Origin of the sequence: Stenotrophomonas sp. GD04145, assembly GCF_029835135.1 — a bacterium.
GTDB lineage: Bacteria > Pseudomonadota > Gammaproteobacteria > Xanthomonadales > Xanthomonadaceae > Stenotrophomonas > Stenotrophomonas maltophilia_P.
Genome location: NZ_JAODZG010000003.1, coordinates 1 through 56,300, shown reverse-complemented (window position 1 = coordinate 56,300; position 56,300 = coordinate 1). Strand labels below are relative to the sequence as shown.

The following is a 56,300-nucleotide window of genomic DNA, read 5'->3' as shown; positions in this document are numbered from 1 at the left end:
GCGCACGTTGTACTGCTCGCACAGGGCCCACCAGATGCCCGGATCCGGATGGGTCGGCAGGCCTTCGTACAGCAGCGATGTGCAACCGCCGATCAGCGGTCCATACACGTTGTAGGAATGTCCCACGGCCCAGCCGACATCGGAGGTGGAGAACATCACCTGCCCCGGCTTGCAGTCGAAGACGGTCTCCATCGACTGTGCCATCGCCACCGCGTATCCGCCCACATCACGCTGCACGCCCTTGGGCTTGCCGGTGGTGCCGGAGGTATACAGCAGATAGCTCGGCTCGCTCGCTTCCAGCCACTGCACCGGAACATCGACGGCACCGACTTCCGCGCGCAGCGTCGCGTACTCGACGTCTCGGCCCTCGATGCGCGGCTCGGCCGGATCCAGCCCGCGCGAAACGATCAGCACGTGCGGCGGTGGATGCCCGGCTTCCGCACAGGCGGCGTCCACCATCGGCTTGTAGGGAATGAGCTTGCCTCCGCGCATGCCGGCATCGGCCGCAATCAGCAGCTTGGGTCTGGCATCGTCGATGCGCAGGGCAAGGTTGTGCGCGGCGAATCCACCGAACACCACCGAGTGCACGGCCCCGATGCGCGCGCAGGCCAGCATCGCGAACACGGCTTCGGCCATGTTCGGCATGTAGATGACCACGCGGTCGCCATGGCCGACGCCCAGGCGCAGGAGCACAGCAGCGAAGTCGTTCACTTCTCGGTACAGCTGCCGGTAGGTGATCTCGCGGGTGCTGTTGGTTTCGGTGGAAATGGCCACCAGCGCGAGCTGGTCGGGCCGAGTGTCCAGATGGCGATCGACCGCGTTGTAACAGAGGTTGGTTTCGCCGCCCACATACCAGCGCCGGAACGGCGGATTGCTGTAGTCGAGCACCTGTTGCGGCGGCTTGTGCCAATGGATGCGCTTGGCTTCCTCGCCCCAGAACGCCTCCGGCTCGTCGATCGAGCGGCGGTAGGTTTCCTCGTAGTTCATGACGCAGCCCTCCCAGACGAAGTCATGGGTTCGAGCATAGTGCCGCGTTGCCGCGCGTTCCGCCCTACCTTGGTAGGGGGGTGGGTTTTCCATGCAGGGCTGCCGCCCTGCACCTGCAGAGGCAACGTCAACGTCAAGAGCTGGACTACTGAGGGATGGCGGGGTAGGTCCGGTTGCGGGAGACGCCGTGAACCCATCCATGGGGGCTTGGCCGCGGCATCCATGCCGCGGACACTCGCGCCACCGGACCCACCCCGCCTTCGACAGTTTTCTGTGATCTGTCGGAACGATCCGACCCACCATCTATTCCGATATCTGACAGATTTCATCCACGCTCGGCGTGGATCCATCAGATCGCGGCATTCTGCCGAAGGCGGGGCGGTGTCGGAGTGCGGGGTGTCCGCGGCATGGATGCCGCGGCCAAGCCTACAGGGACGTACTTGCGGCGTCCCCGCACTCCGACACCGCCCCGCCACCCCACGGACAGCGCGCGTTTGACGTTGAAGTTGCTCTGGCTCGTAGCAGGTGCAGGGCGCAGCCCTGCCGCCCCCCTGCCCTGCTAGAACGGAGTGGCGGACTCGAACGCCAGCGCGTCGCCCGTCACCGGGTGGGTGAAGTGCAGGCTGCGCGCATGCAGATGCACGCGCTGCGCCGGTGCGGCGCCATACAGCACATCGCCGACGATCGGATGACCCAGGCTGGCCATGTGCAGGCGCAACTGATGGCTGCGCCCGGTCACCGGCTCCAGCGCCACGCGCGTGCGCTGCGCTTCAACATCGCGGGCCAGCACGCGCCAGCGCGTCAGCGCAGGCTTGCCGTGTTCATGGTCGACCTTCTGTTTCGGCCGGTTCGGCCAGTCCACGATCAGCGGCAGATCCACTTCGCCGGCATCACCTTCGATCACACCCTGCACGACGGCTTCGTAACACTTGCCCACCCTGCGCTGCTCGAACTGCATCGACAACGCGGCCTGCGTCGTCTTGCCCCGTGCATGCAGCAGCAGACCGGAGGTGACCTGGTCCAGCCGATGCACGGTCAGCGCGTCCGGGTACAGCACCTGCAGGCGGGCCACCACGCAGTCCTGGTTCTCCGCGCTACGGCCAGGCACGGACAGCAGGCCAGCGGGCTTTTCCACCACCAGCAGCGCGTCATCGATGTAATGCAGGTGGATCATGCGGTTCTGCAGAACTCCATATGAAAACGGGGAAGCCGAAGCTTCCCCGTTTCTGTCAGCTGCGTGCCGGCCAGACCGGCACCCGCGGCATCAGCCCAGCAGGTGGGCAACGCCGGCGCGTTCTTCTTCCAGCTCGGCCAGGGTCTTGTCGATGTACTTCTGGCTGAAGTCGTCGATCGGCAGATCCTTGACCAGGGTGTACTTGCCGTTCTCGGTGGTCACGGCGAAGCCGAAGATCACGCCTTCCGGGATGCCGTAGGAACCATCGGACGGCACGCCCATGGTGACCCACTTGCCGTTGCTGCCCAGCACCCAGTCACGCACGTGGTCGATCGCGGCATTGGCCGCCGAAGCCGCCGAGGACGAGCCACGGGCTTCGATGATCGCCGCGCCGCGCTTGCCGACGGTCGGAATGAAGGTGTTGGCATTCCACTCCTGGTCATTGATCGCATCGGCGATCGAAGCACCATCGGCGGTGGCGAAACGGTAGTCCGGGTACATGGTCGGGCTGTGGTTGCCCCACACCACCAGCTTTTCCATGCCACCGACCGGCTTGCCGAGCTTGGCCGACAGCTGGCTCAGGGCACGGTTGTGGTCCAGGCGCAGCATGGCGGTGAAGTTTTCCGGCTTCAGGTCCGGTGCCGACTTCATGGCGATGTAGGCGTTGGTGTTGGCCGGGTTGCCGACCACCAGCACCTTCACGTCACGGCTGGCGACCTTGTTCAGCGCCGCGCCCTGCGCGGTGAAGATCTTGGCGTTTTCCAGCAGCAGGTCCTTGCGCTCCATGCCCGGGCCGCGCGGACGCGCGCCGACCAGCAGGGCGATGTCGGCATCCTTGAACGCCACTTCAGCGTCGTCGGTGCCGACCATGCCGGCCAGCAGCGGGAAGGCGCAGTCTTCCAGTTCCATCATCACGCCCTTCAGGGCGGCCTGGGCCTTGTCCACCGGCAGCTCCAGCAGCTGCAGGATGACCGGCTGGTCCTTGCCCAGCATTTCGCCGGAGGCGATGCGGAACAGCAGGGCATAACCGATCTGGCCGGCGGCGCCGGTCACGGCAACACGAACGGGTGCTTTCATGGGGGTTTCCTCTTGCTTGCAAGCGTTTGATGGGACGCCGCGGGCGTGGCCCGGCGGGCCTGGCAGGCGGCGGAGAACAGGGAAACGGCCACCCGTGGGTGGCCGTCTCGGAAGGGGGTCAGGCGGCGAGGATCTTGTTCCACTCGGCCACGCGGTCGGCCTGTGCGGCCAGCGCGGCGTCGACGTCGCCTTCCAGGGTGATCGAATGGATCACGTCGCCCTGCTTGACCGAATCGACGATGGCCTGGCCTTCCAGAACCTTGCCGAACACGGTGTGGCGGCCATCCAGCCAATCGGTCTTGATGTGGGTGATGAAGAACTGGCTGCCATTGGTGTTCGGGCCGGCGTTGGCCATCGACAGCGAGCCGACCTCATGCTTCACGCCGTTCTTCTCGTCTTCGAACTTGTAGCCCGGGCCACCGGTACCACGGCCCTGCGGGCAACCGCCCTGGATCATGAAGTCGGCGATCACGCGGTGGAAGATCAGGCCGTCATAGAAGCCGTGCTTGACCAGGTTCACGAAGTTGGCAACGGTCAGCGGCGCCTTGTCAGCGAACAGCTCGACCTTGATCGGGCCCTGGGTGGTGTCGAAAGTGGCGATGAGGGACATGAAGATCCTTGTTGCAAAGGGAAAGGCGTCTAGCCACCTAGTTTACACCCGGCTCGTGGCGGCGGCGGCTTCGACCATCGGCGCAGGGCGACGCTTCAGGCTCTGGAGGGGCGCCGCCGGCGGGGCCCACACGGCCAGCTGAATGGGGCTCCCGGACGGGCCGGAATCCAGCTTTTCGCGAATCGTCAAGTTCGACGTATAATGTTGGACTTCTTTTTCCAAATCCGGCGCCGACTGGCCCCCTTTCGTATGTCCATCGAAAATCTTCGCAACATCGCCATCGTCGCCCACGTCGACCATGGCAAGACCACCCTGGTCGACCAGCTGCTGAAGCAGTCCGGCACCCTGTCCGAGCGTACCGTCCTCGCCGAGCGCGTGATGGACAGCAACGACCAGGAAAAGGAACGCGGCATCACCATCCTGGCCAAGAACACGGCCATCACCTGGGAAGACAAGAAGACCGGCATCAAGAACCGGATCAACATCGTCGACACCCCCGGCCACGCCGACTTCGGCGGTGAGGTCGAGCGCGTGCTGTCGATGGTCGACACCGTGCTGATCCTGGTCGACGCGATGGACGGCCCGATGCCGCAGACCCGCTTCGTCACCCAGAAGGCCTTCGCGATGGGCTTCAAGCCGATCGTGGTGGTCAACAAGATCGACCGTCCGGGCGCGCGTCCGGACTGGGTGATCGACCAGGTGTTCGATCTGTTCGACAAGCTCGGCGCGACCAACGAGCAGCTGGACTTCCCGATCGTCTACGCGTCGGCCCTGAACGGCTATGCCGGCCTGGAAGACACCGTCCGCGATGGCGACATGACCCCGCTCTACGAAGCGATCATGAAGCACGCGCCGAAGCCCGAAGTGGATCCGGAAGGTGCCTTCCAGATGCGCATCAGCCAGCTGGACTACAACAACTTCGTGGGCGTGATCGGCATCGGCCGCATCCAGCGTGGCACCCTGAAGAAGAACATGCAGGTCACGGTGATCGATCGTGAAGGCAAGAAGCGCAACGGCAAGGTCGCGCAGGTGCTGGGCTTCCTGGGCCTGGAGCGCATCGAGCAGGACACCGCTGAAGCCGGCGACATCGTGGCGATCTCGGGCATTCCGGAGCTGACCATCTCCGACACCCTCTGCCACCCGGACACCCCGGAAGCGCTGCCGGCGCTGACCGTGGACGAGCCGACCATCTCGATGACCTTCCAGGTCAACAACTCGCCGTTCGCGGGCAACAAGGACCTGTCCGGTGGCAAGTTCCTGACCAGCCGCCAGATCAAGGACCGCCTGGACCGTGAAAAGGTCCACAACGTGGCGCTGAAGGTCGAACAGCTGGAGGACGCCGACAAGTTCCTGGTCTCCGGCCGTGGCGAACTGCACCTGTCGGTGCTGATCGAGAACATGCGTCGTGAAGGCTACGAACTGGCCGTGTCGCGTCCGGAAGTGATCATCAAGGAAATCGACGGCCAGCAGATGGAGCCGATCGAACAGCTGGTGGTGGACGTGGAAGAAGTGCACCAGGGCGGCGTGATGGAAAAGCTGGGCACCCGCAAGGGCCAGCTGAAGAACATGGAACCGGACGGCAAGGGCCGCGTGCGCCTGGAATACTCGATCCCGGCCCGTGGCCTGATCGGCTTCCAGAACGAATTCAAGACCCTGACCCAGGGTTCGGGCCTGCTGTTCCACGTGTTCGACCATTACGGTCCGAAGGAACAGGGCGCAATCGCCAAGCGCATCAACGGCGTCATGATCGCCAATGCCCCGGGCGTGACTCCGGCCTACTCCCTGGGCCCGCTGCAGGAACGCGGCAAGCTGTTCGCTGCTGAAGGCGACAATGTGTATGAAGGCCAGCTGGTCGGCATCCACTCCAAGGACAACGACCTGACCGTCAACGCCATCAAGACCAAGCCGCTGACCAACATGCGCGCTTCGGGCAAGGACGATGCGATCCAGCTGACCCCGGCGATCAAGTACTCGCTGGAACAGGCGCTGGACTTCATCGAGGACGACGAGCTGGTCGAGATCACTCCGAAGGAAATCCGCCTGCGCAAGAAGTTCCTGACCGAAAGCGACCGCAAGAAGGCTTCGCGCGGCGGCTGAGCCGGACCGTGAGCCAGAGCGGCTACAACCCGGATCCACACCGGCATCCGGGCCTCCACGTCATCGCCCTGCTCGAAGCGAGCAAGGCGGTGCTGGCGTTGCTGGCTGCGACCGGGCTTGAAGTGCTCGGTCCGCAGCCGCTCCGCGATGGGGTCAATGCCCTGATCCGGCGTTTCAGCCTGGACCCGGATCACGGCACCCTGCCCTCGCTGCTGAACATGATCAATCCCGACGCCGTGCACCTGGCGGCGGCGGCGATGATCGGCTACGGCCTGCTGCACCTGGTGGAAGCCTGGGGCCTCTGGCGGGCCAGGGCCTGGGCCTCCTGGCTGGGCTGCCTGACCGCCGCGCTGTATCTGCCCTTCGATGTCTTCGCCATCGTCCGCCACCCCGGCTGGCCCTCCTGGACGATCCTGGCGATCAACCTGCTCGTGGTCTACGTCCTGGCCCGCGACCTGCGCAAGCGCCACCACTGAGCAGCAGCTACACTGGGCATTGGAGCCGACCAAGCCGCCCCATGCGCCCGTCCTTGCCGCCTCTGCTGACCTGCCTGCTCATCGCGCTGCCCGCGTTGTTCATTGTTGGCTGCAGCCCGGCCACGACCAGCGCCCACGCCGCCGAACCCGCGAGCCGCAACGTGCCCTTCCCCTACGCCGAGACCGACCTGGCCGACCTGCAGGCGCGCATGGTGGCCGGCGAACTGGACAGCACCACGCTGACCCACGCCTACCTGCAGCGCATCGCTGCGCTGGATCGCGCCGGGCCGCGCCTGCGTGCCGTCATCGAACTCAACCCGGATGCCCTGCGGGAAGCCGGTGAACGCGATCGCGAGCGCCGGGACGGCCATCTGCGCGGGCCGCTGCATGGCATTCCGGTCCTGCTGAAGGACAACATCAACGCCGCGCCCATGACCACCAGCGCCGGATCGCTCGCGCTGCAGGGTTTCCGCCCCGCCGATGCCTACCTGGTAAGACGCCTGCGCGAGGCCGGCGCGGTCGTGCTGGGCAAGACCAATCTCAGCGAGTGGGCCAACTTCCGCGGCAACGATTCGGTGTCGGGCTGGAGCGCGCGCGGTGGCCAGACCCGCAATCCGTACCGTCTCAGCCATTCGCCCTGTGGCTCCAGCAGCGGCAGCGCGGTAGCGGTGGCCGCCAATCTGGCCAGTGTGGCGATCGGCACCGAGACCGACGGCAGCATCGTCTGCCCGGCCGCGATCAACGGCATCGTCGGCCTGAAACCGACGGTCGGCCTGGTCAGCCGCGAAGGCATCATCCCGATCTCCTTCAGCCAGGACACCGCCGGCCCGATGACGCGCAGCGTCGCCGACGCCGCGGCCGTACTGACGGCGATCGCGGGCCGGGACGATGCCGACCCCGCCACGGCCACCATGCCCGGCCGCGCGGTCTACGACTACACCGCGCGCCTGGACCCCGAAGGCCTGCGCGGCAAGCGCATCGGCCTGCTGCAGACCCCTCTGCTGACATACCGTGGCATGGCACCGCTGATCGATCAGGCCGCCGCCGAACTGCGCCGTGCGGGCGCGGTGGTGGTGCCGGTGGAACTGCCCGACCCGGGTGCCTGGGCCGAAGCCGAGCGGGTCGTGCTGCTGCATGAGTTCAAGGCCGGGCTGGAGCGCTACTTCAAGACCTACCGCGCGCCCCTGCGCAGTCTTGGCGAACTCATCGCCTTCAACCAGGCCCAGGCGCCGCAGGAACTGGGCCTGTTCGGCCAGGAACTGCTGCTGGAGGCCAACGCCACTGCCGGACTGGCCGACCCTGCCTACATCCGTGCGCGCAGCGATGCGCGGCGCCTGGCCGGCCCGGAAGGCATCGACGCCGTCCTGGCTGCCTACCAGCTGGATGCGCTGGTTGCACCGACCACCGGCACGGCCTGGCCCATCCGCCGCGAAGGCGACGATTTCCCGGGTGAGAGTTACAGCGTGGCAGCGGTCGCGGGCTACCCCAGCCTGAGCGTGCCGATGGGACAGATCAACGGCCTGCCGGTCGGCCTGCTGTTCATGGGCACGGCCTGGAGCGAGCCGAAGCTGATCGAAATGGCCTATGCCTACGAGCAACGCACCCGTGCCCGCCGTCCGCCCCATTTCGAAACCGACACCCTGATCGACGCCGGCGAGCCTTGATCGGCCCCGGGCTGCCCGGCGGACCGGGGGTACGGCTGCGCTCGCCGGGCACGTCCCGGCGCTAGCGGTCGGGGTCCGGTTCCACCGGCGCGATCGCGGCCTCGCCGTCCTCCGCCCCGGGTGAACGTACATCTGCCGTACGTGCACGCGGTGCGCGTGGCATGTCCAGCTCATCCTCGCGCTGCAACCGCGCGCGCAGCTGCGGCAGTGATTGCGGATGCTCGCGCGCCAGGAAATCCAGCATGCGCTCGCGCACCAGGCAGCGAAGATCGAAGGCATCGCCGGAGCTGCGTGCACTGACCAGCAGGCGCACCTGGATTGCCCGCTCGCTGGTTTCGGTCACCTGGGTCACGCAGACCCGTCCATCCCACAGCGCCTCGCCGCGGCAGATGCGCTCCAGTTCACTGCGGATCGCCGCGATCGGCGCACGGTAGTCCAGCCACAGGAACGCCGTGCCGAGCAGATCGGCGCTGCGCCGGGTCCAGTTCTGGAAGGGGTTCTCGATGAACCAGGTCAGCGGCACCACCATCCGCCGCTCGTCCCAGATGCGTACCACCACATAGCTGCTGCCGATCTCCTCCACGCGCCCCCACTCGCCTTCAACGATCACCACATCATCCAGCCGGATCGGCTGGGTCACTGCGATCTGCAGGCCGGCGATGAGGTTGCCGAACACCGGCTTGGCGGCGATGCCCGCGACCAGCCCGATCAGACCGGCCGAGGCCAGCAGGGCGGCGCCGATCTTCTGCACCATCGGGAATGTCAGCAGCACCAGCGATGCACCGAGCACGATGATGCCGCCCATCAGCACGCGGCTCAGCACCCGCGTCTGGGTCTGGATGCGTCGGGCTTCCAGATTGTCCGAGACGTCGATGGGATGACTGCGCAGGATCGCACGCTCGCCGGCGGCCACCGCGCGCACCAGCAGCCAGATGAAACAGGCCGTCAGCGCGATGTGCAGCCCGTGCTGCAGATGCCCCAGCAGAGGCTCCTGCAGTGGCGTGGCCTGCAGCGCCGGGATCAGCAGCAGCAAGGGCCATGCGGTCGCCATTGGCAGACCGAGCACACGACCGATGCGCGCGCGCCGGCGATCACGCCCTTTCAGCCGGTGATAGATCCACAGGATCAGCCAGGCGCCGATGCCGCCCACCAGTGCCGCCAGACCCAGCGGCCATGCATATGCCTGTGCGCTTTGCCAGTGCACGGTTGCCACCTCCACTCGAACAGCAGCGGACAGCCTCGCGCATGGCGCATGAGCGTCACGTCAGCCGTTCGTAAGCAGGGTGTTGGCCTGCAGGGCTTGCAGCCCTGCACCTGCTGAGCGCTGGAGCAACAGCGACAGCGACAGCAACTGCAACTGCAACTGCAACAGCCGAAGCAGAAGCGGATTTCCTGCGGGATGGCGGGGTGGGTCCGGTTGCGGGAGACGCCGTAAACCCATCCATGGGGGCTTGGCCGCGGCATCCATGCCGCGGACACTCCCGCAACCGGACCCGCCCCGCCTTCGACAGATTTTCGGGATCTGTCGGAATGGCTCTTGGGGTCAGATCCGTTTTCCGCAGGAAAACGGATCTGACCCCGGATTGATTTCGATATCGGACAGAGATTCATCCACGCATGGCGTGGATCCAACAGCCGTGGACGTCTGCCAGAGGCGGGGCGGTGTCGGAGTGCGGGGTGTCAGCCGCATGGATGCGGCTGCCAAGCCTCCATGGACGGATTCACGGCGTCCCCGCACTCCGACACTGCCCCGCCATCCCAAGGAATGCCCGCATTTGACGTCGACGTTGACTCCGCAGGTGCAGGGCTGCAAGCCCTGCCGAAAAACCCTTAGCGCACCTGTTCCTGCTTGCGCACGATCGCCATCGCGATCTCCAGCGACTGCTCGTAGTTCAGCCGCGGATCGACCGTGGAACGGTACGCGCGCTCAAGATCACGCTCGGTGAGCTCGCGCGCGCCACCGGTGCATTCGGTCACGTCCTCGCCGGTCAGCTCCAGGTGCACGCCGCCCAGGCGCGTACCTGCCGCGGCGTGCAGATCGAACGACAACTCCACCTCGCGGCGCACGTTGTCAAAGCGGCGCGTCTTGAAGCCATTGGCGGTGCTCTCGGTGTTGCCGTGCATGGCATCGCACACCCACAGCACGCGGCGGCCGTCGCGCTTGACCGCTTCCAACAGCGACGGCAGCTTTTCGGCTATCTGCGTCGCGCCCATGCGGTGAATGAAGGTCAGGCGCCCGGGCTCGTCGTCCGGATTGAGTACATCGATCAGGCGCAGCAGCTGGTCCGGCGAAACCGACGGCCCCACCTTGATCGCGATCGGATTGCGCACGCCCCGCAGGTACTCCACGTGCGCGCCGTCGAGCGCAGCCGTGCGCATGCCGATCCAGGGATAGTGCGTGCTCAGGTTCAACCAGCCCTGCTGGCGCGGCACCTGCCGGGTCAGCGCCTGCTCGTAGGGCAGCAGCAGGGCTTCGTGCGATGTGTAGAAGTCGATGCGGTTGAGGTTGTGCACCCGGGCACCGGCCAGGGTTTCCATGAAGTGCACGGCATCGCCGATCGATGCCACCATCTTCTGGTACTCGGCGGCGAGCGGCGAATGCCGCACCCAGTCCAGGTTCCAGTACTCGGGGTGGTGCAGGTCGGCGAAGCCGCCATCGATCAGCGCCCGCACGAAGTTCATCGTCATCGCCGAATGTGCGTGGGCCTGCAGCATCCGCTTCGGGTCGGGCAGGCGCGCGGCTTCGGTGAAGGCCGGCGCATTGATCACATCGCCCCGGTAGCTGGGCAGCGTCACCCCATCACGGGTCTCGGTATCAGCCGAGCGTGGCTTGGCGTACTGGCCGGCGAAGCGGCCGACGCGGATCACCGGCTGGCGCAGGCCATGCACCAGTACCAGGCTCATCTGCAGCAGCACCTTCAGCCGATTGGAGATGGTGCCGGACTCACAGTCGCTGAAGTTCTCGGCGCAATCGCCGCCCTGCAGCAGGAAGCGCTTGCCCTCCTGCGCCTCCGCCAGCTGCTGCTTCAGCGCCAGGATCTCCCACGAGGTCACCAGAGGGGGTAGCCGCTTCAGCTCATGCAGGGCAGCATCCAGCGCCACCGGGTCGGGATAGGTCGGCATCTGCAGTGCGGTCTTGCCGCGCCAGCTCTCCGGCGACCAGGCAGCACCCGCAGCGGTTGCGGCAGGATCGGGAACCGGTGAAACGGCGGACAGGCTCATTGCAGACTTCCGGGGTGGGGGACGGTCATGGTCGCAGAGCCGGCCGCCGCCGCAAAGGGCCAGCCCTTCCGGCCCGATGCCTGAACGCCAGGGAAAGCACGCGCCGAGCAGCCACAGACCGCATGGTCGGCGGCGCCGGCAGAGGCGCATGATCTGTTACGGAGTAACACTCACCGTCATGGACCGGCCCCCTCCACGCCCCAGGCCCTGCTCTCTCCCATGAAGCCCTCACGCCTCGCTACCAGCATCACCTTCGCCCTGGCCCTGGCCAGCACGCCCCCCCTTGCCGCAGCCGCGGATGACGCCGGGCCCGCAGTGAAAAACCTGGATGCGGTCACCGTCAGCGCCCATCTCGACCAGGCCCGCAACGCGCTGTCGCCGGACATCGGCAGCAGCCAGTACCAGATCACCGCAGAGGACATCCAGAAGCAGCCGCTCGGCGCCTCCGCCGCACTCAGCCAGGTGCTGCTGCAGGCCCCGGGCGTGGTCCAGGATTCCTACGGCGGTGTCCATGTGCGTGGTGATCACGCCAACCTGCAGTACCGCATCAACGGCGTGCTGCTGCCCGAATCGATCTCCGGCTTCGGCCAGACCCTGGATGCGCGCACCATCAGGAGCATCCGGCTGATGGATGGCGCACTGCCGGCGCAGTTCGGCGAACGCACCGCCGCAGTGGTGGACATCACCACCCGCAGTGGCGCCGAACTGGGCAACGGCGGCAGCGCCGGACTGACTGCCGGGTCGTTCGGCAAGGTCAATCCCAACGCCTCCTGGTGGGGCAACCAGGGACGCTGGAGCTGGTTCCTGACCGGCAACTACGACCAGAACGAGGTCGGCCTGGAGAACCCGACCAACTCGCGCCGGCCGCTGCACGACGACACCCACCAGGGCAAGGCGTTCGCCGACCTCACCTATCTGCTGGACGAGAACACGCGCGTGAGCGTGTTCGCCGGCGTTGCCAACAACCGCTTCCAGATTCCGGTGAACCCGGGCCAGACACCGCAGTTCGGCTACCTCGATACCTCCACGTTCGACTCCAGCCAGCTGGATGAGACCCAGCGCGAGACCACGCGCTTCGGCATGCTGGTGCTGCAGGGGACGCTGGGCGCCAGCGCGTACCAGCTGTCGGCCGGCCAACGCTACAGCGATGTCGGGTTCAATCCCGATGTCGCGGGCGATCTGGTGTTCAGCGGTGTTGCTTCACAGGTCCAGCGCAGCAACCGCGCCAACACCGTGCAGGCCGACATTTCCACCCCGCTGGGCAGCGATCACACGCTGCGCTATGGCCTGTACGGCAATCATGAGACCGCGCGGGCCCACAGCAGCAGCTGGGTGTTCCCGGTTGACGACGCCGGCCAGCAGGCCAGCACCACGCCCCTGCTGATTCCCGACCGCAGTGCTTTCCACGCCAGCACGCTGGCGCTCTACGTGCAGGACGAGTGGAAGATCGGAGACAACTGGACGGTCAACTATGGTCTGCGCGGCGACCGCTACACGGCCTTCGGGCGGACCGAAGGCCAGCTCAGCCCGCGCCTGGGCGTGGTCTGGAATGCCGGCGACAGCACCACCCTGCACGCAGGCTATGCGCGCTACTTCACACCACCGGCCAGCGAGCTGATCGCCTCCGACGACATCGCGCTGTACGACGGCACCAGCAACCAGCAGCCCAGTGATGGCAACGCCACGCCACTGGCCGAGCGCAGTGACTACTACGACCTCGGCATCTCGCAGCAGATCGGCGAGCACCTGACACTCGGCGTGGATGCGTATGACCGGCGTGTCGCCCGCCTGCAGGATGAAGGCCAGTTCGGCGCCGCCTACCTCTATTCAACGTTCAACTATCGTCGCGGCCACATCCGCGGCCTGGAGTTCAGCGCCGACTATAGCGACGGACCGTTCAGCGCTTACTTCAACGCTGCATACAACAAGGCGATCGGCACCCAGGTGATCACCGGCCAGTACAACCTCGACCCGGACGCCCTGGCCTACGTGGCCGACCATTGGATCCACCTGGACCACGACCAGAAGCTGACCTCGTCGGGCGGTGTCAGCTATGCCTTCGCCGGACACAACCGGATCGGTGCCAACTACGTGTTCGGCAGTGGCCTGCGCTCGGACACCGAAAGCGTACCCAATGGGGGCGAGCTGCCGTCCTACCTGCAGGGGAACCTCAGTGCTGGCCACGATTTCAACCCCGACAGCGGCCATCCGCTGCATGCACAGCTGGCGTTGGTCAACGCGCTGGATCGCAGCTATCAGCTGCGCGATGGCGGCGGCGTAGGCGTGTTCGCCCCCCAGTGGGGGCCGCGACGCGGCGCCTATCTCAGCCTGCAACAGGATTTCTGATCGATGTCGCCGCCCCCCGGCAGAGCCGAGCCCATGCCCGGCTCTGCTGGGGCGCGTCAGTTACTCAGCGCCTGACCCTGCGCAGCGGCACCAGCAGTGCCCACAGCCCCAGCAGCACGAACCACACGCCCGACCACATCGGCATGGTCAGTCCGAGGAAGGTCCAGTCGATGTTGCCGCAGTTGCCGGTACCGGTCAGCACCGTGCGGAACACCTCGAACGGGCCCATGGTCTCGCGCAGGAAGCTCAGCGGCGGACCACAGGTGGCACCCATTTCCGGCGGCAGCATCTGCACGTAGACATGGCGCGCGGCGATGCCGACGCCGACGGCTGCCGCAATGAAGGCAAGGATGCCGTACGTCACCCGTCCCGGCCGGTTCGACGGGCCGTGCAGTGCGCCCAGCAGGAACAGCAGGCCGAGCGCGGCAAAGGCCAGCCGCTGGAAGATGCACAGCGGGCACGGCTCCAGCCCCATCTTCAGCTGCAGGAAAATCGCATAGCCCAGCAGGCCCACGCAGATCAGGAAGCCCAGCAGGAACTGGGCGCGGAAGGGCCAGCGCAGAGGATTCATCGTGAATGCTCGAATGGATCAGGCGCCAAGCGTAACCGACCGCGCCTGCCATTCGAACCGCTGCCGGTGACGCTCGTCGGAACGGTGCGGGCCACTTCCCTTCGCAGGTAGCGCCGGGCCATGCCCGGCGAGTGCAGCGGAAACGTAAACGCCGGGCATCGCCCGGCGCTACCAGAACGCAAAAGCCCGGCAGATGCCGGGCTTTCACTGTGTCGCGTTGGAGCGGTCCGATTACTCGGCCACTTCCTCGGCCACGGCCGGACGGTCGACCAGCTCGACGTAGGCCATCGGAGCATTGTCGCCGGCGCGGAAGCCGCACTTCAGCAGACGCAGGTAGCCACCCGGACGGTTCGCGTAGCGCGGGCCCAGGATGGTGAACAGGTTGCCCACGGCTTCGTTGTCACGCAGGCGGGCAAAGGCCAGACGGCGGTTGGCAACGGAATCGACCTTGGCCAGGGTGATCAGCGGCTCGGCGACGCGGCGCAGTTCCTTGGCCTTCGGCAGGGTGGTCTTGATCAGCTCGTGCTTGAACAGCGAGGCGGCCATGTTCTTGAACATCGCTTCGCGATGGGCGCTGGTACGGCTGAACTTACGGCCAGACTTCTGGTGACGCATGGTGATGTTCCTTGGTTAATGATGTGGCTGTGTGGATCGTTGTCGCCATCCTGGCGTTGCTGCACGGACTGCGGATGGTCCTGGCCGCCCGTCCTGGACGACCTGCCCGCGAACCTGCGGTTCGTCATGGCATCTTGCGGTGAAGGCTCCACCGCTGACGGTGGAGCCTCCGGGTACAGCAGGAGGCTTTATCAGCCCAGCATGCCGTGGCTGGCGACGCCGGCCGGCGGCCAGTTCTCCAGCTTCATGCCAAGCGACAGGCCACGCTGGGCCAGCACTTCCTTGATCTCGGTGAGCGACTTCTTGCCCAGGTTCGGGGTCTTCAGCAGCTCCACTTCGGTCTTCTGGATCAGATCGCCGATGTAGTAGATGCTTTCAGCCTTCAGGCAGTTGGCCGAACGCACGGTCAGCTCCAGATCGTCGATCGGGCGCAGCAGCACCGGATCCACGCCGTTGTTGGCCGGCTTGGCCGCACCGCGGTCGCGGTGGGTGAAGTCACCGAACACCGACAGCTGGTCGCTGAGGATGTCGGCGGCGGTGCGCACGGCTTCCTCGGCATCGATGGTGCCGTTGGTCTCGATATCGATGACCAGCTTGTCCAGGTCGGTACGCTGTTCGACGCGGGCCGCTTCCACGGCATAGGCGACGCGGCGGACCGGCGAGAACGAGGCATCCAGGACCAGGCGGCCGATGGCACGGGTTTCTTCGTCCGGACGACGACGCGCAGCAGCCGGCTGGTAGCCGAAACCACGCTCGATCTTCAGACGCATGTTCACTGCCGTATCCTTGGTCAGGTGGCAGATCACATGGTCGCCGTTCAGGATCTCCACATTGTGGTCGACCTTGATATCGGCAGCGGTGACAACGCCCGGGCCCTGCTTGGACAGGGACAGGGTGGCGCTGTCGCCGGAGTGCATACGGATGGCCACGTCCTTCAGGTTCAGCAGGACTTCGAGCACGTCCTCCTGCAGACCTTCGACCGTGGTGTACTCATGCAACACGCCGTCGATTTCGACTTCCGTGATGGCGAAGCCCGGGATGGACGACAGCAGCACGCGACGCAGGGCGTTGCCCAGCGTATGCCCGTAACCCCGCTCCAAAGGTTCGATAACGACCTTTGCACGGGTGTCGGTAAGGCGTTCGATCTGCGGACCGCGAGGACGCAGAACCTGGTTGGCGGTAACCGTCATGTTGCGGGTTCTCCTAGTGAACCCCCGGCCGTCGCCGGGGGCTCTCCAATGTGAATTACTTCGAATACAGCTCGACGATCAGCGCTTCGTTGATGTCCGCAGGCAGATCCGAACGATCCGGAACCGCCTTGAAGATGCCGGTGAACTTGCCGGAATCCACTTCAACCCACGACGGGCTCAGGTCATGCTGTGCGGCGACGGTCAGGGCTTCCTGGACGCGCAGCTGCTTGGCAGCCTTCTCGGACAGCGCGATGGCATCGCCAGCCTTGACCTGGTACGAAGCCAGGTTGACCGACTTGCCATTCACGGTGACGCCGCGGTGCGACACCAGCTGGCGGGCAGCCGGACGGGTCACGGCGAAGCCCATGCGGTAGACGACGTTGTCCAGGCGGGTTTCCAGCAGCTGCAGCAGGTTCTCGCCGGTGTTGCCCTTCTTGGTCGAGGCCTTCTTGTAGTAGTTGCGGAACTGACGCTCCAGCAGGCCGTAGATACGCTTGACCTTCTGCTTTTCACGCAGCTGGGTGGCGTAGTCGGACAGCTTGCCCTTGCGGGCAGTGGCGCCATGCTGGCCGGGCTTCTGCTCCAGCTTGCACTTGGAGTCCAGCGCACGCGCCGGGCTCTTCAGGGACAGGTCGGCGCCTTCGCGGCGGGCGAGCTTACAGGTAGGACCGATATAACGAGCCATTTCTTATCGCTCCCTTTAGACGCGACGCTTCTTCGGCGGACGGCACCCGTTGTGCGGGATGGGCGTCACGTCGATGATGTTGGTGATCTTGTAGCCGACGTTGTTCAACGAACGCACGGCCGACTCACGGCCCGGACCCGGGCCCTTGATGCGGACTTCCAGCGACTTCACGCCGTAGTCCAGCGCAGCACGACCGGCCTTCTCGGCAGCCACCTGGGCAGCGAACGGGGTCGACTTGCGCGAACCGCGGAAGCCAGCGCCACCGGAGGTCGCCCACGACAGAGCATTGCCCTGGCGGTCGGTGATGGTGACGATGGTGTTGTTGAACGAAGCGTGGACGTGGGCAACGCCGTCAGTGACGACGCGCTTGATCTTCTTCTTGGTCTTAGCAGCGGGCTTAGCCATTTCTCAGTCCCTTACTTCTTGATCGCCTTGCGCGGACCCTTGCGGGTGCGGGCGTTGGTACGGGTGCGCTGGCCACGCAGCGGGAGGCCACGACGGTGACGCAGGCCGCGGTAGCAGCCCAGGTCCATCAGGCGCTTGATCGCGATGCCGATCTCACGGCGCAGATCGCCTTCCACGATGTACTTGCCGACTTCGGCGCGCAGCCGCTCGATTTCCGGCTCCGACAGATCGCGGATCTTGGTGGTCGAAGCGACGCCTGCGACTTCGCAGACCTTCTTCGAACGGGTACGGCCGATGCCGTAAATGCTTTGCAACCCGACCCAGACATGCTTCTGGGCTGGCAGGTTGACGCCTGCAATACGCGCCATGACGCGGTTCTCCAGCTGAGTGATGGCCGACAGCGCGCCTCGGGCACGCCAATCCGGCAGGATGGATCAAAAAAGTGAACTAGCGATACTAACAAGGTTCCGGTTTACATGGAAGCCCGTGAAACCAGAGGTTTCATGAACCCGGCCTGGGGAGTGTGCCCAGGCTCCGGCGCCGGATGGGGTTGATCCCGGGAGGTCTCCCGGGGCCGCCCGCGCTACTCCTGCGCGGGACCACCTCATCACACCCCCACCCGGAACCGCTGCGGGGGCCGCCCTTCGTTTGTGTGGCCGGAGTCCGCGAAGCGGAGGGACCATCACGTCAGGAAGACGAAAGTATAACAGGCGAATCAGCCGCGGGCAAAACCGCCGCGGTTGCCACCCTTCAGGTTGGCCTTCTTCAGCAGGCTCTCGTACTGGTGGGACATCAGGTGCGCCTGCACCTGGGCGATGAAGTCCATCACCACCACCACCACGATCAGCAGCGAGGTACCGCCAAAGTAGAACGAGGCGTTCAGCTGCGTGCGCATCAGTTCCGGCAGCAGGCAGACGATCACAAGGTAGGCCGAGCCGGCTGCGGTCAGGCGGGTCAGCACGCCGTCGATGTAGTCGGCAGTGGCCTTGCCCGGACGGATGCCCGGAATCAGCGCGCCCGACTTCTTCAGGTTGTCGGCGGTTTCCTGCGAGTTGAACACCAGCGCGGTATAGAAGAACGCGAAACCGGTGATCAGCGCAGCGAACACGATCATGTGCAGCGGCTCGCCCGGACCCAGCGCGTTGGCGACCTTCTGCAGGACCTGGCCGAAGCTGCTCTGGTTGGCCGCCTGGCCGGACCACATGGCCAGGGTGGCCGGGAAGGCCAGCAGGCTCGAGGCGAAGATCGCCGGGATGACGCCGGCCATGTTGAGCTTCAGCGGCAGGAACGAGGTCTGGTTCATGTACGCATTGCGACCGCCCTGGCGGCGCGCGTAATTGACCGTGATCCGGCGCTGGCCGCGCTCGACGAACACCACGAAGAAGGTGAAGGCGAGAACGACGATGGCGATCAGCAGCAGCTGGATGAACTGGATGTTGCCGTCGCGGTAGGCATCGAAGGTATGGATGACCGCGCCCGGCAGGCCCGCCACGATACCGGCGAAGATGATCAGCGACACGCCGTTGCCGATGCCGCGCTCGGTGACCTGCTCACCGACCCACATCAGGAACATGGTGCCGGCGGTCAGCGCGACCACGGCGGTGAGCACGAAGCCCATGCCCGGCGCGTACACGACCGGAGCGCCCGACGGCGAGACCTGGCCCTGCAGGGCCAGAGCGATCGAACCGCCCTGCACCACTGCCAGCAGCACGGCGCCGATGCGCGAATACTGGGTGATCTTGCGGCGACCGGACTCACCTTCCTTCTGCATCGCCTTCAGGGCGGGGAAGATGTGCACGGCCAGCTGCATCACGATCGATGCCGAGATGTACGGCATCACGTTCAGCGCGAAGATGCTGAAACGGTGCAGGGCGCCGCCCGAGAACATGTTGAACATGTCCACGATGCCGCCGCCCTGCTGTTGCATCATGGCAAGCATGGCATCGGGATTGACGCCCGGCACCGGCACGTAGCAGCCGATGCGATAGACGATCAAAGCCCCGACGACGAACAGCAAACGTTGGCGAAGTTCAGTGAACTTGCCCATTCCGCCCGCGAGGTTACCGATGCCAGCTTGCGCCATGATTTTCTTACTCCGTTACGCTGCCGCCGGCAGCTTCGATCGCAGCCTTGGCACCGGCCGTGGCAGCAACACCCTTCAGGGTGAACGCCTTGGTCACTTCGCCCTTGACGACGACCTTGGCCTTCTTGGCAGTGCTCGGGACCAGCTTGGCGGCACGCAGGGCGGCGAAGTCGATCTCGCCGGCCGGCAGCTTGTCCAGCTGGTACAGCAGCACTTCAGCGGTGTCCTTGGCGATCGGCGAACGGAAGCCGATCTTCGGCAGACGACGCTGCATGGGGGTCTGGCCGCCTTCGAAGCCGGCCTTGATCTTGCCGCCACCCTTGCGGGCGAACGAACCCTTGTGGCCGCGGCCGGCAGTCTTGCCCAGGCCCGAGCCGATACCGCGACCGACGCGGGTGCGCTCGGTACGGGCGCCCGGTGCCGGGCTCAGTTCATTGAGACGCAGAGTCATGATCGATTACTCCTCAACCTTGACGAGGTAGTGAACGGTATTGATCAGGCCGCGAACCTGCGGGCTGTCCTTCAGTTCACGCACATCGTTGAGCTTGTTCAGACCCAGGGCACGCACCGACAGACGGTGACGCGACTGAGCACCACGCAGGCCGCGCACCAGGCGCACCTTCACAGTCTTGTTGGACTCATTAGCCATGGTTGAGTTCCTCCACCTTCTTGCCGCGCTTGGCCGCGATGCGGGCCGGCGACTGCGCTGCAGACAGGCCCTTCACGGTGGCACGCACCAGGTTGATCGGGTTGCGCGAACCGGTGGCCTTGGCCAGCACGTTCTTCACGCCAACCGCTTCCAGGACGGCGCGCATGGCGCCGCCGGCGATGACGCCGGTACCTTCCGAAGCCGGCTGCATGAACACGCGGGCTGCGCCATGACCATCCTTGATGGTGTGCCACAGGGTGCCGTTGTTCAGGTCAACGCTGACCAGGTTCTTGCGGGCCTGTTCCATCGACTTCTGGATGGCGACCGGCACTTCGCGGGCCTTGCCATAACCGAAACCGACCTTGCCTTCGCCGTCGCCGACCACGGTCAGGGCGGTGAAGGTGAACTGGCGACCACCTTTGACGGTCTTGCTGACGCGGTTGACCGCGACCAGCTTTTCGATCATGCCGTCGTCGATCTTCTCTTCGCGGTTACGGTCGCGATCGCGACCCCGCTGCTGACGCTCTTCTGCCATGTTGATTCCTTGGTTGTTGGGTATGTACGGCTCAGGGCCGCTTATGGTTGTGGAATGACGCGTCGTTCCGGTGGGCCACTACAGAAGAATGGCGCCGTCCAGCCTCGCTCAGGCTGGCGAGCAGGCGGACAGGGGGCCATCGGCCCCCTGCCCCGATCCCTTAGAACTGCAGGCCGGCTTCGCGGGCAGCCTCTGCCAGGGCCTTGATACGGCCGTGGTAACGGTAACCCGAACGATCGAAGGCAACCTTCTCGACGCCGGCGGCCTTGGCACGCTCAGCGACGATGCGGCCAACCTTGGCGGCGGCATCGACATTCTTGCCGCTCTTCAGGCCTTCCTTGACGTCGGTCTGGGTGGTGTTGGCGGCAGCCAGCACCTTGGAACCGTCGGCGGTGAAGACCTGGGCATACAGGTGCTGGCCGGTGCGCAGCACCGACAGGCGGGCGACGCCGAGCTCACGGATGTGGGCGCGGGTCGACTTGGCGCGACGCAGGCGGGCGATGTTCTTGTTCATGATGTTTTTCCTATGAAAGCGGAAGCGCCTATTAGGCCTTCTTGGCTTCCTTACGGATGATGACTTCGTCGGAGTACTTCACGCCCTTGCCCTTGTACGGCTCCGGCTTGCGGAACGCACGGATCTTGGCGGCAACTTCACCGACGGCCTGCTTGTCCGCGCCCTGGACCAGGATCTCGGTCTGGGTCGGGGTGGACAGCGTGATGCCTTCCGGCGCCACGAACACGACCGGGTGCGAGAAGCCCAGCGACAGGCTCAGGTCCTTGCCCTGCATGGCAGCGCGGTAACCCACGCCGACCAGCTCCAGCTTGCGCTCGAAGCCTTCGGACACGCCCTTGACCATGTTGGCCAGGATCGCACGCACGGTACCGGTCAGTGCGACCAGTTCGACGTTCTCGGTGCTCAGGGTGGCAACGCCGTTATCGACGTTGATGGCAATACCGGCCGGCTTGGCCAGCGACAGGGTGCCCTTCGGGCCCTTGGCGGTGACGCTTTCCGACTGGACGTTCAGTTCAACCTTACCCAGGTCGATCGGCTTCTTGGCTACGCGGGACATAGTTCTACTCCTTTCGCCTTAGGCCACGAAGCACAGGACTTCGCCGCCGACGCCCAGCTGGCGCGCCTGCGCATCAGTCATGATGCCCTTGGAGGTGGAAATGATGGAGATGCCCAGGCCGTTCATGACCTTCGGCAGCTCGCTCTTGCCGCGGTACTGGCGCAGGCCCGAACGCGAGAAGCGCTTCAGGGTCGCGATGACCGGCTTGCCTTCGAAATACTTCAGCACGATTTCCAGCTCGGCCTTGTTGTTCTCCAGCTGGGTAACGCGCAGGTCGGTGATGTAACCCTCGTCCTTCAGGACCTGGGCGATCGCAACCTTGATCTTGGACGACGGGGCTTTCACCGTCTGCTTGCCAACCGCGGCCGCATTCTTGATGCGGACCAGCAGGTCGGCGATGGGATCAGTCATGCTCATATGAGTACCTTTGAGTGCACCGATATCCGCTTTCGCGAAAATCTGTTGTCTCCTGGAAACGGGCCAGGTCCCTTGATGCAGCGGACCTGTGGCCCGCCCTACAACCCCGTCTGCACAGGGCAAGACGCGGGAGTATACGCCAAAAGAGCCCGACTTGCGTCGGGCTCTTCGGGTTTTTTGCGAAAGGGAGGCTGAATGCCTCCCCTCCCCGGTTCAGGAACCCCCGGAGGGGCGCCTGATCGCAGGACCGGCTGGGATTACCAGCTGGCCTTGCGCAGACCCGGGACGTCGCCACGCATGGTGGCTTCACGCAGCTTGTTGCGGCCCAGGCCGAACTTGCTGTAGACGCCACGCGGACGGCCGGACAGTTCGCAGCGGTTGCGCTGGCGGCTCGGCGACGAATCGCGCGGCAGCTTGGCCAGCTTGGCAGCAGCTTCGATCTTCTCGTCGTAGCTCGCGTCCACCGAGGACACGATCTTCTTCAGAGCAGCACGCTTCTCAGCGTACTTCTTGGCCAGCTTTTCCCGCTTGATGTCGCGGTTGACCATGGAGGTCTTTGCCATTTCGGTTTCCTCGACGGATCAGTTACGGAACGGGAACTTGAACGCTGCCAGCAGCGCCTTCGCTTCCGCGTCGGTCTTCGCAGTGGTGGTGATGGCGATATCCATGCCGCGGATCGCGTCGACAGCGTCGAAGTCGATTTCCGGGAAGATGATCTGTTCCTTCACACCCATGTTGAAGTTGCCGCGACCGTCGAAGGAACGACCGGAGACACCACGGAAGTCGCGCACGCGCGGCAGCGAGATGTTGATCAGGCGATCCAGGAACTCGTACATCTTGTGGCGACGCAGCGTGGTCTTGCAGCCGATCGGCCAACCATCGCGGATCTTGAACGACGCAACCGAAATACGCGACTTGGTGACAACCGGCTTCTGGCCGGAAATCTTGGTCATGTCGCCGACGGCGTTTTCCAGGATCTTCTTGTTGGTGGCCGCTTCGCCGACACCCATGTTCAGGGTGACCTTGACGAGCTTCGGCACTTCCATCGGATTGGTGTAGCCGAACTGCTTCATCAGCGCCGGCACCACTTCGTCCTTGTAGAACTTTTCGAGACGGGAAGTCATCTTCTCATTCCTCAGGCGTCGAGCGCCTCACCGCTGGAGCGGAACACACGCAGTTTGCGTCCATCCTCCAGCACCTTGAAGCCAACGCGTTCGCCCTTGCCCGAAGCCGGGTTCAGCACATTCACGTTGGAGATATGGATCGAAGCTTCACGCTCGACCACGCCGCCGGCAACGCCTGCCTGCGGGTTCGGCTTGGTGTGGCGCTTGACGATGTTCACGTTGGCGACGACCACACGGTCGCCGTCGACGCGGACGACTTCGCCCTGCTTGCCCTTGTCCTTGCCGGTGTTGACGACGACCTGGTCGCCCTTCTTGATACGGTTAGCCATGATTATCTCCTGTCGCTCACAGCACTTCGGGAGCGAGCGAGACGATCTTCATGAACTTCTCCGAACGAAGTTCACGGGTCACCGGCCCGAAGATACGGGTACCGATCGGCTCCTGCTTGTTGTTCAGCAGGACGGCAGCGTTGCCGTCGAAGCGGATCAGCGAGCCGTCGGCGCGACGCACACCCTTGCGGGTACGCACCACGACGGCGTCATACACTTCACCCTTCTTGACCTTGCCGCGCGGAATCGCATCCTTCACGGTGACCTTGATGATGTCGCCGATGCCGGCGTAACGGCGCTTGGAACCACCCAGCACCTTGAAGCACATCACCTGCTTGGCACCCGAATTGTCCGCGACGTCAAGGTAGCTCTGCATCTGGATCATGATTCAGACTCCTTATTCAGCCGCACGCGTGATGACTTCCACCACGCGCCAGTTCTTGGTCTTGGACATCGGAGCAATCTCGGTCACGCGGACGACATCGCCTTCCTTGCAGGCGTTGTCGGCATCGTGGGCGTGCAGCTTCGTCGAGCGCTTGATGTACTTGCCGTACAGTGCGTGCTTGACCTGACGCTCAACCAGGACGGTAACCGTCTTGTCCATCTTGTTGCTGACGACACGGCCTTCGACCGTGCGCAGCGTCTTGTTTTCAGTATTGTCGCTCATAGCGGCCATCCTTACTTCGTGCTGCCGAGCAGGGTCTTGACGCGAGCAATCTCGCGACGGACCCGGCGGATGTCGTGGGTCTTCGGCAGCTGGCCGGTGACCTGCTGCATACGGACAGAGAACTGTTCCTTACGCAGGTCGATCAGGTGGGCCTTGAGTTCGTCAGCCGACTTTTCACGGAGAGTTTTGATATCCATCAGCGCACCGTACGGGTCACGAAAGTGGTGGTGACCGAGAGCTTGGCGGCGGCCAGGCGGAACGCCTCGCGAGCCACTTCCTCGGAAACACCCTCGATTTCATAGATCATGCGGCCGGGCTGGATCTGGGCCACCCAGTATTCCACGTTACCCTTACCCGAACCCATTCGAACTTCGATGGGCTTCTTGGTGATGGGCTTGTCGGGGAACACGCGGATCCACATCTTGCCGCCGCGCTTGACGTAGCGGCTGATCGAGCGGCGAGCCGCTTCGATCTGACGCGCGGTCAGCTGACCGTGTGCGGTTGCCTTCAGGCCGTATTCGCCGAAGCTGACAGCGTTGGCGCTCCAGCTCAGGCCTTCGTTACGGCCCTTGTGTACCTTGCGGTACTTGGTTCGCTTGGGTTGCAACATTGTCGTTACCTCGCTTCACGGGCCGGGCGCTGACGGTCACCACGGTCGCCGCGATCGTGACGATCGTTGCGCGACGGGGTGTCGTCCTGCTTTTCCTGGCCAACCTGGGAGAAATCGAAGACCTCGCCCTTGTAGATCCAGACCTTGATGCCGATGATGCCGTAGGTCGTCTTGGCTTCAGCGAAGCCATAGTCGATGTCGGCACGCAGGGTGTGCAGCGGCACGCGGCCTTCGCGGTACCACTCCGAACGGGCGATTTCAGCACCGTTGAGGCGGCCACCCACGTTGACCTTGATGCCCAGGGCACCCAGGCGCATCGCGTTGCCCACCGAGCGCTTCATTGCGCGGCGGAACATGATGCGACGCTCCAGCTGCTGGGCGATCGACTCGGCAACGAGCTGCGCGTCCAGTTCCGGCTTGCGCACTTCGGTGACGTTGATGTGCGCCGGAACGCCCATCATCTCGCTCACTTCCTTGCGCAGCTTCTCGATGTCCTCACCACGCTTGCCGATCACCACGCCCGGACGGGCGGTGTGGATCGTCACGCGCGCGGTCTTGGCCGGACGCTCGATCAGGATCTTGCTGATGCCGGCCTGAGCCAGCTTCTTGCGCAGCATTTCGCGAACTTTCAGGTCGGCTGCCAGGTAACCAGCGAACTCGGCCTTGTTGGCGTACCACTTGGAGTTCCAGTCCTTGGAAATACCGAGACGGATACCAATCGGATGAACTTTATGACCCATGGTCTTTTCCTTATCCGCTTACTTGCCGGCGCCCACAACCACAGTGATGTGGCTGGTGCGCTTGAGGATGCGGGTACCGCGGCCTTTCGCCCGCGCCATGAAACGCTTCAGGGTCGGACCTTCATCAACCATGATGGTCTGAACCTTCAGCTCGTCGACGTCGGCGCCCTGGTTGTTCTCGGCGTTGGCAATAGCCGACTCCACCACCTTCTTGATCAGGTGGGCAGCCTTCTTGTCCGAGAACTTCAGCAGATTGACCGCACGTTCGGCCGGCAGACCGCGCACCTGGTCAGCGACCAGGCGAGCCTTCTGCGGGGAGATGCGCGCAGTGCGCAGGATGGCTTTCGCTTCCATTGTCATCTCTCCTTACTTGCCCGACTTCTTGTCACCACCGTGACCCTTGAAGGTCCGGGTGATGGCAAATTCGCCGAGCTTGTGGCCGACCATGTTCTCGTTGACGAGAACCGGGATGTGGTTCTTGCCGTTATGCACGGCAATGGTGATGCCTACCATGTCAGGCAGGATCATCGAACGGCGCGACCAGGTCTTGATCGGCTTCTTGCTGCCCGCAGCGGCCTCCACCTTCTTGACGAGGTGGTGATCGACGAACGGGCCCTTCTTGAGTGAACGTGCCATGGTCGATTAGCCCCTACGATCGCGGACGATGAACTGCTGAGTGCGCTTGTTATGGCGCGTCTTGTAACCCTTGGTCGGGACACCCCACGGGGTGACCGGATGCGGGTTACCCTGGCCGGCCTTGGCCTCACCACCACCGTGCGGGTGGTCAACCGGGTTCATGGCAGCACCACGAACGGTCGGGCGGACGCCGCGCCAGCGCTTGGCACCGGCCTTGCCCAGCTTTTCCAGGCTGTGCTCGTCGTTGCCGACTTCGCCGATGGTGGCGCAGCACTCGACCGGAACCTTACGCATTTCACCCGAGCGCAGGCGCAGGGTGGCGTAGATGCCTTCGCGGGCGACCAGCTGCACGGCAGCACCTGCAGCGCGGGCGATCTGAGCGCCCTTGCCCGGCTTCAGCTCGATGCAGTGGATGGTGGTACCGACCGGGATGTTGCGCAGCGGCAGGGTGTTGCCCGCCTTGATCGGGGCATCCGAACCAGCGATCACCTGATCACCGGCCTTCAGGCCCTTCGGGGCGATGATGTAGCGACGCTCGCCGTCGACGTAGCACAGCAGGGCGATATGGGCGGTGCGGTTCGGATCGTATTCGATGCGTTCCACGCGCGCCGGGATGCCCAGCTTGTTGCGCTTGAAGTCGATGATGCGGTAGTGCTGCTTGTGGCCACCACCGACGTGACGGGTGGTGATGCGGCCGTGGTGGTTACGACCACCCGAGCGGCTCTGCGACTCGACCAGCGCAGCGTGCGGAGCACCCTTGTGCAGGTCGGGCGTAACCACGCGCACGGCCGAACGGCGGCCGGGGGAAGTGGGCTTGAATTTCATCAATGGCATGGGATGTACCTCAGGCCTTGGCCGTTACATCGATCGACTGGCCATCGGCCAGGCGAACGTACGCCTTGCGCCAATCGCCGCGGCGGCCAGCACGGTTACGGAAGGACTTGTTCTTGCCCTTGACGTTGACCACGTTGACGGCTTCGACCTTGACGTCGAACAGCTGCTCAACCGCGGCCTTTACATCGGCCTTGGTGGCTTCGTTCGAAACTTCGAAGACATACTGGTTGGAGAGTTCCTGCAGGCGCGCGGTCTTTTCGGAGACACGCGGGGCACGCAGCACGCTGAAGATTTTTTCGTTGCTGTTCATGCCAGCCACTCCTCGACCTTCTTGACCGCGTCAGCGGTGATGACGACCGTGTCGGCACCGACCAGCGACACCGGGTCCAGGCCCTGCACGTCACGCACCTGCACGTACGGCAGATTGCGGGCGGACAGGTACAGGTGCTCGGAGGCTTCCTCGGTGACGATCAGCGGGCGCTTGCCCACTTCCAGGCCGGCCAGCTTGGCGATCAGACCCTTCGTGCTGGTCGCTTCGACATCGAAGGCCTCCACGATGGTCAGACGGCCCTGACGGTTCAGCTCGGACAGGATCGCGCACATGGCGGCACGGTACTGCTTACGATTGACCTTCTGCTCGAAGCTGCGCGGCTTGGCCGCGAAGGTGACACCGCCGCCGACGAAGATCGGAGCCGTCAGTGCGCCATGACGCGCGCCGCCGCCCTTCTGCTTCTTCGACTTCTTGGTGGTACCAGCCACTTCGGAGCGAGTCTTCTGTGCCTTGGTGCCGGCGCGACCGGCGTTGCGGTAAGCAACGACGACCTGGTGGACCAGATCTTCGCTGAAATCGCGACCGAACACGGCGTCGGAGACCGAGACCTTGTTGTTGCTACCCGTGATAACGAGTTCCATCGTCATCTCTCCTTATGCCTTGCTCGCCGGACGGACGATCACATCGCCACCCGCCGCGCCAGGAACGGCGCCGCGAACCGCAATCAGACCGCGCTCGACGTCGACCTTGACCACTTCCAGGTTCTGGGTGCTCTGCTGCACCGCGCCCATGTGGCCCGACATCTTCTTGCCCGGGAAAACGCGACCCGGGGTCTGGCGCTGACCCAGCGAACCCGGCGCGCGATGCGACAGCGAGTTACCGTGGGTTGCATCGCCCATACGGAAGTTGTGGCGCTTGATGGTGCCCTGGAAACCCTTACCCTTGGTGACACCCTGGACGTCGACGATCTGGCCGACTTCGAAGATGTCCGCCTTGACTTCGCCGCCGACGGCGAAATCGCCGAGCTGCGCGTCTTCAACGCGGAATTCCCACAGGCCACGACCCGCTTCCACCTTCGCCTTGGCGAAGTGGCCGGCTTCCGGCTTGTTGACCAGGGCAGCGCGACGCGCGCCGACGGTCACCTGCACGGCGCTGTAGCCGTCGGTTTCGACGGTCTTGATCTGCGCGATGCGGTTCGGGGTGGCTTCGATCAGGGTCACCGGGATGGAACGACCATCTTCGGTGAACACGCGGCTCATGCCGGCCTTGCGGCCCACGAAGCCCAACGAATACTTCTTCGTCATGGTCGTAGTCCTCAGGTCAGCTTGATCTGAACGTCGACGCCGGCAGCCAGTTCGAGCTTCATCAGCGCGTCCACGGTCTTGTCATTCGGGTCAACGATATCGAGCACGCGCTTGTGCGTGCGGGTCTCGTACTGGTCACGCGCGTCCTTGTCGACGTGCGGGGAAACGAGAACGGTGTAACGCTCGATCTTGGTCGGCAGCGGGATCGGGCCACGCACTTGCGCGCCGGTCCGCTTTGCCGTTTCAACGATCTCGCTGGCCGAACGGTCGATCAGACGATGATCGAACGCTTTCAGCCGGATCCGGATCTTTTGGTCCGCCATGGCGGTAGGTTCCTTCGTTAAAAGAGCGACAGACAAAGCCTCTGGGTTGCTTTGCCCCATGAAATTCCTGCATACGGACGGCCCGCACTCCTGCAGGCCGACAAGGTCAATCCGTAGACCTCAAAAACGTAGGCAGACCAGTTTCCCGGCCTGCCCAGACGTAGAAGCATAATGGCACGCCAGGCAGCTGTCAACAGTCTCCTGTTGACGCCGCCTGAATGGCCTTGACCCTTCCTGGTCCGGGGAACACAAGGCACATCCTGTGCCTGCTTTCCCATTTTGATACGCCCCGATGCCCTACCCAGGCAACATCGGGGCGCAGAGTCTAACAGATTACTTGATGATCTTCGAGACCACGCCGGCGCCGACGGTGCGGCCACCTTCGCGGATGGCGAAGCGCAGGCCTTCGTCCATCGCGACCGGGTTGATCAGGGTCACGGTCATCTTGACGTTGTCACCCGGCATCACCATTTCCACGCCTTCCGGCAGCTTGGCAGCGCCGGTGATGTCGGTGGTGCGGAAGTAGAACTGCGGGCGGTAGCCGTTGAAGAACGGGGTGTGACGGCCGCCCTCGTCCTTCGACAGCACGTACACTTCGCCTTCGAACTCGGTGTGCGGGGTGATCGAACCCGGCTTGGCCAGAACCTGGCCGCGCTCGACGTCGTCACGCTTGGTGCCGCGCAGCAGCAGACCGGCGTTGTCGCCTGCCTGGCCCTGGTCCAGCAGCTTGCGGAACATTTCCACGCCGGTCACGGTGGTCTTCTGGGTCGGACGGATACCGACGATTTCGATTTCGTCACCGACCTTGATCACGCCGCGCTCGATACGACCGGTCACCACGGTGCCGCGGCCCGAGATCGAGAACACGTCTTCCACCGGCATCAGGAACGGCTTGTCGATCGCACGCTCCGGCTCCGGAATCCAGGTGTCCAGCGCGTCGACCAGCTTCAGGATCGCCGGCACGCCGATCTCGCTCTGGTCGCCTTCCAGCGCCAGGCGGGCCGAACCCGAGATGATCGGGGTGTCGTCGCCCGGGAACTCGTACTTGCTCAGCAGTTCGCGCACTTCCATTTCGACCAGCTCGAGCAGCTCGGCGTCGTCGACCATGTCAGCCTTGTTCAGGAACACCACGATGTACGGCACGCCGACCTGACGCGACAGCAGGATGTGCTCGCGGGTCTGCGGCATCGGGCCGTCAGCGGCCGAGCACACCAGGATCGCGCCGTCCATCTGGGCAGCACCGGTGATCATGTTCTTGACGTAGTCAGCGTGGCCCGGGCAGTCAACGTGGGCGTAGTGACGGGTCGGGGATTCGTATTCGACGTGCGCGGTCGAGATCGTGATGCCACGAGCCTTTTCTTCCGGTGCGGCGTCGATGGCGTCATACGCCTTGAACTCGCCACCGAAGCGCTCGGCGCCGATCTTGGTCAGCGCGGCGGTCAGCGTGGTCTTGCCGTGGTCGACGTGACCGATGGTGCCGACGTTGACGTGCGGCTTGGTGCGCTCGAACTTACCCTTTGCCATTGTTATATACCTTGATTGTTCGTAAGTGGTTTCAAGAGAGGCTGAGCGAGGCTCAGCCCTTCTTCATGACGGCTTCGGCGATGTTGGTCGGAGCCGGCTCGTAGTGATCGAATTCCATGGTGAAGGTGGCGCGGCCCTGGGTCTGCGAACGCAGCGCAGTGGCGTAGCCGAACATTTCACCCAGCGGGATCATCGCGTTGATGATGCTGGCCGAACCGTCACCGGTGGTGTCGGAACCCTGCAGCACGCCGCGACGACGGCTGACGTCGCCCATCACGTCACCCTGGTAATCCTCCGGGGTCACGATCTCGACCTTCATGATCGGCTCCAGCAGCACCGGCTTGGCCTTGGCGAAGCCCTGCTTGAAGGCCATCGACGAAGCCAGCTTGAACGCCATTTCCGAGGAGTCGACGTCGTGGTACGAACCGAACACCAGCTTCACCTTGACGTCCACGACCGGGAAGCCAGCCAGCGGGCCGCTGGTGATGGTTTCGCGCAGGCCCTTCTCGACCGACGGAATGAATTCCTTCGGGATCACGCCGCCGGTGATGTCGTTGATGAACAGGAAGTCGTCCTTGATGGCCGGAGCCAGCTTCGGATCGGCACGGTCTTCAGCGGTGATCGGCGACAGCTCGATCACGACGTGACCGTACTGACCCTTACCACCGGACTGCTTGGCGTGCTTGTAGTCCGACTTGACGTCGGCCAGGGTGATCGTTTCGCGGTAGGCCACCTGCGGCGCACCGACGTTGGCTTCAACGTTGAACTCGCGCTTCAGGCGGTCGACGATGATGTCCAGGTGCAGCTCGCCCATGCCGGAGATGATGGTCTGGCCGGATTCTTCGTCGGTCTTGACGCGGAACGACGGATCTTCCTGCGCCAGACGACCCAGGGCCAGACCCATCTTTTCCTGGTCCGACTTGGTCTTCGGCTCGACGGCCATCGAGATCACCGGCTCCGGGAACGTCATGCGCTCCAGGATGATCGGGGCGTCCACGGCGCACAGGGTGTCACCGGTGGTGGTGTCCTTCAGGCCCACGGCCGCAGCGATGTCACCCGCCAGAACTTCCTTGATTTCCTCGCGGTTGTTCGAGTGCATCTGCAGGATGCGGCCGATGCGCTCCTTCTTGCCCTTCACCGAGTTCAGCACGGTGTCACCACCGTTCAGCGTGCCCGAGTAGACGCGGAAGAAGGTCAGCGCGCCGACGAACGGGTCGGTGATGATCTTGAAGGCCAGCGACGAGAACGGCGCCTTGTCGTCCGACTTGCGGGTCATCTCGACGGTATCGTCGTCGACGTCCACGCCCTTCACGTCCGGCACATCGACCGGCGACGGCAGCAGCTGGATCACGCCGTCCAGCATGGCCTGCACGCCCTTGTTCTTGAACGCCGAGCCGCAGTACATCGGCACGATCTCGGTGGCCAGGGTGCGGGTACGCAGCGCGTTGATGATTTCAGCCTCGGCCAGCTCTTCGCCGCCCAGGTACTTCTCCATCAGCTCTTCGCTGGCTTCGGCAGCGGTCTCGACCATGAACTGGCGGGCTTCTTCAGCAGCCGCCTGCAGTTCAGCCGGGATGTCGCTGTACTCGAACTTCATGCCCTGCGAGGCTTCATCCCAGTGGATAGCCTTCATCTTCAGCAGGTCGACGACGCCCTTGAAGTTGTCTTCAGCGCCGATCGGCAGCTGCATCGGCACGGCAACCGCGCCCAGCTTGGCCTTCAGCTGGCCGACGACCTTCTGGAAGTTGGCACCGGTGCGGTCCATCTTGTTGACGAACGCGATGCGCGGCACGTGGTACTTGTTGGCCTGGCGCCACACGGTTTCCGACTGCGGCTGCACGCCACCGACGGCACACAGCACGAACACCGCACCGTCGAGCACGCGCAGCGAGCGCTCCACTTCGATGGTGAAGTCGACGTGCCCGGGGGTGTCGATGATGTTGAAGCGATGCTCCGGCAGGGACTTGTCCATGCCCTTCCAGAACGCGGTGGTGGCAGCGGACTGGATCGTGATGCCACGCTCCTGCTCCTGCTCCATCCAGTCCATGGTGGCGGCGCCGTCATGCACTTCACCGATCTTGTGGCTCTTGCCGGTGTAGAACAGGATGCGCTCGGACGTGGTGGTCTTGCCGGCATCGATGTGAGCCATGATGCCGAAGTTACGGTAACGCTCGATGGGAGTGGAACGGGCCACGGGGAGCCTCTCAGATTTCTTGGATTTCGGATGGCCGAACGCCGCCTTTCGGCGGCCTTCGGGTTGGCGCAGTCCTTCTGGGACCGCGAGGCAGCACCTAGGTGGTGCTGCCCTGCCTGTTTTGCAAGGCCGTCAAACTCACCAGCGGTAGTGGGCGAATGCCTTGTTGGCTTCGGCCATGCGGTGGGTTTCTTCGCGCTTCTTGATGGCGCCACCACGGTTTTCCGAGGCGTCGATCAGTTCAGCAGCCAGCTTCTTCGGCATGGTGTTCTCACCACGCTTGCGCGCGGAGTCGATCAGCCAGCGCATGGCCAGAGCCATCTTGCGCGAGGCACGCACTTCGACCGGCACCTGGTAGGTGGCACCGCCGACGCGACGCGACTTGACTTCGACCGCCGGAGCGACGTTGTCCAGCGCCTTCTGCACCAGCTCGATGGCGTTGGCGCTGCTGTTCTTCTCGGTGATCACGTCCATGGCGCCGTACACGATCTTTTCGGCGACGGACTTCTTGCCGCTCTGCATGACCATGTTGATGAAGCGGGCGATGGTTTCGCTTCCGTGCTTCGGATCGGGCAGGACGGAACGCTGCGGAGTATTACCCTTACGCGACATAGTGCTCTCTCCTTAGGCCTTCGGACGCTTGGCGCCGTACTTGGAACGGGCCTGGCGACGCTTGGCAACGCCGGCGGCGTCGAGCGAGCCACGAACGGTGTGGTAACGCACACCCGGCAGGTCCTTGACGCGACCGCCGCGGATCAGGACCACGGAGTGCTCCTGCAGGTTGTGGCCTTCACCACCGATGTAGGAAATCACTTCTTCCTGGTTGGTCAGGCGGACCTTGGCAACCTTGCGAAGGGCCGAGTTCGGCTTCTTCGGAGTGGTGGTGTAGACACGGGTGCAGACGCCACGGCGCTGCGGGCACTTGTCGAGCGCCGGCGAGGCACTCTTGTAGGTGGTCGCTTGCCGCGGCTTGCGGACCAGCTGGTTGATCGTCGCCATCAGTAGGTTCTTCTGATTGGTGGCCGGAAAATCCGGCCAGAGATGCGGAAATGTTAAAGCAGGCCAAAATTCTGGCCTGCTGAGACAGACGATTGTAGCAACCTGCCAGGAACGACGTCAAACGCGTCCTGTCAAGCCCGTCCCTGATCCCGGAACGTTACTGGGGGGCCTCCATGTACCCCGTTCAGGTTCGACCGGCCCTCCACGGATGGAGCCGCCTGCCGCTACAGCCAGGTCGGACGGCCTGCGCCGCCCTGCCCTTCAAGCCCGCCCGGGCATGTCCCCGGGCGTTACCGCAAAGGTGGGTCCGGCCTTGCGGCCGGACCGGTCACCTCATTCCTCGCCCGCAGCCTGTTCGGTCTCGGCTTCCACTGCCGGAGCCTCGACCGCCGCCGGGGTGCCGGCCAGGGTCTGCATCTCCGACTCGGTGAGGCCGGACGCGCCACGACGGCGCTGGCTGTGGTACGCCAGACCGGTACCGGCCGGAATCAGACGGCCGACGATGACGTTTTCCTTCAGGCCACGCAGGTTGTCCGAGGTGCCGCGCACGGCCGCTTCGGTCAGCACGCGGGTGGTCTCCTGGAACGACGCCGCCGAGATGAACGACTCGGTGGCCAGCGAGGCCTTGGTGATGCCCAGCAGGACCGGATCGAACCGCGCCGGCAGCTCGTTGCGGGTCGACAGGCGGGCATTCTCCTCGATAACGCGCTGGCGTTCGACCTGCTCGCCGTTCAGGAACTTGCTGCTGCCCTGATCGGTGATCTCGACCTTGCGCAGCATCTGGCGGGTGATCACCTCGATGTGCTTGTCGTTGATCTTCACGCCCTGCAGGCGGTACACGTCCTGGATTTCCTTGACCAGGTAGGCCGCCAGCGGTTCGACACCCAGCAGGCGCAGGATGTCCTGCGGGCTCGGCTCGCCGTCAACGATGGTTTCACCCTTGGTGACATGCTCGCCTTCGAACACGATGACCTGGCGGTACTTCGGAATCAGCTCTTCGTGCTCCGAACCATCGGTGTCCTTGATGATCAGGCGCTGCTTGCCCTTGGTGTCCTTGCCGAAGCTGATGATGCCCGAACGCTCGGCCAGCACCGCCGGATCCTTCGGCTTGCGCGCTTCGAAGAGGTCGGCCACGCGCGGCAGACCACCGGTGATGTCGCGGGTCTTCGAGGCTTCCTGCGGGATCTTGGCGACGACGTCACCCACGCCCACCGGGGCGCCATCCTGCAGGTTGACGATCGAGCGCGGCGGCAGCAGGTACTGCGCCGGCAGATCGGTGCCCGGGATCGACAGGTCGTTGCCCTTGGCGTCGACGATGCGCACGATCGGGCGCAGGTCCTTGGCCTGGGTACCACGACGCTTCGGATCGGTGATTTCGCGCGAGGCCAGGCCGGTCAGCTCGTCGGTCTTCTCGATGACGGTGATGCCGTCGACGAAGTCGATGAAGCGGATGAAGCCGGCCACTTCCGACACGATCGGGTGGTTATGCGGATCCCAGTTGGCCACGGTCTGGCCAGCCTTGATCGCATCGCCGTCCTTGGACGTGATGGTCGCACCGTACGGCAGCTTGTAGCGCTCACGCTCACGGCCGTGGGCATCGAGCACCGAGATTTCGCCCGAGCGCGACACTGCCACCAGCGAGCCGTTGGCATGCTCGACCGACTTGAGGTTGCTGAACTTGACCGAGCCGGTGGTCTTGACGGTGATGTTGTCGACCGCAGCAGCTCGCGACGCCGCACCACCGATGTGGAAGGTACGCATGGTCAGCTGGGTACCCGGCTCACCGATGGACTGGGCGGCGATGACGCCGACCGCTTCACCGATGTTGACCAGATGGCCACGGGCCAGATCGCGGCCGTAGCAGCGAGCGCAGACACCGAAGGCCGATTCGCACGAAATCGTCGAACGCACCTTGATGCTCTGCACGCCGGCATCTTCCAGCTTGGCGACCCACTGCTCGTCCAGCAGGGTGTTGCGGGTGACGATCGGATCTTCGTCGTTGCCCGGCAGGAACACGTCCTCGGCAACCACGCGACCCAGCACGCGGTCCTTCAGCGGCTCGACCACGTCACCGCCTTCCACGATCGGGGTCATGATCAGGCCTTCGGTGGTACCGCAATCCACCTCGGTGATCACCACGTCCTGCGCCACGTCGACCAGTCGACGGGTCAGGTAACCCGAGTTCGCGGTCTTCAGCGCGGTATCGGCCAGACCCTTACGGGCACCGTGGGTGGAGTTGAAGTACTCCTGCACGTTCAGGCCTTCGCGGAAGTTCGCCTTGATGGGCGTCTCGATGATCGAGCCGTCCGGGCGGGCCATCAGGCCGCGCATGCCGGCCAGCTGACGGATCTGCGCCTGGCTGCCTCGTGCACCGGAGTCGGCCATGATGTACAGCGAGTTCATCGACTTCTGATCGATGGTCTCACCCTTGGCATTGACGACCTTCTCGGTACCGATGGTGTCCATCATCGCCTTGGCGATGCGCTCGTTGGTGCGCGACCAGATGTCGACCACCTTGTTGTAGCGCTCGCCAGCGGTGACCAGACCCGACTGGTACTGCTCCTGGATTTCCAGCACTTCGGCTTCGGCCTCGGTGAGGATGCCGCGCTTTTCGTCCGGGATCAGCATGTCGTCGATACCGATCGACACGCCGGCGCGGGTTGCGTAGGCGAAGCCGGTGTACATCAGCTTGTCGGCGAACACGACCGTGTCCTTCAGACCCAGCTGACGGTAGCTGGAGTTGATCAGGCGCGAGATGTTCTTCTTGGTCAGCTCGGTGTTGGCCAGCGCGAACGGCAGGCCTTCCGGCAGGATTTCAGCCAGCAGGGCGCGACCGATCGTGGTATCCACGATCGAGGTCTTGTTCTGCTTGTTGCCTTCCTCGTCGGTCACCACCTCGGTGATGCGGACCTTGACCTTGGCGTGCAGTTCCACCACGCGGTTGTCGTAGGCGCGCTTGACTTCGGCGATGTTGGCGAAGGCCATGCCCTCGCCCTTCTTGTTTTCCAGCGAGCGGGTCATGTAGTACAGACCCAGCACGACGTCCTGCGACGGCACGATGATCGGCTCGCCGTTGGCCGGCGACAGGATGTTGTTGGTCGACATCATCAGCGCACGCGCCTCCAGCTGGGCTTCCAGCGAGAGCGGCACGTGGACGGCCATCTGGTCACCGTCGAAGTCGGCGTTGAACGCGGTGCAGACCAGCGGATGCAGCTGGATGGCCTTGCCTTCGATCAGCACCGGCTCGAACGCCTGGATGCCCAGACGGTGCAGGGTCGGCGCGCGGTTCAGCATCACCGGATGCTCGCGGATGACCTCTTCCAGGATGTCCCAGACTTCGGCCTCTTCGCGCTCGACCAGCTTCTTGGCGGCCTTGATGGTGGTGGCCAGGCCACGACGCTGCAGCTTGGCGAACACGAACGGCTTGAACAGTTCCAGCGCCATCTTCTTCGGCAGGCCGCACTGGTGCAGGCGCAGGTAAGGACCGACCACGATGACCGAACGGCCCGAGTAGTCCACGCGCTTGCCCAGCAGGTTCTGACGGAAGCGACCCTGCTTGCCCTTGATCATGTCGGCCAGCGACTTCAGCGGGCGCTTGTTGGTGCCGGTGATGGCACGGCCACGGCGACCGTTGTCCAGCAGCGCATCGACCGATTCCTGCAGCATGCGCTTTTCATTGCGCACGATGATGTCCGGCGCGCTCAGTTCGAGCAGGCGGCGCAGGCGGTTGTTGCGGTTGATGACGCGGCGGTACAGGTCGTTCAGGTCGGAGGTCGCGAAGCGGCCACCGTCCAGCGGCACCAGCGGACGCAGGTCCGGCGGCAGCACCGGCAGCACGGTCATCACCATCCATTCCGGACGGTTGCCCGACTCCAGGAAGGCTTCGATCAGCTTGATGCGCTTGGTCAGTCGCTTCAGCTTGGTTTCCGAACCGGTCGCGGCGATCTCCTCGCGCAGGCGGGTCATCTCCGACTGCAGGTCGATCGTGCGCAGCAGTTCGTACACGGCCTCGGCGCCCATGGCGGCGTCGAAATCGTCACCGTGCTCCTGGCGGGCCTGCAGGTACTGTTCTTCGGTCAGCAGCTGGCGGCGCTCCAGGGCGGTCAGGCCCGGCTCGGTCACCACGTAGGCTTCGAAGTACAGCACGCGCTCGATGTCGCGCAGGGTCATGTCCAGCATCAGGCCGATGCGCGACGGCAGCGACTTGAGGAACCAGATGTGCGCGACCGGCGAGGCCAGGTCGATGTGGCCCATGCGCTCGCGGCGCACCTTGGCCAGGGTCACTTCGGTGCCGCACTTCTCGCAGACCACGCCGCGGTGCTTCATGCGCTTGTACTTGCCGCACAGGCACTCGTAGTCCTTGACCGGGCCGAAGATGGCGGCGCAGAACAGGCCGTCGCGTTCCGGCTTGAAGGTACGGTAGTTGATGGTTTCCGGCTTCTTCACTTCGCCGAAGGACCACGAGCGGATCAGGTCCGGCGAAGCCAGCGCGATCTTGATCGCGTCGAAGTCCAGCGTCTGGCGCTGCTGGTTGAAGAGATTGAGCAGGTCTTTCATGGTGTTCTCCAGAAGGAGGAATGCTGTGTCGATGGGCTTTCAGGTCACTGCCAGCGGCGCGGCGGAGGGAGCCGCCGCGCCGGCATGGATCAGTTGTCTTCCAGTTCCATGTTGATGGCCAGCGAGCGGATTTCCTTCACGAGCACGTTGAAGGATTCCGGCATGCCCGCGACCATCTCGTGCTCACCGTCGACGATGTTCTTGTACATCTGGTTGCGGCCCTGCACGTCATCGGACTTCACCGTCAGCATTTCCTGCAGGGTGTAGGCCGCGCCGTAGGCTTCCAGCGCCCAGACTTCCATTTCACCGAAGCGCTGGCCACCGAACTGCGCCTTGCCGCCCAGCGGCTGCTGGGTGACGAGCGAGTACGGACCGGTCGAACGCGCGTGCATCTTGTCGTCGACCAGGTGGTTCAGCTTCAGGTAGTGCATGTAACCCACGGTGGTGTGGCGATCGAACGCTTCACCGGTGCGGCCGTCGTACAGCTGGGTCTGGCCACTGCTCGGCAGATCGGCCAGTTCCAGCATGCGCTTGATTTCCGCTTCGGTGGCACCGTCGAACACCGGGGTGGCCATCGGCACGCCGTCGGTGAGGTTACGGGCCAGGCGCAGCAGCTCCTCGTCGCTGAACTGCGACAGGTCGACACGGTTGGCCACGTTGGTGTCATCGTGGTTGTAGATGTCGTCCAGGAATCGGCGCAGGTCGGCAACGGCCGCCTGGGCTTCCAGCATCGCCTGGATCTTGCGGCCCAGGCCCTTGGCGGCCCAGCCCAGGTGCACTTCCAGGATCTGGCCGATGTTCATACGCGACGGCACGCCCAGCGGGTTCAGCACGATGTCCACGGTTTCGCCCGAGGCCATGTACGGCATGTCCTCGACCGGCACCACGTTGGACACCACACCCTTGTTGCCGTGGCGGCCCGCCATCTTGTCGCCCGGCTGGATGCGGCGCTTCACGGCCAGGAACACCTTGACCATCTTCAGCACGCCCGGAGCCAGGTCGTCGCCTGCGGTGATCTTGCCGCGCTTGTCGGCGAAGCGACGCTCGAATTCCTTCTCGTGCGCCTGGATCTGCTTCTGGGCGCGCTCGATGGCTTCCGAAGCGTCCTCGTCCTTCATGCGCAGCACGAACCAGTCAGCCTTCTTCAGGCCGTCCAGGTACGCGTCGGTGATGACGTCACCCTTCTTCAGGCCGGCACCGCCGTTGACCACCTTGCCGACGATCTGCGAACGCAGACGCATGTAGATGGCGGCTTCCAGGATGCGGAACTGGTCGTCGAAGTCCTTCTTGACGCGCTTGATTTCCGACTCTTCGATCTGGCGCGCACGCTTGTCCTTCTCGATGCCGTCGCGGGTGAAGACCTGCACGTCGATGACGGTGCCGTCCATGCCCGGCGGAACGCGCAGCGAGCTGTCCTTAACGTCCGAAGCCTTCTCGCCGAAGATCGCGCGCAGCAGCTTCTCTTCCGGGGTCAGCTGGCTCTCGCCCTTCGGCGTGACCTTGCCGACCAGGATGTCGCCGGCGCGGACTTCCGCACCGATGTACACCACGCCGCTCTCGTCCAGGCGGTTCAGCGCCTGCTCGGAAACGTTCGGGATGTCGGCGGAGATTTCCTCCGGCCCCAGCTTGGTGTCGCGCGCGACGCAGGTCAGCTCTTCGATGTGGATCGTGGTGTAGCGATCCTCTTCCACCACGCGCTCGGAGAGCAGGATGGAGTCTTCGAAGTTGTAGCCGTTCCACGGCATGAACGCGATCAGCATGTTCTGGCCCAGGGCCAGTTCGCCGATGTCGGTGGACGGACCGTCGGCCAGCACGTCGCCGCGGGCGATGACGTCACCCACCTGGACCAGCGGACGCTGGTTGATGCAGGTGTTCTGGTTGGAACGGGTGTACTTGACCAGGTTGTAGATGTCGACGCCGGCGTCGGTGGCACCGACGATCTCTTCCTCGACCACCTTGACCACGATGCGGGCGGCGTCGATCTGCACGATCTCACCGCCACGACGGGCGTTCACGGTCACACCGGAGTCACGCGCCACGGCGCGCTCAATGCCGGTGCCGACCAGCGGCTTCTGCGAACGCAGGGTCGGCACGGCCTGACGCTGCATGTTCGCGCCCATCAGTGCGCGGTTGGCGTCATCGTGCTCCAGGAACGGCACCAGCGCGGCCGCGATCGACACGGTCTGCATCGGCGAGACGTCCATGAAGTGGACCTCCGCCGGCGGCTTCAGCAGCGACTCGCCCTGGTAGCGGCACGGCACGAACTGCTCGGTCAGCATGCTCTTGGCATCGGTCAGGGCGTTGGCCTGGGCGATGACGTACTCGTTTTCCTCGATCGCCGACAGGAACTCGATCTCGTCGGAGACCTTGCCGTCCACGACCTTGCGGTACGGGGTCTCGAGGAAACCGTACTGGTTGGTGCGGGCGTACACGGCCAGCGAGTTGATCAGACCGATGTTCGGGCCTTCCGGCGTTTCGATGGTGCAGACGCGGCCGTAGTGGGTCGGGTGCACGTCGCGCACTTCGAAGCCGGCGCGCTCACGGGTCAGGCCGCCCGGGCCCAGGGCCGAGACGCGACGCTTGTGGGTCACTTCCGACAGCGGGTTGTTCTGATCCATGAACTGCGACAGCTGCGAGGAGCCGAAGAACTCCTTGATGGCGGCAGCGACCGGCTTGGCGTTGATCAGTTCCTGCGGCGTCAGGCCTTCGGACTCGGCCATCGACAGGCGTTCCTTGACCGCGCGCTCGACGCGGACCAGGCCGACGCGGAACACGTTCTCGGCCATTTCACCGACCGAACGCACGCGACGGTTGCCCAGGTGATCGATGTCGTCGACCACGCCGCGACCATTGCGGATCTCGGTCAGGACCTTGATCACGTCCAGGATGTCGGAGCTGTCGCCATGGGCAGCGACCAGGCGCTTGGACTCTTCGTCGTTGCGCTCACCGAAGTACTTGCTGTCGTACAGCACGGCTTCGCCGGTGGTTTCCTTGCGGCCCACGCGACGGTTGAACTTCATGCGGCCGACCGCGGACAGGTCGTAGCGCTCGAAGGTGAAGAACAGGTTGTGGAACAGGTTCTGCGCGGCGTCCTTGGTCGGCGGCTCGCCCGGACGCATCATGCGGTAGATCTCGACCAGTGCTTCCAGCTGGGTCTTGGTCGGATCGATGCGCAGGGTGTTGGACAGGTACGGACCACGATCCAGGTCGTTCACCCACAGGGTACCGACCGCATCGACGCCTGCCTTGCGGAAGTTCTGCAGCTGCTCTTCGCTGATCTCGTCATTGGCCTGGGCCAGCAGTTCGCCGGTCGAGGCATCAACCACGTCGTGCGACAGGATGCGGCCGACCAGGTAGTCGTCCGGCACGGCCAGGGCCGCAATGCCCGAGGCTTCCAGCTGCTTGATGTGGCGCGCGGTGATGCGCTTGCCGGCTTCCACGATGACCTTGTCGCCGTCGGCGAGGTCGAAGCCCAGGGTTTCGCCACGCAGGCGCTCCGGCACCAGCTCCAGCTGGACGCCTTCATCCGGGTTGATGTGGAAGGTGTTGATCTCGAAGAACTCGGCCAGCATCTCTTCGTTGCTGTAGCCTAGCGCGCGCAGCAGGATCGACACCGGCAGCTTGCGGCGGCGGTCGATACGGGTGAACAGCGCGTCCTTCGGGTCGAACTCGAAGTCCAGCCAGGAACCGCGGTAGGGGATGATGCGGGCGCTGTACAACAGCTTGCCCGAGCTGTGGGTCTTGCCGCGGTCGTGGTCGAAGAACACGCCCGGCGAGCGGTGCAGCTGCGAGACGATGACGCGCTCGGTGCCGTTGACGATGAAGGTGCCGTTCTCGGTCATCAGCGGGATTTCGCCCAGATAGACCTCCTGCTCCTTCACGTACTTGATGGCCTTGGTCGACGACTCGCGGTCGTAGATCACCAGGCGCACGGTCACGCGCAGCGGGGCGCCGTAGCTCATGCCGCGCTGGCGGCATTCACGTTCGTCGAAGACCGGCTCGCCCAGCTTGTAGCCGACGTACTCCAGGGCGGCATTGCCGCTGTAGCTGGCGATCGGGAAGACCGACTTCAGCGCGGCGTGCAGGCCATGATCGGCACGCTTGGCCGGATCGATGTTCTCCTGCAGGAAATCACGGTAGGAATCCACCTGGATCGCGAGCAGGAACGGCACTTCGAGAATCGAGCGCTGCTTGCCGAAATCCTTGCGGATACGCTTCTTTTCGGTGAACGAATAGGACGTCATGAGGTCTTCCACCTTGTTGTGCGGGCCGTGCGTCCACGACCCTGAAGGGAACTTTGAAATTGTCAGTTGGAAGTCGCTGGTATTGCCGGCACCAGCACGCCTTCTCCCGCTACTTCCAACTGCCAACTCGTCTGCATCTACTTCCCTGCTGCCGCGCGATGCGCGGGCGTGCCGGGATTTGACCGCAGCCCGTGTTGGGCTTTCTACCGCCTGATTCCACCCGCGCAGTACGCGGGCCTGCAACAACGACCAAAGGCCGGGGGCTTACGCCCCCAGCCTTGGCTGCATCGCCGAGAATCGATGACGATGCAAAGGAAGTGCTTACTTGACTTCGACAGTCGCGCCAGCAGCTTCCAGGTCCTTCTTCATCTTCTCGGCGTCGTCCTTCGAAGCGCCTTCCTTCAGGACGCCACCGGCTTCGGCCAGGTCCTTCGCTTCCTTCAGGCCCAGGCCGGTGATGGCGCGGACGGCCTTGATGACTTCGACCTTCTTCTCGCCGGCCGACTTCAGGGTGACGGTGAACTCGGTCTGCTCTTCAACAGCAGCGGCCGGGCCAGCGGCAGCAGCCACGGCAACCGGAGCAGCGGCGGAGACGCCGAACTTCTCTTCGATGGCCTTGACCAGCTCCATCACTTCCATCAGGGACTTCTCGGCGATGGCGTCGACGATCTGTTCGTTGGTAAGGGACATGATTAATACCTTTGGATGATTTTCTGGGTTGAGGTTCCGTCAGGAACCACGGTAAGTCGAAACTCAGGCGGTCTCGGCGGCCGGCTCGGCAGCGGCGGTTTCGCCACCACCCTGCTTCTCGCCAACAGCCTTGATGGCGCGGGCGAACATCGTGACCGGCTCGGTCAGGACGCGGGCCAGCATGGCCAGGGCCTGATCGCGGGTCGGCAGCGAGGCCAGCACGTCGACGTGGCTTGCCGGGAACACTTCGCCACCGATGGCGACGACCTTAGCCTTCAGCTTGTCGTTGCCCTTGGCGGCTTCCTTGATCAGGCGACCGGCAGCGCCGGGCTCCTCGAGCGAGAACGCGTACAGCAGCGGACCAACCATCTGGTCCTGGGCCACGGCGAACTCGGTGCCTTCAACGGCGCGCGAAGCCAGGGTGTTCTTGACAACCTTCAAGAAAACACCGGTTTCACGAGCCTGCTTGCGCATCGCGGTCATCTGGGCGACCGTGGTGCCAGCGTATTCGGCTGCGATCAAGGAGTGGGCCTTGGCGGCGACGTCTGCCAGCTCGGCGACTACTTCTTGCTTCTGGGACAGATTGAGAGCCATTGCACTCCTCCAATTGAACTCCGCTTACGGCTCCTGCCGTGTGCGGTCCTGTGCGGCATCCGTCCTGGACGCCGGGAACACCAGGATGATGTTCCGGGGGGTGGGCCGTTCTAGACCTGGAGTGGGCCAACCTGGGAAACCCAGACGTGCGTGAACCAGAAAAACTCCAGAAGGGCACCATCTACGCAGGGTGATTCCGGGGAATCGATTAAGCGTTCATGACTGTTCCGGCGGCGACTCCCTGCCATATCGAGCTTCCGTGCCCGTCGCCGGCCCTGCCACGACCGCGCCTGCGGTCTTTGACGGCTACCGCAGGCGGTGGGCTGCCTGCGATGCCTTCAAATGTCACGGTCACGGCACCCGAAAGTACCGTGACCGCTTGAAACAATTACTTCAGGGTCAGCGACGACTGGTCGACGGTGACGCCCGGGCCCATCGTCGAGCTGACCGAAACCTTCTGCAGGTAGGTGCCCTTCGAGGTGGCCGGCTTGGCCTTGATCAGGTCCAGCAGCAGCGCGGTCAGGTTCGACTTCAGCGCGTCTTCGGCGAAGTCGGCCTTGCCGATGGTGCAGTGGATGATGCCAGCCTTGTCGGTGCGGTAACGGACCTGGCCCGACTTGGCGTTCTTCACGGCTTCACCCGGGTTCGGGGAAACGGTGCCGACCTTCGGGTTCGGCATCAGGCCGCGCGGGCCCAGCACGGTGCCCAGCTTACCGACAACGCGCATGGCGTCCGGGGTCGCGATGACGACGTCGTAGTTCAGATCGCCGGCCTGCATCTTCTCGGCCAGGTCATCCATGCCGACGGCTTCGGCGCCAGCGGCCAGGGCTTCATCAGCCTTGGCACCGGCCGGAGCGAACACGGCAACGCGGACCGACTTGCCGGTACCGGCCGGCAGGACGGTGGAGCCACGGACCTGCTGGTCGGACTTCTTCGCGTCGACGCCCAGGCGCACAGCAACGTCGATCGACTCGACGAACTTGGCCTTGGTGGCGCTCTTCAGGATGTTGATCGCGTCCTCGAAGGCGTAAGCCTTGCCCGGAACGACGGCGGCCTTGATGGCCTTCTCACGCTTGGTCTGTGCCATCTTCTTAACCCTCCACCACGAGGCCCATGGAACGGGCAGAGCCAGCGATGGTACGCACGGCGGCGTCCAGGTCGGCGGCAGTCAGATCCGGTTCCTTCGCCTTGGCGATCTCTTCCAGCTGCTTACGGGTGACCTTGCCGACCTTATCGGTGTTCGGGCGCTTGGAGCCCGACGAGATGCCAGCGGCCTTCTTCAGCAGGGTGGTGGCCGGGGTGCTCTTGGTGATGAAGGTGAACGTACGGTCCGAGTAGGCCGTGATGATCACCGGAACCGGCAGACCCGGCTCGAGCTTCTGCGTGGCAGCGTTGAACGCCTTGCAGAATTCCATGATGTTCAGGCCGCGCTGACCCAGCGCAGGACCGACCGGCGGCGAGGGGTTGGCCTGACCGGCCTTCACCTGCAGCTTGATGTAACCGACAACTTTCTTTGCCATGTGAGTACTCTCCGGGTGCTAGCGCCTTTCGACAACAGGCTCCCCATCGGACCGGGAATCACGCGTCCCGGCATCGCGTTTTGAAATCATGCCGAAGGCCACCTTGCGGTGGCCTCGTCCTGCTGGCTTCCCAGCGGGGAGCCGCGCACTATATCAGATTTTGGGCGCCCTGTCTGAACAGGGAGGGCGACCTGAAGGCTGCCAGCCCGTGGCCGGCAGCATCACCGGGCATCAGCCGGTCTGCTTCTCGACCTGGCCGAACTCGAGCTCGACCGGGGTGGCACGACCGAAGATCAGCACCGAGACGCGCAGACGGCTCTTCTCGTAGTTGACTTCTTCGACCACACCATTGAAATCGTTGAACGGACCATCGGTGACGCGGACCATCTGGCCCGGCTCGAACAGCACCTTCGGACGCGGCTTCTCGACACCTTCCTGAACGCGGTTCAGGATGGACTCGGCTTCGGAATCGGCAATCGGCAGCGGACGATCGGCGGTACCGCCGATGAAGCCCATCACGCGCGGGGTTTCCTTGACCAGGTGCCAGCTTTCGTTGTCGATGCGCGGAATACCGGCTTCTTCGTGGGTCTCGATCTGGACCAGCACGTAACCCGGGAAGAACTTGCGCTCGGACCGGCGCTTCTGGCCGGCGCGCATCTCGATCACTTCCTCGGTCGGAACCAGGACGTCGCCGAAGCGCTCTTCCATGCCATCACGGACGATGCGATCACGCAGAGCCTGCGCCACCGACTTCTCGAAGCCCGAATAGGCGTGAACGACGTACCAACGCTTCATGCAATTCTCCTTAGCGGCTCAGGAACCACTGAGTCAGTTTCTGGATCAGGAAGTCGAAGCCACCCAGCAGCAGGCTGAGGATGAGCACCACGACAATCACGACCCAGGTCATGCGGACGGCTTCCTGGCGCGTCGGCCAGACCACCTTGCGCAGTTCGAAGCGCGACTCGGAGAGGAATTCGCGGGTGTCGCGCCCCTTGCCGGTCAGCATGAACACGCCGATACCGCCAACCAGACCGACCACGACCGCCAACGCACGCAGCTGACCCGCCCACGCGCCCAGCTGGGCGGCGCGACCGGAGTCGGCGGAGAACCAGAACCAGACGAACAGACCCGCCAGCACCAGCAGGGATGCGGCAACGTACTTGACGATATCTCCACCGCTGGCGGAGGTGTCCTTGGAATGTTCGATCTTGCTATTCATCCGGTGTGTCTGCTTTAGCGGCAAGGGCCGCTGGATAAGGTGGGCAGATGGCACGCCAGGAGGGACTCGAACCCCCAACCTGCGGTTTTGGAGACCGCTGCTCTGCCAATTGAGCTACTGGCGTACGTTTTGAAACTTGCCTTCCCTTAGACGGCGAAGGCGGACCGAGGTTCCCGGCCCGCCACTCGCGCGACCGGCAGCGCTATGCAACCGCCGGTACTGCAGGCTTACTTGATGATCTTCGAGACCACGCCGGCGCCGACGGTGCGGCCACCTTCGCGGATGGCGAAGCGCAGGCCTTCGTCCATCGCGACCGGGTTGATCAGGGTCACGGTCATCTTGACGTTGTCACCCGGCATCACCATTTCCACGCCTTCCGGCAGCTTGGCAGCGCCGGTGATATCGGTGGTGCGGAAGTAGAACTGCGGGCGGTAGCCGTTGAAGAACGGGGTGTGACGGCCGCCCTCGTCCTTCGACAGCACGTACACTTCGCCTTCGAACTCGGTGTGCGGGGTGATCGAACCCGGCTTGGCCAGAACCTGGCCGCGCTCGACGTCGTCACGCTTGGTGCCGCGCAGCAGCAGACCGGCGTTGTCGCCTGCCTGGCCCTGGTCCAGCAGCTTGCGGAACATTTCCACGCCGGTCACGGTGGTCTTCTGGGTCGGACGGATACCGACGATTTCGATTTCGTCACCGACCTTGATCACGCCGCGCTCGATACGACCGGTCACCACGGTGCCGCGGCCCGAGATCGAGAACACGTCTTCCACCGGCATCAGGAACGGCTTGTCGATCGCACGCTCCGGCTCCGGAATCCAGGTGTCCAGCGCGTCGACCAGCTTCAGGATCGCCGGCACGCCGATCTCGCTCTGGTCGCCTTCCAGCGCCAGGCGGGCCGAACCCGAGATGATCGGGGTGTCGTCGCCCGGGAACTCGTACTTGCTCAGCAGTTCGCGCACTTCCATTTCGACCAGCTCGAGCAGCTCGGCGTCGTCGACCATGTCAGCCTTGTTCAGGAACACCACGATGTACGGCACGCCGACCTGACGCGACAGCAGGATGTGCTCGCGGGTCTGCGGCATCGGGCCGTCAGCGGCCGAGCACACCAGGATCGCGCCGTCCATCTGGGCGGCACCGGTGATCATGTTCTTGACGTAGTCAGCGTGGCCCGGGCAGTCAACGTGGGCGTAGTGACGGGTCGGGGATTCGTATTCGACGTGCGCGGTCGAGATCGTGATACCACGAGCCTTTTCTTCCGGTGCGGCGTCGATGGCGTCATACGCCTTGAACTCGCCACCGAAGCGCTCGGCGCCGATCTTGGTCAGCGCGGCGGTCAGCGTGGTCTTGCCGTGGTCGACGTGACCGATGGTGCCGACGTTGACGTGCGGCTTGGTGCGCTCGAACTTACCCTTGGCCATGGCTGCTTATCTCGAATTCGTCTGGTGTGGTGCTGAAGATGGTGCTCACGAAAGGAATCGAACCTTCGACCTCTTCCTTACCAAGGAAGTGCTCTACCGACTGAGCTACGTGAGCGAGTTTTGCATTATGGCATGAACTCGATAATATTCAAAGTTCATTCAATGGAGCGGGAGACGGGAATCGAACCCGCACCATCAGCTTGGAAGGCTGAGGTTCTACCATTGAACTACTCCCGCACCGGGAAGTGCCACAACGTGAAGCTGGTGGAGGGAGGTGGATTCGAACCACCGAAGGCGTAAGCCAGCAGATTTACAGTCTGCCCCCGTTGGCCGCTTGGGTATCCCTCCGTTTCAACCCCATCCCGTGCCGCCGAAGCGTTGCGGTGTGTGGTGGTGAGCCCGCAATTCTGGAGATGAAGCGGGGGCCTGTCAACGCTTTTTTTCACTTTTTTTCACATGCGTCGCAAACCCTTTGATACGCAAGCCTATTGCCCGGGCAGTGCCAAGGCCTCGTCGGCGAAGATCGCCACATGCGGAACGCCGTCGGCACCGATCCAGCCGCGGTACATGCCCTGCGTGTTGAACGGCGTGGCCGCTTTTCCATCGGCGGAGAGCACGATCGCACCGCCATCCCCACCCATCTGCGGAATCGCCTCGTTGATCACGCCCCTGCCCGCCTCCGCCGGCGACTGGCCCTGGTAGCGGATACGCGCGCAGATCTCGTGCGCGGCAGCGGTGCGGATGTAGTACTCGCCCCACCCGGTTCCCGACACCGCACAGCGTGCATCGGCCCAGGTGCCGGCGCCGATGATCGGCGAATCGCCGACGCGCCCGTAGCGCTTGTTGGTCATTCCTCCGGTGGAGGTCCCCGCTGCCAGGCGCCCCTGCGCATCCAGCGCAACCGCACCGACCGTGCCGAAGTGCCGGGCCGTTTCCAGGTCGGCGTGGGCCTGGCCGCCGGCCTCCTCCTTCAGTGCGCGCTGCAGCTGCTGCCAGCGCTTGTCGGTGCGGAAGTACGAAGGATCGACCAGGGTCATGCCCTGCTCGACGGCGAACGCCTCAGCGCCCTGCCCGACCATCATCACGTGTTTCGATCCCTGCATCACGGCCGTTGCCAGCAGGATCGGGTTGCGTACGCGCTGCACGCCGGCCACCGCGCCGGCCGCCTGGGTGGCGCCATCCATCACGGCCGCGTCCAGCTCGTTGCGCCCGTCGTGGGTGAACACCGCGCCTTTGCCGGCATTGAACGTGGGATCGTCCTCGAGAACGGTGATCGCTGCGGTGACCGCCGCCAGTGCAGGGCGACCGGCTGCCAGCTCGGCATGCCCCTTCAGCAGCGCCGCACGGAGTGCCGCACGTGCCGCCTTCTCTTCGGCGGCGGACAGATCCTTGCGCTCGACGCCGGCACCGCCATGGATGACCAGCAGGGGCGACGCACCGGGAGCAGCGTGGGCGAGCAACGGCAGGGACAGCAGCGCAGACAGCGCCAGATGAAGCTTCATCGATATCTCCGGAAATGGAAGCGATGCCATCGAGCAGGCTCGACGAGATGCCTGAAGGGAAGCGCCGGCGCGCGGCCGGCAGCAGCGGTCAGCGACGGATCAGTTCAATCCGGCCACCGTCAACATCGACCGCTGCGTGATAGTCGGCGTCGGCCTGGAAGTCGTCCAGCCGCATGCGGCCACCGCTTGCCACCACGGTAACCGGCACAGCGTGGAAACGCAGCGGTTCGCCCTGCGTCAGCCGGTCCGCGCCACGGCCCGGGCGGACCACCCAGACCCTGCCATGACCATCGGCGCTGTAGACCTGCGCGCGTCCGTCAGGCTCCACGCACAGCGCGGTGTCTTCGTCCACGCCGATGCCGATCATGTCCGGGTCGCCACTGTCCTGCGCGGCACGGGCGACGAACACGATCAGGCGACCGAGACGATCACGCCGGTCGAAGTGGGTGTCGGTGACCACCCGCTGCAGATAGGGCATCTGCAGGAAGCCACTGTCCATCGTCACCGCGCTGCCCATCGGGTCGGCCAGCGCGGCGGCGGAGGTGACGCTGCCACCGTCAAGCGCGCCGTAGGCATAGCCACCGAGGATCGCCAATCCGGCACTGGTGCCGGCGATCGGTTTGCCGGCACGGACGTGGGCATTGAGCGCGCGGTTGAGTGCGGTCCCCTTCCAGAAGCGGATGTAGCGCGACTGGTCACCGCCGGCGATGAAGATGGCATCGGCCGCGGCTACCACCCGCAATACGGCCGGGTCGTCGGCGCCACGACGGCTGTCGAACACCAGGGTCTGCACGGCGGTGGTGCCGCCGATGTCATGGTGCAGACGCTCCTGCAGCTCGTCGCTGCCGGAGGCGCGCAGGATCAGCACGCGGCCATTGCCGGCCTGCTTCAACCACCACTGGAACGCCTCCGGCACCCACTCTCCGCCGCCCATCAGCATCATCGCCGGCGCCCTCGGCCCCGGTCGCGGGGCATCGAGATCGCCGGTCTCGTAATAGGTGAATCCCGGCCCCTGCAGGTCCTGCGCGGGTGCGGCCAGCGGCGAGCCCAGGAGAACCAGCACTGCCAGGCCGGCAAGCACGTCACGCAGCCTTCGATGGAACCGTCGCATCTTGATCTCCCTGAACAGAAACGACCTGCAAGCGTTTTCACTCTTTGCCAGATGGGGCATCAGTAGTCAAGGGCATGAAAAAGGCGTTAAATGCCGGCGCCCATTGCGGAAATCTGAATGGGGGATGGGCCCCTCCTCTGCGGGCCGGCATTACTTCCGGGAACTTCTCATGCGTATACAGGCGATGGCGTGGTCGATCCAGCTGGCGTTGATGGGGCTTGCTGCTTCTGCGGCGGCCCAGGCTCCAGCCTCCTCTCCGGTACGGCAGCTCGATGCGGTGCAGGTCACCGGCTCACGCATTCCGCGCGCCCAGGTCGAGGGCCCTGCCCCGATCACGGTGATCGACGCCGAACAGATCCGTTCCAGCGGCTTCACCACCGTGCCGGACGTGCTGCGGGCAATGACCCAGAACGGTGGCGAGACGCAGAGCCAGCAATCCTCCAGCGGCGCCGACTTCTCGCCGGGTGCACAGCAGGTCGACCTGCGCGGGCTGGGACCCAACCACACCCTGGTGCTGGTCAACGGCCGCCGCATCGCCGATTTCCCGATGCCGTTCCAGGGCCGCAGCAACTTCACCGACGTGTCCAACATTCCGCTGGGCATGATCGACCGCATCGAAGTGCTGACCGGCAGCGCCTCGGCCATCTATGGTTCGGACGCGATCGCCGGCGTGGTCAACTTCATCCTCAAGAAGAAGGCCGACGGCACCACGGTCGACGTGCGCATGGGTACCACCAGTGAGGGCGGTGGCGATTCCTTCGACATGAGCCTGTCCAGCGGGTTCAGCACGGGCCGCTTCAATGCAGTGTATAGCGTGGAGCTGCAGTCGCAGACGCCGCTGTGGGCCTATGAGCGCGACATCCAGGATTCGACCCAGGACGGGCCGACCGAGGGCTCGCGCATCGCCCGCCGTGCCTACCTGCGCACCGACTACAACGATGACTACCTGGATCCGGGCGCGGCCACCTGCGATGCCCTGAGCGGACAGAACCAGGGCAGCACCTACCATGCCTTCCGCCCCCGCTATGGCTACTACTGCGGCAGCGACGCGTCGATCGGCTACGGCACCATCCTCAGCAAGCGCCGCGGCGCCAACGGCTATGCCTCGCTGAGCTATGACTTCGACAACGGCCAGCAGTGGTTCGCCGACGTGCAGATGGGTTACCACACGCTGGCGCTGATGCGCGACGTGACGTCGTGGGGCCGGATGGCCGCCGACGGCGACGAGTCGGGCTACTTCAGCAACGAAGCCACCGGCGAAATCGAGTTCTGGCAGCGTCAGTTCTCGCCCGAGGAAATGGGTGGCCTGCGCAACGCGATGGTGCGCAGCACGCAGAAGACCTTCAGCGTGACCACCGGCTTCAAGGGCAACCTGGCCGGCAACTGGGATTACGAAGCGGCGTTGAGCCATTCGCAGTACCAGTCGCGGATCAGCTGGCCGCAGATCATCGCCGGCAGGGCCAACGACCTGTTCCTGGGCCCGCAGCTGGGCGAGGACGATGACGGCTTCCCGATCTACAACGCCGACCCGTCGCGGCTGTACCGACCTCTGACCCGCGCCGAGTACGACGCGATCGCCGCACGCACCACCTATACCCCGAAGTCCCGCACCGAGACGGCCGCCCTAACCCTGACCAACGGCTCGCTGTTCGCCCTGCCCGGCGGCGATGCCGGTTTTGCCGCGACCGTGGAAGTGGGCCAGCAGGCCTACGCGCTGAATCCCGATCCGCTGGCGACCCAGTACTACTACTACAGCTGGAAGGATTCCGACGGCAAGGGTTCGCGCAACCGCTGGGCAACGGCCGCCGAGCTGCGCATGCCGCTGCACGAGACGATCAACCTGAGCGTGGCCGGTCGCTATGACCAGTACCGCTACTCCGGCCACACGATCGGCAAGGCGACCTGGAGCGGCGGCCTTGAGTGGCGCCCGGTCGAGAGCCTGCTGGTGCGCGGCTCGTACGGCACGGCCTTCCGCGCCCCGGACCTGCACTACGTGTTTGCCGGCCCCGGCAACGACGAGACCAGCGCCGAGGACCTGTACAGCTGCCGCGCCGAACAGGCCGACGACTGCTCGGACTACGAGCGCAACGTCATCCGCAGCCGCAGCGGCAACCGCGAGCTGGACCCGGAGACCAGCACCTCGTGGAGCGCAGGCTTCGTCTGGTCGCCGGCCGCAGGGCTGGATCTTTCGGTGGATTGGTTCGACATCGACATGCGCAGGCAGGTGCAGGACATGGACGTGCGCACGATCCTGGCCAGTGAAGCGAACTGCCGCCTGGGCGACGCCGACATCACGTCACCGACCTGCGTGGACGCACTTGCGCGGGTGACACGGACCGCCGACGGCCGCCTGTACGGGGTACATGTGAATCCGATCAACGTGGCACGCGAGTCGACCTCAGGCATCGATGCGGGCCTGCGCTACCGCCTGCAGACCGGTATCGGTGACTTCATCTTCAACGGCAGCCACACCTGGGTGAAGAAGCACGATTTCCAGCGCTACACCGGCGATGCGATCGAGGACCAGTTCGCGGTGAACAGCGGCTTCGACATCCCGCGCACCAAGAGCAGCGTCAGTGTGACGTGGGAAAAGGATGCGTGGTCGGTCACCGTGTACGGTTCGCGACTGGGCAAGCTGCCCACCTCGGACAGCTACGACCAGGTGTTCGACTGGGACAGCGGCGACAGCCCGTACATCAGGGCCACGTACCGCTACAACGCGTCGGTGCAGTATCGCTTCGACGACCACTCGCGCCTGTCTCTGTCTGTGGTCAACGTGTTCAACAAGATGCCGCCGAAGGACGCAACGTACACGGCGTACCCGTACTACGACGTCTCCTGGTTCGACAGCGTGGGCCGCACGATCAATCTGCAGTACACGCACAAGTTCGGCGGCAGCGCGCTGTAAGGCGTGCCGCTGCATTGAAGTCAGGCGGAAGGACGGGGGTGCAGGCCTCCGTCCCCGCTCAGGACGTAGACTGCGCCGGCTCCGCAAAGCGCCAGAAGACACGGACCACATCAAGCATCTGTCCATGCAGTTCGTCGTACCGGGCCATCACCTCCGGCGCGAACGTCGCATTACCATTCGCGTCCAGCGGAACCGGCTCCCCCAGCGCGCGGGCCATGTCGATATAGAAGTAATGCATATCACCGTAGGGACGCTTGCTGTCCATCAGCATCACTGCCCTCCCCAGCGTGCGGGTGTTCATGCTTCGCAGCAGTGCAAGGTGTTCCGGTGACACTGCCACCACTTCATCGCCCCGGGAGCCATCCGTGGCCGCGGTCAGGACGTAGCGACCGGGCTCAAGCTTTCCCCCGACGATGAAGCTGGATGCGATCCGGGCAAGCCGCCTGGCAAGGGCCTGCCCCTCGTCGGTGCGTCGTCCTGCTGGCTCCTGGCAGATGCGACCCAGTGCCGCATAGGCGATCAGCGCCTCTGGATCCTCCGGGTCAACAGAGTCCAGGTAGATACCTCCGCTTTCGCTGAAGTCCGCTTCGGGTCGCAGCCGCTCGCGCATGGCACTCAACAGGCTGACGGCACTGCACTCCGGGGCTGATGCACTCCCTCGTGCAGCCCGCACGACCATGTATTGGCAGCCGTAGGCCAGAAGCAACCCGAGGGCCGCGATCGCCACTACCCACCCATACGTTCGCGTCGTCATAGCAACTCTCCGGGTCGCGCGCAGGCATGATGCCGCCCGTGTCAGTGGAAGGGTCAGAGGCCAGCCTGAAGCAGCACCGCGCCGCGCACCATGCAACAAGTCCGAAATCGGAATCTGCTGTTGGCCATGGTTTTCCACACCACGCGTGGAAAGCGGTGGGGGCTTGGTGTGGACAAGTAGGCGAGAGCCTTGCGCCTCAGGCGTTTCCATGCATGGTGATTTTTTGTCCACGACTGCGATTGTTTTCCACACGCAGCGTGGAAGGCAATGGGAACTTGATGTGGACAAGTGGGTGAGAGCGTTGTCGCGCAGGCGTCTCGAAGCGTGGTGAAAATTTATCCACGGCGTGCGGACAAGCTTCTGTAGAGCCGAGCCCATGCTCGGCTCCGGCTGGCATCAGCCGAGCATGGGCTCGGCTCTACAGCGGTGCGCTGGGTTTTCCACACCGCGCGTGGAAAGCAATGGGAGTTTGCTGTGGACAAGTGCCGGCGAACAGCACACCGCAAGCGTTTCGCTGGGTGGTGTTTTTTTATCCACCCGGAAACGCGAACGCCCCGCTCGGGGCGGGGCGTCCGGGGTCGATCCGATGCCGCTGGGTCAGACGTTGAAGCGGAAGTGCAGCACGTCGCCTTCCTGCACGCGGTATTCCTTGCCTTCCAGACGCAGGCGACCGGCTTCCTTGGCACCGGCTTCGCCCTTGTACTTGATGAAGTCGTCATACGCGATGGTTTCGGCGCGGATGAAGCCCTTCTCGAAGTCGGTGTGGATGACCGCGGCGGCCTGCGGGGCGGTGGCACCCTTGCGCACGGTCCAGGCGCGGACTTCCTTCACGCCGGCAGTGAAGTAGGTCTGCAGGCCCAGCAGGCTGTAGGCCGCGTTGATCACGCGGTTCAGGCCCGGCTCGCTCAGGCCCAGGTCGGCCAGGAAAGTGTCGCGATCCTCGTCGTCAAGCTGCGACAGTTCTTCCTCGATCGCGGCGGACACCGGTACCACCTGCGCGCCCTCGGCGGCAGCGTGCGCGCGCACGGCTTCCAGGTGCGGGTTGTTCTCGAACCCGTCCTCCAGCACGTTGGCGATGTACATCACCGGCTTCAGGGTCAGCAGGAACAGGTCGCGCACCAGCGCCTTCTCTTCCTCGTCCAGACCCACCGAACGGCCGGACTTGCCGTCAGAAAGCGCAGCCTGCAGCTTGGCCAGCACCGGCTTGCGCGCGGCGGCCTCCTTGTCGCCACCCTTGGCAGCGCGCTCGGCGCGGTTCAGCGCCTTCTCGACGCTGTCCAGATCAGCCAGGGCCAGTTCGGTATCGATGGTTTCGATATCCGAAATGGGATCGACCTTGTTGTTGACATGGATGACGTCGGCGTTCTCGAAGCAGCGCACCACGTGGGTGATCGCATCGACTTCGCGGATGTGCGCGAGGAACTTGTTGCCCAGTCCTTCGCCGCTGGCAGCGCCGGCGACCAGACCGGCGATGTCGACGAATTCCACGGCGGTCGGAATGACCTTCTGTGGGTTGATGATCGCTGCCAGCTCGTTCAGGCGCGGGTCCGGCACCGGCACGATGCCGACGTTCGGTTCGATGGTGCAGAACGGGAAGTTCGCCGCGGCGATGCCCGCCTTGGTCAGCGCGTTGAACAGGGTCGACTTGCCGACGTTGGGCAGGCCGACGATGCCGCATTTGATACCCATCTTTGACAACCTCTGGGGTGAAATTGATTGGGAAAACAGCGCGCGCGCCGCTTTCCCAAGCTGTTTCAATCGATCATTGCGGGTGCCAACCGGGGTTGGCAGCTACTTCGGGGTGTTCAGGCGCTTCATCGCTTCATTGAAATCGCCCTGCACGGCCAGCGGCATCACGTCGATCGCATCGTCGATGGCGCGCGCGATCAGCAGGTCGTCGTCCTTGGACGGGCGGCCCAGCACCCAGCCCACCACGCGATCCTTGTGGCCAGGATGGCCGATGCCCACGCGCAGGCGATGGAACTTGCCGTGACCCAGCAGGCGGATGGTGTCGCGCAGGCCATTCTGGCCGCCATGACCGCCGTCGAACTTGAGCCGCGCCACACCGGGCGGGAGGTCCAGTTCATCATGCGCCAACAGGGTTTCCTCGGGCTCGATCTTCCAGAACCGCTGCGCGGCGGTGACCGATTTGCCACTGAGGTTCATGAAAGTGGCAGGCTTGAGCAGCCATACCGTCTGCCCGGCGATCTCGACCTTGGCGGTCTCGCCGAACAGCTTGCTGTCCACGTTCCATCGCGCCCCTGCCTTTTCCGCCAGGGCCTCAACGAAATGAAACCCGGCATTGTGCCGGGTCCGGGCGTGCTCCGATCCGGGATTGCCCAGACCGACGATCAG

At 64.4% G+C, this 56,300-nt stretch carries 57 protein-coding genes and 4 tRNA genes (1 of these 61 running past the window's edge); 5 read left to right on the top strand and 56 right to left on the bottom strand.

Annotated elements, in window-relative coordinates:
• The 4 genes from prpE to N7367_RS02365 form a co-directional block, all read right to left on the bottom strand.
• Positions 1-987 carry the 5' portion of a propionate--CoA ligase gene (prpE, locus tag N7367_RS02380; RefSeq protein ID WP_180875745.1) on the bottom strand. Its footprint begins 894 nt before the window's first position, so the window shows 987 of its 1,881 coding nt (coding positions 1-987); the start codon lies at positions 985-987; the stop codon falls past the left edge of the window.
• Between the two features lie 559 nt (positions 988-1,546).
• On the bottom strand, positions 1,547-2,161 hold the full coding sequence (locus N7367_RS02375; protein WP_128988931.1) for an RluA family pseudouridine synthase: 615 nt from the start codon (positions 2,159-2,161) through the stop codon (positions 1,547-1,549).
• Between the two features lie 90 nt (positions 2,162-2,251).
• Positions 2,252-3,238, bottom strand: a complete 987-nt coding sequence (locus tag N7367_RS02370) for a malate dehydrogenase (protein ID WP_005415428.1) — start codon at positions 3,236-3,238, stop codon at positions 2,252-2,254.
• A 118-nt stretch (positions 3,239-3,356) separates the two neighbouring features.
• Complete coding sequence (locus N7367_RS02365; RefSeq protein WP_053520333.1) at positions 3,357-3,848, bottom strand: peptidylprolyl isomerase; 492 nt, start codon at positions 3,846-3,848, stop codon at positions 3,357-3,359.
• Positions 3,849-4,097: 249 nt separating this feature from the next.
• Between N7367_RS02365 and typA the strand changes: the two genes are divergently transcribed.
• From typA to N7367_RS02350, 3 genes are read left to right on the top strand one after another with little or no spacing between them, the layout of a single operon-like run.
• Entirely contained in the window at positions 4,098-5,945 is a 1,848-nt protein-coding gene (gene typA, locus N7367_RS02360; protein ID WP_053520332.1) for a translational GTPase TypA, read from the top strand.
• Positions 5,946-5,953: 8 nt separating this feature from the next.
• Positions 5,954-6,421: a DUF2127 domain-containing protein gene (locus N7367_RS02355; RefSeq protein ID WP_065176006.1), complete on the top strand. Its 468-nt coding sequence runs from the start codon at positions 5,954-5,956 to the stop codon at positions 6,419-6,421.
• Positions 6,422-6,462: 41 nt separating this feature from the next.
• A complete protein-coding gene (locus N7367_RS02350) occupies positions 6,463-8,085 on the top strand; it encodes an amidase (RefSeq protein ID WP_053520330.1) in 1,623 nt (540 codons plus the stop codon).
• Positions 8,086-8,146: 61 nt separating this feature from the next.
• On the opposite strand, the gene N7367_RS02345 is transcribed toward N7367_RS02350, so the two are convergent.
• Positions 8,147-9,289, bottom strand: coding sequence for a mechanosensitive ion channel family protein (locus tag N7367_RS02345; protein WP_053520335.1), 1,143 nt, complete (start codon positions 9,287-9,289; stop codon positions 8,147-8,149).
• A 626-nt stretch (positions 9,290-9,915) separates the two neighbouring features.
• Positions 9,916-11,307 carry a 3-deoxy-7-phosphoheptulonate synthase class II gene (locus N7367_RS02340; RefSeq protein WP_053519755.1) on the bottom strand — a complete coding sequence of 464 codons (1,392 nt, stop codon included), beginning with the start codon at positions 11,305-11,307 and terminating at the stop codon, positions 9,916-9,918.
• Between the two features lie 219 nt (positions 11,308-11,526).
• Here N7367_RS02340 and N7367_RS02335 point away from each other — a divergent pair, with 219 nt between their 5' ends.
• Positions 11,527-13,653, top strand: coding sequence for a TonB-dependent receptor (locus N7367_RS02335; protein WP_279941646.1), 2,127 nt, complete (start codon positions 11,527-11,529; stop codon positions 13,651-13,653).
• A gap of 64 nt (positions 13,654-13,717) precedes the next feature.
• Here the strand turns inward: N7367_RS02335 and N7367_RS02330 are convergent, their stop codons facing one another.
• From N7367_RS02330 to N7367_RS02100, 47 genes are all read right to left on the bottom strand, one after another.
• Complete coding sequence (locus N7367_RS02330; RefSeq protein WP_053519753.1) at positions 13,718-14,224, bottom strand: disulfide bond formation protein B; 507 nt, start codon at positions 14,222-14,224, stop codon at positions 13,718-13,720.
• A gap of 231 nt (positions 14,225-14,455) precedes the next feature.
• Positions 14,456-14,839: a 50S ribosomal protein L17 gene (rplQ, locus tag N7367_RS02325; protein WP_053519752.1), complete on the bottom strand. Its 384-nt coding sequence runs from the start codon at positions 14,837-14,839 to the stop codon at positions 14,456-14,458.
• 191 nt (positions 14,840-15,030) lie between these two features.
• Positions 15,031-16,029, bottom strand: a complete 999-nt coding sequence (rpoA, locus tag N7367_RS02320; protein ID WP_004145453.1) for a DNA-directed RNA polymerase subunit alpha — start codon at positions 16,027-16,029, stop codon at positions 15,031-15,033.
• Positions 16,030-16,084: 55 nt separating this feature from the next.
• On the bottom strand, positions 16,085-16,714 hold the full coding sequence (gene rpsD / locus N7367_RS02315; protein ID WP_004145446.1) for a 30S ribosomal protein S4: 630 nt from the start codon (positions 16,712-16,714) through the stop codon (positions 16,085-16,087).
• A gap of 15 nt (positions 16,715-16,729) precedes the next feature.
• Complete coding sequence (rpsK, locus tag N7367_RS02310; RefSeq protein WP_004145443.1) at positions 16,730-17,119, bottom strand: 30S ribosomal protein S11; 390 nt, start codon at positions 17,117-17,119, stop codon at positions 16,730-16,732.
• An 11-nt stretch (positions 17,120-17,130) separates the two neighbouring features.
• Complete coding sequence (rpsM, locus tag N7367_RS02305) at positions 17,131-17,487, bottom strand: 30S ribosomal protein S13 (RefSeq protein WP_004154500.1); 357 nt, start codon at positions 17,485-17,487, stop codon at positions 17,131-17,133.
• 347 nt (positions 17,488-17,834) lie between these two features.
• Positions 17,835-19,202, bottom strand: coding sequence for a preprotein translocase subunit SecY (secY, locus tag N7367_RS02300; RefSeq protein ID WP_005415420.1), 1,368 nt, complete (start codon positions 19,200-19,202; stop codon positions 17,835-17,837).
• 7 nt (positions 19,203-19,209) lie between these two features.
• Positions 19,210-19,653: a 50S ribosomal protein L15 gene (gene rplO / locus N7367_RS02295; protein ID WP_053519751.1), complete on the bottom strand. Its 444-nt coding sequence runs from the start codon at positions 19,651-19,653 to the stop codon at positions 19,210-19,212.
• A 6-nt stretch (positions 19,654-19,659) separates the two neighbouring features.
• Entirely contained in the window at positions 19,660-19,851 is a 192-nt protein-coding gene (rpmD, locus tag N7367_RS02290) for a 50S ribosomal protein L30 (RefSeq protein WP_004145412.1), read from the bottom strand.
• The gene (gene rpsE / locus N7367_RS02285) at positions 19,844-20,386 is read right to left on the bottom strand and encodes a 30S ribosomal protein S5 (RefSeq protein ID WP_005408213.1); all 543 of its coding nucleotides are present in this window, start codon (positions 20,384-20,386) and stop codon (positions 19,844-19,846) included. Before rpsE ends, rpmD begins: the two co-directional genes overlap by 8 nt.
• Before the next feature lie 160 nt (positions 20,387-20,546).
• The gene (gene rplR, locus N7367_RS02280) at positions 20,547-20,900 is read right to left on the bottom strand and encodes a 50S ribosomal protein L18 (protein ID WP_053519749.1); all 354 of its coding nucleotides are present in this window, start codon (positions 20,898-20,900) and stop codon (positions 20,547-20,549) included.
• 31 nt (positions 20,901-20,931) lie between these two features.
• Positions 20,932-21,456, bottom strand: a complete 525-nt coding sequence (gene rplF, locus N7367_RS02275) for a 50S ribosomal protein L6 (RefSeq protein WP_053519748.1) — start codon at positions 21,454-21,456, stop codon at positions 20,932-20,934.
• Between the two features lie 18 nt (positions 21,457-21,474).
• A complete protein-coding gene (gene rpsH / locus N7367_RS02270; RefSeq protein WP_005415417.1) occupies positions 21,475-21,873 on the bottom strand; it encodes a 30S ribosomal protein S8 in 399 nt (132 codons plus the stop codon).
• A gap of 257 nt (positions 21,874-22,130) precedes the next feature.
• A complete protein-coding gene (gene rpsN / locus N7367_RS02265) occupies positions 22,131-22,436 on the bottom strand; it encodes a 30S ribosomal protein S14 (protein ID WP_053519747.1) in 306 nt (101 codons plus the stop codon).
• Between the two features lie 18 nt (positions 22,437-22,454).
• Positions 22,455-22,997: a 50S ribosomal protein L5 gene (gene rplE / locus N7367_RS02260; RefSeq protein WP_053519746.1), complete on the bottom strand. Its 543-nt coding sequence runs from the start codon at positions 22,995-22,997 to the stop codon at positions 22,455-22,457.
• A gap of 11 nt (positions 22,998-23,008) precedes the next feature.
• Positions 23,009-23,326, bottom strand: coding sequence for a 50S ribosomal protein L24 (rplX, locus tag N7367_RS02255; protein WP_053519745.1), 318 nt, complete (start codon positions 23,324-23,326; stop codon positions 23,009-23,011).
• Positions 23,327-23,342: 16 nt separating this feature from the next.
• Entirely contained in the window at positions 23,343-23,711 is a 369-nt protein-coding gene (gene rplN / locus N7367_RS02250; RefSeq protein WP_010483978.1) for a 50S ribosomal protein L14, read from the bottom strand.
• Between the two features lie 12 nt (positions 23,712-23,723).
• Positions 23,724-23,993, bottom strand: a complete 270-nt coding sequence (rpsQ, locus tag N7367_RS02245) for a 30S ribosomal protein S17 (RefSeq protein WP_053519744.1) — start codon at positions 23,991-23,993, stop codon at positions 23,724-23,726.
• 11 nt (positions 23,994-24,004) lie between these two features.
• Positions 24,005-24,190: a 50S ribosomal protein L29 gene (gene rpmC / locus N7367_RS02240; RefSeq protein ID WP_004154487.1), complete on the bottom strand. Its 186-nt coding sequence runs from the start codon at positions 24,188-24,190 to the stop codon at positions 24,005-24,007.
• On the bottom strand, positions 24,190-24,603 hold the full coding sequence (rplP, locus tag N7367_RS02235; RefSeq protein ID WP_053519743.1) for a 50S ribosomal protein L16: 414 nt from the start codon (positions 24,601-24,603) through the stop codon (positions 24,190-24,192). The genes rpmC and rplP overlap by 1 nt, the downstream gene beginning before the upstream one ends.
• 5 nt (positions 24,604-24,608) lie before the next feature.
• On the bottom strand, positions 24,609-25,343 hold the full coding sequence (gene rpsC / locus N7367_RS02230; RefSeq protein WP_004145350.1) for a 30S ribosomal protein S3: 735 nt from the start codon (positions 25,341-25,343) through the stop codon (positions 24,609-24,611).
• Positions 25,344-25,361: 18 nt separating this feature from the next.
• Positions 25,362-25,697, bottom strand: coding sequence for a 50S ribosomal protein L22 (gene rplV / locus N7367_RS02225; protein WP_080375339.1), 336 nt, complete (start codon positions 25,695-25,697; stop codon positions 25,362-25,364).
• Between the two features lie 12 nt (positions 25,698-25,709).
• The gene (gene rpsS / locus N7367_RS02220; protein WP_005415413.1) at positions 25,710-25,979 is read right to left on the bottom strand and encodes a 30S ribosomal protein S19; all 270 of its coding nucleotides are present in this window, start codon (positions 25,977-25,979) and stop codon (positions 25,710-25,712) included.
• A gap of 6 nt (positions 25,980-25,985) precedes the next feature.
• Complete coding sequence (gene rplB, locus N7367_RS02215) at positions 25,986-26,813, bottom strand: 50S ribosomal protein L2 (RefSeq protein WP_053519741.1); 828 nt, start codon at positions 26,811-26,813, stop codon at positions 25,986-25,988.
• A gap of 10 nt (positions 26,814-26,823) precedes the next feature.
• Positions 26,824-27,123 carry a 50S ribosomal protein L23 gene (gene rplW, locus N7367_RS02210; protein ID WP_004145338.1) on the bottom strand — a complete coding sequence of 100 codons (300 nt, stop codon included), beginning with the start codon at positions 27,121-27,123 and terminating at the stop codon, positions 26,824-26,826.
• Entirely contained in the window at positions 27,120-27,725 is a 606-nt protein-coding gene (gene rplD, locus N7367_RS02205) for a 50S ribosomal protein L4 (protein WP_053519740.1), read from the bottom strand. Before rplD ends, rplW begins: the two co-directional genes overlap by 4 nt.
• 12 nt (positions 27,726-27,737) lie before the next feature.
• Positions 27,738-28,388, bottom strand: a complete 651-nt coding sequence (gene rplC / locus N7367_RS02200; protein ID WP_004145336.1) for a 50S ribosomal protein L3 — start codon at positions 28,386-28,388, stop codon at positions 27,738-27,740.
• Between the two features lie 11 nt (positions 28,389-28,399).
• Positions 28,400-28,711, bottom strand: coding sequence for a 30S ribosomal protein S10 (rpsJ, locus tag N7367_RS02195; protein ID WP_005408208.1), 312 nt, complete (start codon positions 28,709-28,711; stop codon positions 28,400-28,402).
• Positions 28,712-29,044: 333 nt separating this feature from the next.
• A complete protein-coding gene (gene tuf / locus N7367_RS02190; RefSeq protein ID WP_065176003.1) occupies positions 29,045-30,235 on the bottom strand; it encodes an elongation factor Tu in 1,191 nt (396 codons plus the stop codon).
• 52 nt (positions 30,236-30,287) lie between these two features.
• Positions 30,288-32,429: an elongation factor G gene (fusA, locus tag N7367_RS02185; RefSeq protein ID WP_049470847.1), complete on the bottom strand. Its 2,142-nt coding sequence runs from the start codon at positions 32,427-32,429 to the stop codon at positions 30,288-30,290.
• Positions 32,430-32,567: 138 nt separating this feature from the next.
• On the bottom strand, positions 32,568-33,041 hold the full coding sequence (gene rpsG / locus N7367_RS02180) for a 30S ribosomal protein S7 (protein WP_053519957.1): 474 nt from the start codon (positions 33,039-33,041) through the stop codon (positions 32,568-32,570).
• A gap of 12 nt (positions 33,042-33,053) precedes the next feature.
• Positions 33,054-33,428, bottom strand: a complete 375-nt coding sequence (rpsL, locus tag N7367_RS02175) for a 30S ribosomal protein S12 (protein WP_004145320.1) — start codon at positions 33,426-33,428, stop codon at positions 33,054-33,056.
• 333 nt (positions 33,429-33,761) lie between these two features.
• The gene (gene rpoC / locus N7367_RS02170; RefSeq protein ID WP_053519956.1) at positions 33,762-37,985 is read right to left on the bottom strand and encodes a DNA-directed RNA polymerase subunit beta'; all 4,224 of its coding nucleotides are present in this window, start codon (positions 37,983-37,985) and stop codon (positions 33,762-33,764) included.
• Between the two features lie 89 nt (positions 37,986-38,074).
• Positions 38,075-42,229: a DNA-directed RNA polymerase subunit beta gene (gene rpoB / locus N7367_RS02165; RefSeq protein WP_053519955.1), complete on the bottom strand. Its 4,155-nt coding sequence runs from the start codon at positions 42,227-42,229 to the stop codon at positions 38,075-38,077.
• A 321-nt stretch (positions 42,230-42,550) separates the two neighbouring features.
• On the bottom strand, positions 42,551-42,919 hold the full coding sequence (rplL, locus tag N7367_RS02160; RefSeq protein WP_053519954.1) for a 50S ribosomal protein L7/L12: 369 nt from the start codon (positions 42,917-42,919) through the stop codon (positions 42,551-42,553).
• Between the two features lie 63 nt (positions 42,920-42,982).
• Complete coding sequence (rplJ, locus tag N7367_RS02155; protein WP_053519953.1) at positions 42,983-43,513, bottom strand: 50S ribosomal protein L10; 531 nt, start codon at positions 43,511-43,513, stop codon at positions 42,983-42,985.
• Between the two features lie 388 nt (positions 43,514-43,901).
• The gene (gene rplA, locus N7367_RS02150; RefSeq protein WP_004154350.1) at positions 43,902-44,600 is read right to left on the bottom strand and encodes a 50S ribosomal protein L1; all 699 of its coding nucleotides are present in this window, start codon (positions 44,598-44,600) and stop codon (positions 43,902-43,904) included.
• Between the two features lie 4 nt (positions 44,601-44,604).
• Positions 44,605-45,033 carry a 50S ribosomal protein L11 gene (gene rplK, locus N7367_RS02145; protein WP_279941644.1) on the bottom strand — a complete coding sequence of 143 codons (429 nt, stop codon included), beginning with the start codon at positions 45,031-45,033 and terminating at the stop codon, positions 44,605-44,607.
• A 231-nt stretch (positions 45,034-45,264) separates the two neighbouring features.
• Positions 45,265-45,828, bottom strand: a complete 564-nt coding sequence (gene nusG / locus N7367_RS02140; RefSeq protein ID WP_053519952.1) for a transcription termination/antitermination protein NusG — start codon at positions 45,826-45,828, stop codon at positions 45,265-45,267.
• Between the two features lie 10 nt (positions 45,829-45,838).
• Positions 45,839-46,252 (bottom strand): preprotein translocase subunit SecE, encoded by a 414-nt coding sequence (gene secE, locus N7367_RS02135; RefSeq protein ID WP_053519951.1) that lies wholly within the window; start codon positions 46,250-46,252, stop codon positions 45,839-45,841.
• A gap of 48 nt (positions 46,253-46,300) precedes the next feature.
• Positions 46,301-46,376: transfer RNA gene (locus N7367_RS02130), tRNA-Trp, on the bottom strand.
• Positions 46,377-46,479: 103 nt separating this feature from the next.
• Positions 46,480-47,670, bottom strand: a complete 1,191-nt coding sequence (tuf, locus tag N7367_RS02125) for an elongation factor Tu (RefSeq protein ID WP_065176003.1) — start codon at positions 47,668-47,670, stop codon at positions 46,480-46,482.
• Positions 47,671-47,709: 39 nt separating this feature from the next.
• Positions 47,710-47,785, bottom strand: a tRNA-Thr gene (locus tag N7367_RS02120).
• A 48-nt stretch (positions 47,786-47,833) separates the two neighbouring features.
• Positions 47,834-47,907: transfer RNA gene (locus tag N7367_RS02115), tRNA-Gly, on the bottom strand.
• 25 nt (positions 47,908-47,932) lie between these two features.
• Positions 47,933-48,018, bottom strand: a tRNA-Tyr gene (locus tag N7367_RS02110).
• Positions 48,019-48,155: 137 nt separating this feature from the next.
• Positions 48,156-49,172 (bottom strand): isoaspartyl peptidase/L-asparaginase, encoded by a 1,017-nt coding sequence (locus N7367_RS02105; protein ID WP_279941643.1) that lies wholly within the window; start codon positions 49,170-49,172, stop codon positions 48,156-48,158.
• An 88-nt stretch (positions 49,173-49,260) separates the two neighbouring features.
• Complete coding sequence (locus tag N7367_RS02100; RefSeq protein ID WP_279941642.1) at positions 49,261-50,283, bottom strand: cyanophycinase; 1,023 nt, start codon at positions 50,281-50,283, stop codon at positions 49,261-49,263.
• A gap of 169 nt (positions 50,284-50,452) precedes the next feature.
• On the opposite strand from N7367_RS02100, the gene N7367_RS02095 reads away from it, so the two are divergent.
• Entirely contained in the window at positions 50,453-53,191 is a 2,739-nt protein-coding gene (locus N7367_RS02095; RefSeq protein WP_279941641.1) for a TonB-dependent receptor, read from the top strand.
• Positions 53,192-53,249: 58 nt separating this feature from the next.
• On the opposite strand, the gene N7367_RS02090 is transcribed toward N7367_RS02095, so the two are convergent.
• The 3 genes from N7367_RS02090 to pth all read right to left on the bottom strand — a co-directional run.
• Positions 53,250-53,945 (bottom strand): hypothetical protein, encoded by a 696-nt coding sequence (locus tag N7367_RS02090; protein WP_279941640.1) that lies wholly within the window; start codon positions 53,943-53,945, stop codon positions 53,250-53,252.
• A 597-nt stretch (positions 53,946-54,542) separates the two neighbouring features.
• On the bottom strand, positions 54,543-55,634 hold the full coding sequence (gene ychF / locus N7367_RS02085) for a redox-regulated ATPase YchF (protein ID WP_053520317.1): 1,092 nt from the start codon (positions 55,632-55,634) through the stop codon (positions 54,543-54,545).
• Positions 55,635-55,736: 102 nt separating this feature from the next.
• Positions 55,737-56,300 (bottom strand): aminoacyl-tRNA hydrolase (gene pth, locus N7367_RS02080; protein ID WP_279941639.1); only part of this gene is annotated, 564 nt, incomplete at its 5' end.

Excerpts from the sequence above, each read along its gene's own strand:
- N7367_RS02375 (WP_128988931.1), bottom strand. The coding sequence starts at position 2,161 with ATGATCCACCTGCATTACATCGATGACGCGCTGCTGGTGGTGGAAAAG.
- N7367_RS02370 (WP_005415428.1), bottom strand. The coding sequence starts at position 3,238 with ATGAAAGCACCCGTTCGTGTTGCCGTGACCGGCGCCGCCGGCCAGATC.
- N7367_RS02365 (WP_053520333.1), bottom strand. The coding sequence starts at position 3,848 with ATGTCCCTCATCGCCACTTTCGACACCACCCAGGGCCCGATCAAGGTC.
- typA (WP_053520332.1), top strand. The coding sequence starts at position 4,098 with ATGTCCATCGAAAATCTTCGCAACATCGCCATCGTCGCCCACGTCGAC.
- N7367_RS02350 (WP_053520330.1), top strand. The coding sequence starts at position 6,463 with ATGCGCCCGTCCTTGCCGCCTCTGCTGACCTGCCTGCTCATCGCGCTG.
- N7367_RS02340 (WP_053519755.1), bottom strand. The coding sequence starts at position 11,307 with ATGAGCCTGTCCGCCGTTTCACCGGTTCCCGATCCTGCCGCAACCGCT.
- N7367_RS02335 (WP_279941646.1), top strand. The coding sequence starts at position 11,527 with ATGAAGCCCTCACGCCTCGCTACCAGCATCACCTTCGCCCTGGCCCTG.
- N7367_RS02330 (WP_053519753.1), bottom strand. The coding sequence starts at position 14,224 with ATGAATCCTCTGCGCTGGCCCTTCCGCGCCCAGTTCCTGCTGGGCTTC.
- rplQ (WP_053519752.1), bottom strand. The coding sequence starts at position 14,839 with ATGCGTCACCAGAAGTCTGGCCGTAAGTTCAGCCGTACCAGCGCCCAT.
- rpoA (WP_004145453.1), bottom strand. The coding sequence starts at position 16,029 with ATGACGGTTACCGCCAACCAGGTTCTGCGTCCTCGCGGTCCGCAGATC.
- rpsD (WP_004145446.1), bottom strand. The coding sequence starts at position 16,714 with ATGGCTCGTTATATCGGTCCTACCTGTAAGCTCGCCCGCCGCGAAGGC.
- rpsK (WP_004145443.1), bottom strand. The coding sequence starts at position 17,119 with ATGGCTAAGCCCGCTGCTAAGACCAAGAAGAAGATCAAGCGCGTCGTC.
- rpsM (WP_004154500.1), bottom strand. The coding sequence starts at position 17,487 with ATGGCGCGTATTGCAGGCGTCAACCTGCCAGCCCAGAAGCATGTCTGG.
- secY (WP_005415420.1), bottom strand. The coding sequence starts at position 19,202 with ATGGCGCAAGCTGGCATCGGTAACCTCGCGGGCGGAATGGGCAAGTTC.
- rplO (WP_053519751.1), bottom strand. The coding sequence starts at position 19,653 with ATGACTCTGCGTCTCAATGAACTGAGCCCGGCACCGGGCGCCCGTACC.
- rpmD (WP_004145412.1), bottom strand. The coding sequence starts at position 19,851 with ATGGCTAATGAGTCCAACAAGACTGTGAAGGTGCGCCTGGTGCGCGGC.
- rpsE (WP_005408213.1), bottom strand. The coding sequence starts at position 20,386 with ATGGCAGAAGAGCGTCAGCAGCGGGGTCGCGATCGCGACCGTAACCGC.
- rplR (WP_053519749.1), bottom strand. The coding sequence starts at position 20,900 with ATGAACAAGAACATCGCCCGCCTGCGTCGCGCCAAGTCGACCCGCGCC.
- rplF (WP_053519748.1), bottom strand. The coding sequence starts at position 21,456 with ATGTCCCGCGTAGCCAAGAAGCCGATCGACCTGGGTAAGGTTGAACTG.
- rpsH (WP_005415417.1), bottom strand. The coding sequence starts at position 21,873 with ATGAGCATGACTGATCCCATCGCCGACCTGCTGGTCCGCATCAAGAAT.
- rpsN (WP_053519747.1), bottom strand. The coding sequence starts at position 22,436 with ATGGCAAAGACCTCCATGGTCAACCGCGACATCAAGCGGGAAAAGCTG.
- rplE (WP_053519746.1), bottom strand. The coding sequence starts at position 22,997 with ATGACTTCCCGTCTCGAAAAGTTCTACAAGGACGAAGTGGTGCCGGCG.
- rplX (WP_053519745.1), bottom strand. The coding sequence starts at position 23,326 with ATGGCTAACCGTATCAAGAAGGGCGACCAGGTCGTCGTCAACACCGGC.
- rplN (WP_010483978.1), bottom strand. The coding sequence starts at position 23,711 with ATGATCCAGATGCAGAGCTACCTTGACGTCGCGGACAATTCGGGTGCC.
- rpsQ (WP_053519744.1), bottom strand. The coding sequence starts at position 23,993 with ATGAGCGACAATACTGAAAACAAGACGCTGCGCACGGTCGAAGGCCGT.
- rpmC (WP_004154487.1), bottom strand. The coding sequence starts at position 24,190 with ATGGATATCAAAACTCTCCGTGAAAAGTCGGCTGACGAACTCAAGGCC.
- rplP (WP_053519743.1), bottom strand. The coding sequence starts at position 24,603 with ATGTTGCAACCCAAGCGAACCAAGTACCGCAAGGTACACAAGGGCCGT.
- rpsC (WP_004145350.1), bottom strand. The coding sequence starts at position 25,343 with ATGGGTCATAAAGTTCATCCGATTGGTATCCGTCTCGGTATTTCCAAG.
- rplV (WP_080375339.1), bottom strand. The coding sequence starts at position 25,697 with ATGGAAGCGAAAGCCATCCTGCGCACTGCGCGCATCTCCCCGCAGAAG.
- rpsS (WP_005415413.1), bottom strand. The coding sequence starts at position 25,979 with ATGGCACGTTCACTCAAGAAGGGCCCGTTCGTCGATCACCACCTCGTC.
- rplB (WP_053519741.1), bottom strand. The coding sequence starts at position 26,813 with ATGCCATTGATGAAATTCAAGCCCACTTCCCCCGGCCGCCGTTCGGCC.
- rplW (WP_004145338.1), bottom strand. The coding sequence starts at position 27,123 with ATGAACAGCAACGAAAAAATCTTCAGCGTGCTGCGTGCCCCGCGTGTC.
- rplD (WP_053519740.1), bottom strand. The coding sequence starts at position 27,725 with ATGGAACTCGTTATCACGGGTAGCAACAACAAGGTCTCGGTCTCCGAC.
- rplC (WP_004145336.1), bottom strand. The coding sequence starts at position 28,388 with ATGACGAAGAAGTATTCGTTGGGCTTCGTGGGCCGCAAGGCCGGCATG.
- rpsJ (WP_005408208.1), bottom strand. The coding sequence starts at position 28,711 with ATGGCGGACCAAAAGATCCGGATCCGGCTGAAAGCGTTCGATCATCGT.
- tuf (WP_065176003.1), bottom strand. The coding sequence starts at position 30,235 with ATGGCAAAGGGTAAGTTCGAGCGCACCAAGCCGCACGTCAACGTCGGC.
- rpsG (WP_053519957.1), bottom strand. The coding sequence starts at position 33,041 with ATGTCGCGTAAGGGTAATACTCCGCAGCGTTCCGTCCTGCCCGATCCG.
- rpsL (WP_004145320.1), bottom strand. The coding sequence starts at position 33,428 with ATGGCGACGATCAACCAGCTGGTCCGCAAGCCGCGGCAAGCGACCACC.
- rpoC (WP_053519956.1), bottom strand. The coding sequence starts at position 37,985 with ATGAAAGACCTGCTCAATCTCTTCAACCAGCAGCGCCAGACGCTGGAC.
- rpoB (WP_053519955.1), bottom strand. The coding sequence starts at position 42,229 with ATGACGTCCTATTCGTTCACCGAAAAGAAGCGTATCCGCAAGGATTTC.
- rplL (WP_053519954.1), bottom strand. The coding sequence starts at position 42,919 with ATGTCCCTTACCAACGAACAGATCGTCGACGCCATCGCCGAGAAGTCC.
- rplJ (WP_053519953.1), bottom strand. The coding sequence starts at position 43,513 with ATGGCTCTCAATCTGTCCCAGAAGCAAGAAGTAGTCGCCGAGCTGGCA.
- rplA (WP_004154350.1), bottom strand. The coding sequence starts at position 44,600 with ATGGCACAGACCAAGCGTGAGAAGGCCATCAAGGCCGCCGTCGTTCCG.
- rplK (WP_279941644.1), bottom strand. The coding sequence starts at position 45,033 with ATGGCAAAGAAAGTTGTCGGTTACATCAAGCTGCAGGTGAAGGCCGGT.
- nusG (WP_053519952.1), bottom strand. The coding sequence starts at position 45,828 with ATGAAGCGTTGGTACGTCGTTCACGCCTATTCGGGCTTCGAGAAGTCG.
- secE (WP_053519951.1), bottom strand. The coding sequence starts at position 46,252 with ATGAATAGCAAGATCGAACATTCCAAGGACACCTCCGCCAGCGGTGGA.
- tuf (WP_065176003.1), bottom strand. The coding sequence starts at position 47,670 with ATGGCCAAGGGTAAGTTCGAGCGCACCAAGCCGCACGTCAACGTCGGC.
- N7367_RS02105 (WP_279941643.1), bottom strand. The coding sequence starts at position 49,172 with ATGAAGCTTCATCTGGCGCTGTCTGCGCTGCTGTCCCTGCCGTTGCTC.
- N7367_RS02100 (WP_279941642.1), bottom strand. The coding sequence starts at position 50,283 with ATGCGACGGTTCCATCGAAGGCTGCGTGACGTGCTTGCCGGCCTGGCA.
- N7367_RS02095 (WP_279941641.1), top strand. The coding sequence starts at position 50,453 with ATGCGTATACAGGCGATGGCGTGGTCGATCCAGCTGGCGTTGATGGGG.
- N7367_RS02090 (WP_279941640.1), bottom strand. The coding sequence starts at position 53,945 with ATGACGACGCGAACGTATGGGTGGGTAGTGGCGATCGCGGCCCTCGGG.
- ychF (WP_053520317.1), bottom strand. The coding sequence starts at position 55,634 with ATGGGTATCAAATGCGGCATCGTCGGCCTGCCCAACGTCGGCAAGTCG.